Origin of the sequence: Longilinea arvoryzae (assembly GCF_001050235.1) — a bacterium.
Lineage (GTDB): Bacteria > Chloroflexota > Anaerolineae > Anaerolineales > Anaerolineaceae > Longilinea > Longilinea arvoryzae.
In genome coordinates, this window is the sequence record NZ_DF967973.1 from 1 (window position 1) to 57,369 (window position 57,369).

Annotated in this window: 52 protein-coding genes and 1 pseudogene (1 of these 53 only partly in view); 30 read left to right on the forward strand and 23 right to left on the reverse strand. The window is 59.0% G+C overall.

The window, feature by feature from the left end; genetic code table 11:
* Positions 1–314: 314 nt before the first annotated feature.
* The 9 genes from LARV_RS18565 to LARV_RS18590 all read left to right on the forward strand — a co-directional run bounded on the left by LARV_RS18565 (position 315) and on the right by LARV_RS18590 (position 9,121).
* Entirely contained in the window at positions 315–713 is a 399-nt protein-coding gene (locus LARV_RS18565) for a hypothetical protein (RefSeq protein WP_075075310.1), read from the forward strand.
* A 709-nt stretch (positions 714–1,422) separates the two neighbouring features.
* Complete coding sequence (locus LARV_RS18570) at positions 1,423–2,394, forward strand: hypothetical protein (RefSeq protein WP_075075311.1); 972 nt, start codon at positions 1,423–1,425, stop codon at positions 2,392–2,394.
* Positions 2,395–3,164: 770 nt separating this feature from the next.
* Positions 3,165–3,311: a hypothetical protein gene (locus LARV_RS20450; protein WP_172797935.1), complete on the forward strand. Its 147-nt coding sequence runs from the start codon at positions 3,165–3,167 to the stop codon at positions 3,309–3,311.
* Positions 3,308–3,439 carry a hypothetical protein gene (locus tag LARV_RS20845; protein ID WP_269084976.1) on the forward strand — a complete coding sequence of 44 codons (132 nt, stop codon included), beginning with the start codon at positions 3,308–3,310 and terminating at the stop codon, positions 3,437–3,439. The genes LARV_RS20450 and LARV_RS20845 overlap by 4 nt, the downstream gene beginning before the upstream one ends.
* A 36-nt stretch (positions 3,440–3,475) precedes the next feature.
* Positions 3,476–4,984 (forward strand): FAD-dependent oxidoreductase, encoded by a 1,509-nt coding sequence (locus tag LARV_RS18575; RefSeq protein WP_075075312.1) that lies wholly within the window; start codon positions 3,476–3,478, stop codon positions 4,982–4,984.
* A gap of 292 nt (positions 4,985–5,276) precedes the next feature.
* Positions 5,277–6,824: an FGGY-family carbohydrate kinase gene (locus LARV_RS18580; protein ID WP_075075313.1), complete on the forward strand. Its 1,548-nt coding sequence runs from the start codon at positions 5,277–5,279 to the stop codon at positions 6,822–6,824.
* 244 nt (positions 6,825–7,068) lie between these two features.
* Positions 7,069–7,218, forward strand: coding sequence for a hypothetical protein (locus LARV_RS20455; protein ID WP_172797936.1), 150 nt, complete (start codon positions 7,069–7,071; stop codon positions 7,216–7,218).
* Positions 7,219–7,332: 114 nt separating this feature from the next.
* On the forward strand, positions 7,333–8,310 hold the full coding sequence (gene nadE / locus LARV_RS18585; RefSeq protein ID WP_075075314.1) for an NAD(+) synthase: 978 nt from the start codon (positions 7,333–7,335) through the stop codon (positions 8,308–8,310).
* A 61-nt stretch (positions 8,311–8,371) separates the two neighbouring features.
* Entirely contained in the window at positions 8,372–9,121 is a 750-nt protein-coding gene (locus tag LARV_RS18590; RefSeq protein ID WP_075075315.1) for a hypothetical protein, read from the forward strand.
* A gap of 71 nt (positions 9,122–9,192) precedes the next feature.
* Here LARV_RS18590 and LARV_RS18595 read toward each other — a convergent pair whose 3' ends face one another.
* Complete coding sequence (locus LARV_RS18595; protein ID WP_075075316.1) at positions 9,193–9,720, reverse strand: hypothetical protein; 528 nt, start codon at positions 9,718–9,720, stop codon at positions 9,193–9,195.
* Positions 9,721–9,924: 204 nt separating this feature from the next.
* On the opposite strand from LARV_RS18595, the gene LARV_RS18600 reads away from it, so the two are divergent.
* Complete coding sequence (locus tag LARV_RS18600) at positions 9,925–10,389, forward strand: maleylpyruvate isomerase N-terminal domain-containing protein (RefSeq protein ID WP_075075317.1); 465 nt, start codon at positions 9,925–9,927, stop codon at positions 10,387–10,389.
* 91 nt (positions 10,390–10,480) lie between these two features.
* Complete coding sequence (locus LARV_RS20850; RefSeq protein ID WP_269084977.1) at positions 10,481–10,612, forward strand: hypothetical protein; 132 nt, start codon at positions 10,481–10,483, stop codon at positions 10,610–10,612.
* 230 nt (positions 10,613–10,842) lie between these two features.
* On the opposite strand, the gene LARV_RS18605 is transcribed toward LARV_RS20850, so the two are convergent.
* From LARV_RS18605 to pxpB, 7 genes are all read right to left on the reverse strand, one after another.
* Positions 10,843–11,742 carry a GNAT family N-acetyltransferase gene (locus LARV_RS18605; RefSeq protein ID WP_075075318.1) on the reverse strand — a complete coding sequence of 300 codons (900 nt, stop codon included), beginning with the start codon at positions 11,740–11,742 and terminating at the stop codon, positions 10,843–10,845.
* A 147-nt stretch (positions 11,743–11,889) separates the two neighbouring features.
* A complete protein-coding gene (locus tag LARV_RS18610) occupies positions 11,890–12,450 on the reverse strand; it encodes a hypothetical protein (RefSeq protein WP_075075319.1) in 561 nt (186 codons plus the stop codon).
* 118 nt (positions 12,451–12,568) lie between these two features.
* Positions 12,569–13,708, reverse strand: a complete 1,140-nt coding sequence (locus LARV_RS19975; RefSeq protein WP_083522768.1) for a hypothetical protein — start codon at positions 13,706–13,708, stop codon at positions 12,569–12,571.
* 38 nt (positions 13,709–13,746) lie between these two features.
* A complete protein-coding gene (locus LARV_RS18620) occupies positions 13,747–14,490 on the reverse strand; it encodes a LamB/YcsF family protein (RefSeq protein WP_075075320.1) in 744 nt (247 codons plus the stop codon).
* Between the two features lie 227 nt (positions 14,491–14,717).
* Positions 14,718–15,182 (reverse strand): HIT family protein, encoded by a 465-nt coding sequence (locus LARV_RS18625; protein ID WP_201785961.1) that lies wholly within the window; start codon positions 15,180–15,182, stop codon positions 14,718–14,720.
* A 232-nt stretch (positions 15,183–15,414) separates the two neighbouring features.
* Complete coding sequence (locus LARV_RS18630) at positions 15,415–16,530, reverse strand: 5-oxoprolinase subunit C family protein (RefSeq protein ID WP_152031881.1); 1,116 nt, start codon at positions 16,528–16,530, stop codon at positions 15,415–15,417.
* A complete protein-coding gene (gene pxpB, locus LARV_RS18635) occupies positions 16,517–17,173 on the reverse strand; it encodes a 5-oxoprolinase subunit PxpB (protein WP_075075323.1) in 657 nt (218 codons plus the stop codon). Before pxpB ends, LARV_RS18630 begins: the two co-directional genes overlap by 14 nt.
* 1,027 nt (positions 17,174–18,200) lie before the next feature.
* On the opposite strand from pxpB, the gene LARV_RS18645 reads away from it, so the two are divergent.
* Both LARV_RS18645 and LARV_RS18650 read left to right on the forward strand, forming a co-directional pair.
* A complete protein-coding gene (locus tag LARV_RS18645; protein WP_075075325.1) occupies positions 18,201–21,359 on the forward strand; it encodes an ABC transporter permease in 3,159 nt (1,052 codons plus the stop codon).
* A 9-nt stretch (positions 21,360–21,368) separates the two neighbouring features.
* Positions 21,369–22,034: an ABC transporter ATP-binding protein gene (locus tag LARV_RS18650; RefSeq protein ID WP_075075326.1), complete on the forward strand. Its 666-nt coding sequence runs from the start codon at positions 21,369–21,371 to the stop codon at positions 22,032–22,034.
* A gap of 980 nt (positions 22,035–23,014) precedes the next feature.
* On the opposite strand, the gene LARV_RS18655 is transcribed toward LARV_RS18650, so the two are convergent.
* The 3 genes from LARV_RS18655 to LARV_RS20460 form a co-directional block, all read right to left on the reverse strand.
* Complete coding sequence (locus LARV_RS18655) at positions 23,015–23,647, reverse strand: protein-methionine-sulfoxide reductase heme-binding subunit MsrQ (protein WP_172797937.1); 633 nt, start codon at positions 23,645–23,647, stop codon at positions 23,015–23,017.
* A 192-nt stretch (positions 23,648–23,839) separates the two neighbouring features.
* Positions 23,840–24,811 carry a protein-methionine-sulfoxide reductase catalytic subunit MsrP gene (msrP, locus tag LARV_RS18660; protein WP_075075327.1) on the reverse strand — a complete coding sequence of 324 codons (972 nt, stop codon included), beginning with the start codon at positions 24,809–24,811 and terminating at the stop codon, positions 23,840–23,842.
* 64 nt (positions 24,812–24,875) lie between these two features.
* Positions 24,876–25,022, reverse strand: coding sequence for a hypothetical protein (locus LARV_RS20460; protein ID WP_172797938.1), 147 nt, complete (start codon positions 25,020–25,022; stop codon positions 24,876–24,878).
* Between the two features lie 71 nt (positions 25,023–25,093).
* Between LARV_RS20460 and LARV_RS18665 the strand changes: the two genes are divergently transcribed.
* Positions 25,094–25,846, forward strand: a complete 753-nt coding sequence (locus tag LARV_RS18665) for an MBL fold metallo-hydrolase (protein WP_075075328.1) — start codon at positions 25,094–25,096, stop codon at positions 25,844–25,846.
* 103 nt (positions 25,847–25,949) lie between these two features.
* On the opposite strand, the gene LARV_RS18670 is transcribed toward LARV_RS18665, so the two are convergent.
* Together LARV_RS18670 and LARV_RS18675 are read right to left on the reverse strand one after the other, a co-directional pair.
* Positions 25,950–26,621 (reverse strand): LamG domain-containing protein, encoded by a 672-nt coding sequence (locus LARV_RS18670; protein ID WP_075075329.1) that lies wholly within the window; start codon positions 26,619–26,621, stop codon positions 25,950–25,952.
* 149 nt (positions 26,622–26,770) lie between these two features.
* Positions 26,771–27,358: an FHA domain-containing protein gene (locus tag LARV_RS18675; protein ID WP_075075330.1), complete on the reverse strand. Its 588-nt coding sequence runs from the start codon at positions 27,356–27,358 to the stop codon at positions 26,771–26,773.
* 269 nt (positions 27,359–27,627) lie between these two features.
* Between LARV_RS18675 and LARV_RS18680 the strand changes: the two genes are divergently transcribed.
* Positions 27,628–28,281: a CBS and ACT domain-containing protein gene (locus LARV_RS18680; RefSeq protein ID WP_075075331.1), complete on the forward strand. Its 654-nt coding sequence runs from the start codon at positions 27,628–27,630 to the stop codon at positions 28,279–28,281.
* 164 nt (positions 28,282–28,445) lie between these two features.
* Here LARV_RS18680 and rnhA read toward each other — a convergent pair whose 3' ends face one another.
* Positions 28,446–28,931 (reverse strand): ribonuclease HI, encoded by a 486-nt coding sequence (gene rnhA / locus LARV_RS18685; protein WP_075075332.1) that lies wholly within the window; start codon positions 28,929–28,931, stop codon positions 28,446–28,448.
* A 30-nt stretch (positions 28,932–28,961) separates the two neighbouring features.
* The gene (locus LARV_RS18690) at positions 28,962–30,293 is read right to left on the reverse strand and encodes a Bcr/CflA family efflux MFS transporter (protein WP_236710033.1); all 1,332 of its coding nucleotides are present in this window, start codon (positions 30,291–30,293) and stop codon (positions 28,962–28,964) included.
* A gap of 272 nt (positions 30,294–30,565) precedes the next feature.
* Here LARV_RS18690 and LARV_RS18695 point away from each other — a divergent pair, with 272 nt between their 5' ends.
* The 4 genes from LARV_RS18695 to LARV_RS18710 all read left to right on the forward strand — a co-directional run bounded on the left by LARV_RS18695 (position 30,566) and on the right by LARV_RS18710 (position 34,558).
* Positions 30,566–31,534 (forward strand): hypothetical protein, encoded by a 969-nt coding sequence (locus LARV_RS18695; protein ID WP_075075333.1) that lies wholly within the window; start codon positions 30,566–30,568, stop codon positions 31,532–31,534.
* Between the two features lie 39 nt (positions 31,535–31,573).
* Positions 31,574–32,533, forward strand: a complete 960-nt coding sequence (locus tag LARV_RS18700; protein ID WP_075075334.1) for a diacylglycerol/lipid kinase family protein — start codon at positions 31,574–31,576, stop codon at positions 32,531–32,533.
* Between the two features lie 93 nt (positions 32,534–32,626).
* Positions 32,627–33,199, forward strand: coding sequence for a nitroreductase family protein (locus LARV_RS18705; protein ID WP_075075335.1), 573 nt, complete (start codon positions 32,627–32,629; stop codon positions 33,197–33,199).
* Positions 33,200–33,529: 330 nt separating this feature from the next.
* On the forward strand, positions 33,530–34,558 hold the full coding sequence (locus tag LARV_RS18710; RefSeq protein ID WP_075075336.1) for an XdhC family aldehyde oxidoreductase maturation factor: 1,029 nt from the start codon (positions 33,530–33,532) through the stop codon (positions 34,556–34,558).
* A gap of 127 nt (positions 34,559–34,685) precedes the next feature.
* On the opposite strand, the gene gltA is transcribed toward LARV_RS18710, so the two are convergent.
* The 3 genes from gltA to LARV_RS18725 form a co-directional block, all read right to left on the reverse strand.
* Positions 34,686–36,167: an NADPH-dependent glutamate synthase gene (gene gltA / locus LARV_RS18715; protein WP_075075337.1), complete on the reverse strand. Its 1,482-nt coding sequence runs from the start codon at positions 36,165–36,167 to the stop codon at positions 34,686–34,688.
* Between the two features lie 18 nt (positions 36,168–36,185).
* A complete protein-coding gene (locus LARV_RS18720) occupies positions 36,186–37,094 on the reverse strand; it encodes a sulfide/dihydroorotate dehydrogenase-like FAD/NAD-binding protein (RefSeq protein WP_075075338.1) in 909 nt (302 codons plus the stop codon).
* 127 nt (positions 37,095–37,221) lie between these two features.
* On the reverse strand, positions 37,222–38,463 hold the full coding sequence (locus tag LARV_RS18725; protein WP_075075339.1) for an iron-containing alcohol dehydrogenase: 1,242 nt from the start codon (positions 38,461–38,463) through the stop codon (positions 37,222–37,224).
* 305 nt (positions 38,464–38,768) lie between these two features.
* On the opposite strand from LARV_RS18725, the gene LARV_RS18730 reads away from it, so the two are divergent.
* From LARV_RS18730 to LARV_RS18745, 4 genes are read left to right on the forward strand one after another with little or no spacing between them, the layout of a single operon-like run.
* A complete protein-coding gene (locus LARV_RS18730) occupies positions 38,769–39,467 on the forward strand; it encodes a redox-sensing transcriptional repressor Rex (RefSeq protein WP_075075340.1) in 699 nt (232 codons plus the stop codon).
* An 8-nt stretch (positions 39,468–39,475) separates the two neighbouring features.
* Entirely contained in the window at positions 39,476–39,733 is a 258-nt protein-coding gene (locus tag LARV_RS18735) for a (2Fe-2S) ferredoxin domain-containing protein (protein WP_236710034.1), read from the forward strand.
* Positions 39,733–40,233: a PAS domain-containing protein gene (locus LARV_RS18740; RefSeq protein ID WP_075075342.1), complete on the forward strand. Its 501-nt coding sequence runs from the start codon at positions 39,733–39,735 to the stop codon at positions 40,231–40,233. The genes LARV_RS18735 and LARV_RS18740 overlap by 1 nt, the downstream gene beginning before the upstream one ends.
* Positions 40,233–41,393 carry a SpoIIE family protein phosphatase gene (locus LARV_RS18745; RefSeq protein ID WP_075075343.1) on the forward strand — a complete coding sequence of 387 codons (1,161 nt, stop codon included), beginning with the start codon at positions 40,233–40,235 and terminating at the stop codon, positions 41,391–41,393. The genes LARV_RS18740 and LARV_RS18745 overlap by 1 nt, the downstream gene beginning before the upstream one ends.
* Before the next feature lie 123 nt (positions 41,394–41,516).
* On the opposite strand, the gene LARV_RS18750 is transcribed toward LARV_RS18745, so the two are convergent.
* Positions 41,517–42,125: a TetR/AcrR family transcriptional regulator gene (locus tag LARV_RS18750; protein ID WP_075075344.1), complete on the reverse strand. Its 609-nt coding sequence runs from the start codon at positions 42,123–42,125 to the stop codon at positions 41,517–41,519.
* Positions 42,126–42,260: 135 nt separating this feature from the next.
* On the opposite strand from LARV_RS18750, the gene LARV_RS18755 reads away from it, so the two are divergent.
* Together LARV_RS18755 and LARV_RS18760 are read left to right on the forward strand one after the other, a co-directional pair.
* Positions 42,261–43,130, forward strand: coding sequence for a lysophospholipid acyltransferase family protein (locus tag LARV_RS18755; RefSeq protein ID WP_075075345.1), 870 nt, complete (start codon positions 42,261–42,263; stop codon positions 43,128–43,130).
* Positions 43,131–43,518: 388 nt separating this feature from the next.
* Positions 43,519–44,535, forward strand: a complete 1,017-nt coding sequence (locus LARV_RS18760; RefSeq protein ID WP_075075346.1) for a lysylphosphatidylglycerol synthase transmembrane domain-containing protein — start codon at positions 43,519–43,521, stop codon at positions 44,533–44,535.
* Between the two features lie 65 nt (positions 44,536–44,600).
* Here the strand turns inward: LARV_RS18760 and LARV_RS18765 are convergent, their stop codons facing one another.
* Entirely contained in the window at positions 44,601–48,914 is a 4,314-nt protein-coding gene (locus LARV_RS18765; protein WP_172797939.1) for a diguanylate cyclase, read from the reverse strand.
* Between the two features lie 303 nt (positions 48,915–49,217).
* Between LARV_RS18765 and cfa the strand changes: the two genes are divergently transcribed.
* The 3 genes and pseudogenes from cfa (at position 49,218) to LARV_RS20880 (ending at position 53,416) form a co-directional block, all read left to right on the forward strand.
* Positions 49,218–50,339 (forward strand): cyclopropane fatty acyl phospholipid synthase, encoded by a 1,122-nt coding sequence (gene cfa, locus LARV_RS18770; protein WP_075075348.1) that lies wholly within the window; start codon positions 49,218–49,220, stop codon positions 50,337–50,339.
* Positions 50,340–50,897: 558 nt separating this feature from the next.
* Positions 50,898–51,119 (forward strand): annotated as a pseudogene (locus tag LARV_RS18775) (IS110 family transposase); the annotation flags it as partial.
* A 371-nt stretch (positions 51,120–51,490) separates the two neighbouring features.
* Positions 51,491–53,416 (forward strand): S8 family serine peptidase, encoded by a 1,926-nt coding sequence (locus LARV_RS20880; RefSeq protein ID WP_075075350.1) that lies wholly within the window; start codon positions 51,491–51,493, stop codon positions 53,414–53,416.
* A gap of 420 nt (positions 53,417–53,836) precedes the next feature.
* Here LARV_RS20880 and LARV_RS18790 read toward each other — a convergent pair whose 3' ends face one another.
* Both LARV_RS18790 and LARV_RS18795 read right to left on the reverse strand, forming a co-directional pair.
* Complete coding sequence (locus tag LARV_RS18790; protein ID WP_075075351.1) at positions 53,837–54,544, reverse strand: methyltransferase family protein; 708 nt, start codon at positions 54,542–54,544, stop codon at positions 53,837–53,839.
* A gap of 55 nt (positions 54,545–54,599) precedes the next feature.
* Positions 54,600–55,349, reverse strand: a complete 750-nt coding sequence (locus tag LARV_RS18795; protein ID WP_075075352.1) for an alpha/beta fold hydrolase — start codon at positions 55,347–55,349, stop codon at positions 54,600–54,602.
* A gap of 350 nt (positions 55,350–55,699) precedes the next feature.
* Here LARV_RS18795 and LARV_RS18800 point away from each other — a divergent pair, with 350 nt between their 5' ends.
* The gene (locus tag LARV_RS18800) at positions 55,700–56,089 is read left to right on the forward strand and encodes a protease inhibitor I42 family protein (protein ID WP_172797940.1); all 390 of its coding nucleotides are present in this window, start codon (positions 55,700–55,702) and stop codon (positions 56,087–56,089) included.
* Positions 56,090–56,149: 60 nt separating this feature from the next.
* Here LARV_RS18800 and LARV_RS18805 read toward each other — a convergent pair whose 3' ends face one another.
* Complete coding sequence (locus LARV_RS18805) at positions 56,150–56,773, reverse strand: hypothetical protein (protein WP_075075354.1); 624 nt, start codon at positions 56,771–56,773, stop codon at positions 56,150–56,152.
* Between the two features lie 289 nt (positions 56,774–57,062).
* On the opposite strand from LARV_RS18805, the gene LARV_RS18810 reads away from it, so the two are divergent.
* A protein-coding gene (locus tag LARV_RS18810) for a Gfo/Idh/MocA family protein (protein ID WP_075075355.1) crosses the window boundary here: on the forward strand, positions 57,063–57,369 show its start. The gene runs 710 nt beyond the window's last position; 307 of the gene's 1,017 nt are visible here — the first part of the coding sequence; it begins with the start codon at positions 57,063–57,065; its stop codon lies beyond the right edge, outside the window.

A 57,369-nucleotide genomic window follows, 5' to 3' on the forward strand; every position in this document is an offset into this window, starting at 1 on the left:
AAATCGGCACGCAGCCAACCAGGGAAAGGAGGGTGACGAGGAGGATGAGGGCAGCGCGGCGCATGAGATGATTATACGCGAACCGGGTGAAACGGGAAGACGCAACGTTGCGAAAGAAATGCTTGCAGTAATCGTTGATTATATCGATCGATAAATATTGAATTTTGATTGTAAATGTGGATAATTGAATCAGAATTCTGGTTTCCGGGATCGAAGACTACAATCCAGGAGGAAATTAAAACCACGCGATGGCTGCCTGAATTGCGGGGTGGGCTGCCGTTCGTTCGAACCGGGCCATGAAAAAAGAGGCAAGTATGTACAGGGTCAATTATCTTTCGGAGAACTATTTCTATATGATCGTCCTGGCCATCATCGTCGGGGTGCTCGGCCTCGTTCTGCAGTTCATCCCGGGTTTTGAAATCCTGGCATTTGTGCTGGTGGCGGCGGCGCTGGGTGGGCTGTTGGGCGGAAGCCGCCGGTTCGCCGGAAAAGAGCTCAATTACGCCAGACGGTATTTCAAGATCGCCTTCGACTGGATGCTGTTGACCATTCTGGCGGCGTACGCGCTGATTGTTCTTTCGCAATGGCTGCCTGCGCTGCAGGGCGCGATCGATTTCCTGAACGCGCACTGGGCGGGCTTGATCCTGTCGATGATGTGCATCGTGCTGGGCGTGTGCGCACTGCTCAAGGAAAACGCGCCGAAAACGGAGTAAGAGAAGAAGAATTGACAGGATGTACAGGATGATAAGGATTTGAGGAGAAGAAGAAGAAACAGGGATGCAGAGGGTGAAGAGGATTTGAAGGCAAGAAGAAACAGGGATACGCAGGATAAACAGGATTTGAGATAATTAGAAGACATCCACTGATTGGCATTCCACAAGCACGCGCGGTCGGAGACCGGCGCGAGCATGGGTCGATTTCGGCAAGGGTCACAACGGCGTAAGGGCCCAGCGGGGAATATGGATCACGTCGATCGATCGAGGCCAAGCTGCGCCCGGGCTTGCATGCGCCCCGTGGGCTGGCGCGGCGGGCGATGAGAAACAGGGATGCAGAGGGTGAAGAGGATTTGAAGGCAAGAAGAAACAGGGATACGCAGGATAAACAGGATTTGAGATAATTAGAAGACATCCACTGATTGGCATTCCACAAGCACGCGCGGTCGGAGACCGGCGCGAGCATGGGTCGATTTCGGCAAGGGTCACAACGGCGTAAGGGCCCAGCGGGGAATATGGACCGCGTCGATCGATCGAGGCCAAGCTGCGCCCGGGCTTGCATGTGCCCCGTGGGCTGGCGCGGCGGGCGATGAGAAACAGGGATGCAGAGGGTGAAGAGGATTTGAAGAGAAGAGAACTGGAATGCGTCCAACGTCTGGTATTGTAAAGACGCGCGCAAGTAATCGTTGATTATCAGAAAGGGGAAAGTATGGACGCTCCCATCGATTGGCTTCTGGAAGGGGATGCCTGGATCGCCTACCGCACCCGGATGGACATGCTTGGGCAGTCCGAGAAGGATGACGCGGTGAAAGCCGCCCGCGCGGGCATGCTGGCGGATAGCCGCGTGCAGGCGCTGGTGACGGAACTGGGCAACTGGCCGGGAAAGGTTATCGCGAGTCATAAGAGCGCCGGGCAGCCCTTTCACAGGCTGACCTTTCTGGCCGATTTGGGGCTGCGGGCCGATGACCCGGGCGTTGATCAGATCACTGCGCGCATTTTCGAGCATCCGTCGGCGGAGGGACCCTTTCAACTGTCGGCAGCCGTTTCCAGCGCGTACGGCGGGACGGGCCGGGAGGTGTGGGCCTGGGCGCTGTGCGACGCCCCGCTGATCCTGTATGCACTGGTGAAATTTGGCCTGCAGGAAGATCCCAGGGTGAGGGCAGGCATTGCCTATCTGGCCGGGCTGGCGCGTGAGAACGGCTGGCCGTGCGTCGTATCGCAGGAATTGGGCAGCTTCCGCGGGCCGGGGCGCAGGGAAGATCCGTGCCCGTTCGCCACGCTGGCCATGTTGAAGCTGTGCGCGCAGGTCGATTGGCTGCGCGACAGTTCGGCCGCCCGCAGCGGCGCCGAGGCGCTGCTGAGCCTGTGGAGCGACAGCCGGACGCGCCATCCGTATATCTTCTACATGGGCACCGATTTCCGCAAACTCAAGGCGCCGTTCGTGTGGTACGACCTGATGCACGTACTGGACGTCCTGTCGGGTTTCGCGTGGCTCAAAGGCGACGCCCGCCTGCAGGATATGTTGGGGGTGCTGCAGAGAAAGGCCGACGATCAGGGGCGATTTACGGTCGAGTCGGTCTGGACAGCCTGGAAGGATTGGGAATTCGGGCAGAAGAAAGAACCGTCGCGATGGTTGACGTTAATGGCGTGGCGGGTGATGAAGAGGAATGCACAGGGATGAAGAAGATGGGGAGGATTTGAAAAGAGAAGAAGAATTGACAGGATGCACAGGATGGAAAGGATTGGAAGAGAAGAGGAATGCACAGGGATACACAAGATGAAGAGGATCGAAAAAAAAGCGCGTAGTCGCGGACCTGCGTGTCCGCTCTTTGCCGGCGCCGGTCGACTCTCGATGTCAGTAGCAGGGGTGCCGGATGACTGACTTCATGATGAGCATGCTTCCAATGATAAGGGTTTTCTCAGGCAGGCCGCGGCAGGCTCCGCACGGAGTGCACCCGATCCGGGGGAAGAGACCAGCGCGGGCGAGGGGCGATTTCGACAGGTGTCACCACGGCGTAAGGGCCCAGCGGGGAATATGGACCGCGTCAATCAATTGAGTTCAAGCTGCGCCCGGGCTTGCATGTGCCCCGTGGGCTGGCGTGGCGACCGTTGAAGAAGAATTGACAGGAATACCGAGGGTGAAAAGGATTTGAAGAGAAGAAAATTGGAATGCGTCCAACGTTTGGTATCGCACGGGCGCGCGCGGTCGGAGACCGGCGCGAGCAAGAAAGTCTTATTTACAATGCGATTGCAATTTTTACCAACTATATACCGGAAACTAAAACAAGGCAAGCCATTTGGATCTTGCGCCATGAGTGAAGAGCAAGAAATGCGTCGGCCACAGGTTTCAATTCACAACCCTTTTCCAATCAAGATTCGAAAACCCATAAACTATTATGATATACAATAAATTCGGGGGTATTCGATCCGCATTGGCAAGGGGAGGAAAGCGTGTTCACAACCGCACTGCGAAGAATCCGGCCGGTTGGGTTGGTGTTGCTGTTCGCGCTGACCGGCTGCGTCCCGGCGACGAAGACGCCGATCGATGGTTGGAACACGGCGACGTCTGAGCCAGCGCTGATCGGTTCACCCGGTTGATGCTATCCGTGGCGGCCAGGGTTGCATCGACTTCGGGCGTGGCACGCAACCTGCAGGCCCAACCGGATGGGAGCTGGGGGACGCTGGAGGATGGCGCAGTCGTCTTCCTCTCTCTGCGATCTCTGTGATCTCTGTGGCATTCTGATCTTCCAATGGGGGCAGCTATGTGGGGAAAAGACAGCCGGGAAAACATCTGGAGCACCATCGAACGGTCCTGGGATTTGCTGGTGGTGGGCGGGGGCATCAGCGGGGCGGGCATTTTCAATTATGCCGCGCGCGCCGGCCTGCGCGTGCTGCTGGTGGAGGCGAATGATTTTGCCTTCGGCGCCTCCGGACGTTCCGGCAAGCAGATTCAGGTTTGGAATGACTCCGGCCTGCCGGTGGAAGAACTGGTCCGCGAACGGGACAGGCTGCTGCGCGAAGCGCCCAACCTGGTCCGGTCGATGGCCTGTTATCAGGCCGCCTATCCGGGTCAGGCGTCCAGTTCCTGGCCGGGCAAATCCATCCCGGCCCGGGATTTGACCTTCGAAGTCCCCCACTTGCGCACCAAAGGGTTAAGCCACGGGAAACGCGGCGAAGGCGCCTGCCTGGACGACGCCCGCCTGGTGCTGCGCCTGATCCGCGAGGGCGTCAACTACGGTGGGGTGGCCATCAATTACGTGCGCGCCGAACAGCTTTTGTTCACGGCGTACGGACAGGTGTGCGGCGCCGTGCTGCGCGACCGCGCTCAGGGCGAGGACGGACGCACCGCTGAAGCCCAGGCGCGCGGGGTGATCAACACCTCCGGAACGAGCTGCGATGAACTGCATTCCAAGGCGGGCGGCAGGCGCCAGTTGCGCCAATGGATTGGTTCGCATCTGTTCCTGCCCGGCGAACGCCTGCCGCTGACCTGCGGGTTGACCGTTTCTCACCCGCGGGATGGCCGGCCGCTGTCTTTTATTCCCTGGAACGGCGTGGTCAGCGTGGGCGGTATGCACCTGGAATACCGTCTGCCGGAGGACATGGCCGAGCCGTCGATCAGCGCCCAGGAGATCGAATACCTGCTGGAAGGACTCAAATTTGCCTTCCCGACCCTGGAACTGGGATTGGGGGATGTGCTGGCCTGCCATGCCGGCGTTCAGCAAACGCCGGAAGGGACTGCGGCGGCTCCGGTCCTGGGCACCTTGCGGGAGGAGAACGGCCTGGTGAGCGTAACCGGCGGCAGATTGGGGGCATTTCGCCTGACGGCGGCGCGGGCCTTGAATGCGCTGCGCGCACGCCTGCCCGGGCTGCGGCCCTTCAGTGCCGACCAGCCGATCTTCGAGCCGGATGGGGAGATGCCTTACAGCACTTCGCTGGATCCGGCCGGTTGGTCTTATCTGGCGGGGCGCTACGGTCGCGAATTGCCGGCTCTGCTGGCCTCCACGCCGGTGGATGAGTTGCAGAGCATTTATCCACAGCTGCCGGCCATGTGGGCCGAGCTGCACTGGGCGGCTCACGACGGCGCGGTGGTGCACCTGGACGATTTGCTGTTGCGCCGGCTGCGCCTGGGCTTGCAGGTGAAACGCGGCGGGTTGTACGAAATCGAGGATATGCGCGCCATGATTCAACCCAAGTTGGGCTGGGACAACATCCGCTGGCAGTGGGAAGTAGCCCGCTATGCAAGAATACACGAGTTGTATTATTCGGTGTGAAGAGGGTATTGGGGATTCGTTGATGAGGTATTCGGTAAGAGTGAAGAGTGAGGAGAGAAGCGTGAAGAGTGAGGAGTGAAAAGGGAAGATGGAAGAGGGAAGAGGGAAGCGGAAGAATTGCCGATCGTCGATTGCTGATTGAGGATTGGTCAGGAAAGACTTCGCACCCGATCGATGCAATCCAAAATTTCCAGCTCACGCCATACCCGCATCGAATACCGAATCAACGAATACCGATTTACACTTTTGGACTACAATAATCCCAGTAATTATCTTATCCCTCGGAGCCCCCATGCCCGCCGAAAATTTGCTGGCAATCGATAATGGCACGCAGAGCGTGCGCGCCCTGCTTTTCGATCCGCGCGGAAACCTGCTGGCCAAGCAGCGCATCCCCATTGAATCCTACTATTCGGAAGGGCCGGGATTGGCCGAGCAGGATCCGCTGGTGTTCTGGAACGCAGTTTGCCAGGCCTGCCAGGGTCTGTGGCAGCAGCCGGGCGTGGATCGCGGCAGTATCGCGGCGGTGGCGCTGACCACGCAGCGTTCGACGCTGGTCAACGTCGACCGGGAGGGCCGGCCGCTGCGCCCGGCCATTCACTGGCTGGACCAGCGCGAAACGAAAGGCCTGAAGCCCGTCAGTGGGCTGTGGGGATTGGCCTTCGCGCTGGCCGGAGCCAGCGATACCGTGGCCTACCTGCAGGCCGAGGCCGAAGTCAACTGGATTCGCAAATTCCAGCCCGAAATCTGGGACAAGACCTACAAATATCTGTTCCTATCGGGTTACCTGACCTTTATGCTGACCGGCCGGTTCGTCGATTCGGTCGGTTCGCAGGTGGGCTACGTCCCGTTCGATTACAAAACCCAAAAATGGGCCGGTAAACACGACTGGAAGTGGCAGGCTGTGCCCATGGATCCGCGGGTGCTGCCGGAATTGGTGCCGCCCGGCCAGCCGCTGGGTGAGATCACACCCGAAGCCGCTGCCGCCACCGGCATCCCGGTTGGGTTGAAGCTGATCGCAGCCGCGGCGGATAAAGCCTGCGAGGTGATCGGCTCGGGCGCGCTGGACCCGCACATTGCCTGCCTGAGTTACGGCACGACGGCGACCATCAACACCACCCACGACCGCTACATCGAAATCATTCCTCTGATTCCACCGTATCCTTCGGCGGTTCCGGGGGCCTATAACCTGGAATTGCAGATCTTTCGCGGTTACTGGATGGTAAGCTGGTTCAAACAGGAGTTCGGGCACGAAGAACGCCTGCGCGCATCCGAACAGGGCGTGGAGGCCGAGATTTTCTTCGACGAACTCGTGCGCCAGGCACCGCCGGGATCGGACGGCCTGGTGCTGCAGCCGTACTGGTCGCCGGGTCTGCGCAAGCCGGGTCCCGAGGCGCGCGGCGCGGTGATTGGTTTTGCGGACGTGCACACGCGGGCGCATCTGTACCGCGCCATTCTCGAGGGACTGGCCTACGCGCTGCGCGAGGGCGCCGAACGGACTTCGAAAAGCAGCGGCGTGAAGATCGAAGCGCTGCGCGTGGCGGGCGGCGGCTCGCAAAGCGACGCCGGCATGCAGCTCACCGCGGATGTATTCGGGCTGGCCGCATCCCGGCCGCATGTCTACGAAGCCTCCGGGCTGGGCGCGGCCATCGATGCCGCGGTCGGCATCGGGCTGCACCCGGATTTCGCCAGCGCGGTGCGCGAGATGACGCGCGTTTCACAGACCTTCGAGCCGGATCCAAAGGTGCACGCGATTTACGATGAACTGTACGCCAAAGTGTACCTGAAGATGTATGACCGGCTGAAACCTCTATACCAGGCCATGCAAAAGTTGGGGGGATAGAGATCAGCTTTTAGCGGTTCGCTTTCAGCAGTTTACAGTTAGCGGGCAGAGGCAAGTGATTGGCCGTTAAGGCGAGATTTTCGATCGGGCCCGGGTAGGGCCAGGCCTGATGATCTGACATGATTTCAGGAATCGCATGCGGCCGACTCCGATGAGCCGGTTTGCGGCGGTAAAGTAATGACATCCCGGCCAGGAGCGTTTGCCAGGGGTCCCTGGCTCGAGGCTGGTTAACCGGAGCCACGGAATGGTGGTTTCACGCCCGAACCGGTTTGGTAAGGTCCGGCCTGAACGCGCAGGTGGGCTGGTTGGGATGGCCTGCGCCTGGTCAATGGAAGGGGCCGGCTATGAACATTCGACCGGCGTTTTCGGGTTGAAAATGCCGTATGATTGTTAAATTGATGTAAATATCCAGGATGTGAGACGCAATCCTCTCGTCAATCAGGACGCACGGGATTCGGGTGCCAAAAAGCGTGCCGTGGTTCGCCCTGAAAACGCAGGAGCATGAAAAATGACGATCGAAACCGACCGAAATCCGTTGGAGTGGGCTTTGATTTTCGATCCGCAGGCCGAGATCGAGCGGATTTCGACCTTTATTCAGACAGAAGTGGCCCGCCGCGGCGCGCGCGGCGTGTTGACCGGTTTGAGCGGCGGGTTGGATTCGAGCGTGTGCGCTTATCTGTGCGCGCGGGCGCTGCCCATCGAACAGGTGCACGTTCTGATGCTGCCCGAACGCGACAGCGACTCGAAGCTGCACGAACAGGCGCACGCGGTCGTGCGATCGTTGGGATTGCGTACCAGCGAAGCCGACATGACCTCATTGATGGATTGGCTGGGCCTGTATGACGATACCCCGCAGGAGGTGGCCAGAAACCGCACGCTGCTGGAACGTTGGATGCGCGGGATCCGGCGTTTGAGCGGCGCTCCGGCCTTGTTCCCCTGGGTTCAGGAATACGCCTACGGGCAGCGCCGCGGACTGGCCGCCGGCGCTTTGCAGCGCTGGATGTGGCGTTATGCCGGTCAGACGCAGGCCTTTGTCCTCGGCAAGCTGCGGGCGCGCATGCTGGCGCTTTCGTTGCGGGCCGCGCGCCAGGACTGCCTGCTGGTGTGCACCACCGACCGCTCCGAATGGTCGATCGGTTTCTACGATCCGCACGGCGACGGGGTGGGCGACCTGGCCTTGCTGAGCCACCTGTTCAAGACGCAGATTCGCGCCCTGGGACGGGAACTGGGCCTGCCCGAGAGTATCATCACCCAGCCTTCGAGCGGCGATCTGGCGGCCGGGCTGCCCAACGAGGAAGCCATCGGGATGAGCTATGAACTGCTCGACCACCTGTTGGTGGGCCTGTCGTTGGGTATGAGCGATGAAGCCATCGCGCTGCACGCGGACGCCAGCCCGCGGCTGGCAGCGACGGTGCGTTCGGCCTGCGCCCTGGCGGACGCGCGGCGGGGGATGCCGGTGAGGCTGGAACCGTTGGGACGAGATTAAGCAATCATTCGATACTTCATCGAAAGATTTCCCGGGGAAGTTCTGAGAGGGAATTCCGAAAATGTCCTCTAAAATCGACCTGTATCGCAGCGCTTTACGCGAGTGTCCGGACTGGCCCGGCTATCTTTGCGCCAACAGTCATCTGCCCGGCCCACGCGGCAACCTTGAACTGGCAGAAGCGGTTTTTCAGGAAGCCAGCCGTGAGATGATCTTAAGCCTGATCGCCCGGGATTCGACCGAAGTGGAAGAGAATTCACCGCAGGTGTTTGGGGTATTTTGCGGCGTATTCGGGTTGGGCAGGCTCCTGGCCGGCGGCGAGCTCGACTGGATGCCAAAACTGCGGGAATATGCGAGCGACCGGCGCTGGCGCGTTCGCGAGGCGGTGGCCTGGGCCTTGCAAAAATACGGCGCCGCCGACATGCCCGGTTTACTGGCGCAGATGCGTCCCTGGGCGGCCGGAACGTTTCTGGAACAGCGCGCCGTGGCAGTGGCGTTGTGCGAACCGTCCCTGCTGAACGACCCGGCGGCCGTCCGCGAGGTGCTACAAATCCTGGACGGCATTACGGTTTCGCTGAGCCGGGCCGTGGAGCGAAAAACGGACGATTTTCGAGCCCTGCGCCAGACGCTGGGTTACGGTTGGAGCGTCGCGGCCGTGGCATCCTGGGCGGATGGCAAAGCCTTTCTCGAGCGCTGGTTCGAATGCGCGGATCCCGACGTGCGTTGGCTGATGCGTGAAAATTTGAAGAAAAAACGATTGGAACGCGCGGACAGTGATTGGGTGCAAAAGTGGAGGATCGACCTCGATCGATAATCAAATCGGGGTTCCGCCCGGAAAAGCATGGGCGAAACCCCGAAGGATCAAGCTGCGCAGGGGCGGGCAGCTTACTCCGCGAACTTCTCGATGGCCGAGTCGATCAGGCGCATGGCGCGGCGCAGATTCTTGCCGGATAAGGCCACCTGCTCGGTGGCGGACTTGAGGGTGGCCTCGGTGACCTTCAAATCGGTGACCTTGCTGATGGACACCTTGAAGCCATACCCGCTGACCTCGAAGCCCTTGTGATCGGACAGGAGTTGATCGGCGCTCTGGACGGCGGCATCCGCGTTGGTGATGCGCGTGTTCAGGGCGTTGAGGTACCATTGCAGGGTGTTGTATGCAGCATCGGTGGGCTTGAAGTCACCCTGAAGGTCCTCCACGATGGTCAGGCGTTCTCTGGCATACGCCAGCAGTTCCTTCTGGTAGGCCAGTTCTTTCACCTGCGCGATGTAGGCCTTGTTGAGCTGGCCGAGTTTGGCCGCGCTGACGGTGGTCCCGCCATCGGCTGAAACGACGCCGGACGGCAGAACGCTGAAGGCCAACCCGAGCAGTAATGCGGCGATAAAGATCAGATTAAAATACGACTTGCGTGGCATTTCGACTCCTTTGGTTTGTCTGGCGGATCCCCATCGAAGGGTTAGCGACCCTTGACCGGGTCCGGATAATGCTCAGACGCCGCAGGTTCTCCAAAAGTTCCCGATTCAGGCTTGAATTCTTGATCGAATTCCTATACAACTAATTCTGAAAAGCGACAATAATCTTCAATCAACGCAATCCGATCGACTGATGGAGTAGACAGTATGGCAATCGACCGTTCATTCAGCGAAAGAAATCGGGCGGCGACGGAACGCATCCGCCGCCTGGGTAATCTGGACGACACCGCGCTGCTGACGCGGGTGGGGGAGGATTGGACTGTGGCGGTGGTGCTGGCGCACCTGGCCTTTTGGGATCGAAAGATCTTAATAATGCTGGACAGGACCGAACAGGACGGCAAACTTTATGCGCCGGCGATCGATGTGATTGTCAACGACCTGGCGCTGCCGCTGTGGGCGGCCATCCCACCCCACGAAGCTGTGCGCCTGGCGCTGGAAGCTGCCGAAACGCTCGACCGGCGCCTGGAGGAATATCCGGAGCGATGGTTGGAGCGGGTGTATGTGAACAATCCGCGCTGGGTGGAACGATACCAGCACCGCAACGCGCACCTGGATGAGGCGGAGGCGGCTTTGAAAGGGCTCCAGGATCCACGGTCGCCTAAATCCTTGTGATGTCCTCCGATAAACTCCAAGAATCCATCCGATAAGCCTTCACTTCGATCGATCCTGGTCCGTTTTCGAATACAACAGGAGGATTTTCAGCATGAAACCCATCCATGCAGCCTTTCTATGCCTGATCGCGCTCCTGGTGCTCACCACCGTTCCAACAGGCGCGCCGTTTCATCAAACCCAGGGGACCATTGTACCTGCCGTTGATCCTGCGCTGAGATGGTGATTAGCAATTAGCGATTAGCGATTAGCGGTTAGCTATTAGCTGTTAGCCATTAGCAATTAGCGATTAGCGATCAGCTGTTAGCCATTAGCGATCAGCCATTCGCTGTTAGTTGTTAATACAAATCACAATTCGCCAAGAGCTATAAGCCAAGAGCCAAGAGCTAAAAGCTAAAAGCTAAAAGCTAAAAGCTAAAAGCTAAAAGCTAAAAGCTAAAAGCTAAAAGCTAAAAGCTATAATTCCTTCTCCCAGGCCATCACGCGGTCGACTTCCCTGAAACCGACCGAGGCATACAGCTTCATGGCCGGTTCCTCGCTGGCGTCGCAGTAGACGTGCCCGAACCGCCCGCCCAGCCGGCGCAGGCGGCGCAGGCCTTCGAGCAGCAGCGCGCGGGTGAGCCCCTGGCGGCGGAACTGCGGGGCACAGCCGACCGGCTCGAACTCGCCGATGCGGTTGGCCTCGTCGAACCACAGGATGGCGAATGCCGCCAGGGTCCCGTCCGGGGCGGCGACCACCAGGTCCAGGTCAGGGCGGTAGGTGGGCTGGCTGCGGACGGCGCGGTATTTGGCCGCCGTGAAGCGCGAGGGATCGAACGCCTGGCGATGCAATTCCACGCGGGCTTTATATTCCTCCTTGCCTGCCACCGGACGGATCTTGAAACCGTCCGGTAAAACGGTGGGCGGCACTTCACCTTCCAGGGGGTAATTGAAGAAGGCGAAGGAATCGCTGGCGCGCTGGTAGCCGTTGCGGCCCAGCAGCGTCTGACGGGATGAATCGCTGGTGAGGGCCCAGGCGCGCCACGCGCGTTGGCCGTTGGAACCGGCAAGTTTCTCGCGCTGCTGTTGCTCGGACCAGGCCAACATGTCGGCTTCGACGCGCCGGCGGGTGGGATGCGAGAACAGATCCACCTGATTACCCCCCTGCCAGGCAAAACCGCCCAACTCGCCGCGCTCGTCCCACCACAGGCGCAGGAAGGACCAGTCCCTGGGGTCATCGCGCTCAGCGCGCCACCAGTCCAGATCGCCGACCGTGGCATAGACCAGCGGCCCATTGATGGCGTAGGCCGCCTGCAGCAGCTTGCGCATGGCCGGGTAATCTTTTTTGGGGTCGAACGGACGGGAAGTGTAGTTCATGGGAGGAGGTGAGGGGTGAAGGGTGGAGGGTGAAGAGGTATTCGTTGATTCGGTATTCGGTATTCGTTGATTCGGTATGGGGTAGGTGTCGATGCAGAATTTCGTCCGAATACCGGATACCGAATACCGGATACCCAATACCGGACCTCACGCCGGCGTAATCGTGGGCGGCTGGGGTGGAAGGACGCCGGACTGGCGCAGAGCCTCATCGAGCTTTTCGAGCTGGCCCAGGGCGCGCAGGCCGCTGACCAGACCCCAGATCACGATCAGGTGGAAGGCGAAGCTGAGGAGGTCGGGGCTATCCCAGACGAACAGCGTCGCCAGGGCATCCAGGCCGTAGAGCCCCATCCCCACATAGAAAGCCCAGCGTTTGCGCTTGTTGGCGAATACGCCAAAAAGGGCGAAAATGCCGACGATGACCAGGTTCATCACCCAACCGATGATGCGCACGGTGTTGACGGATTCAAGGCCCAGGTCCTGGCCGATGAGATACGCCATGGCGTCGATGATCTGGGTGATGCCCAGCCCAAAAATGAAGCTGATTTTGGAACTGGCCATCATCAGGATGGAGTTGATGATCGAAAGGACCGCGATCCAGTAGAACCAGGAGGCGCCGGAGCGCAGGCGGTTTTGCAGCTTCAACTTGAGTTCGAGCGGCGAAACCACCGGTCGGGGGGTGGCGGATGAGGGGGCGGGTGTTTGATACATGGGACTCCTCGGAATGCTGAAGGATGAAAGAAGATGGGATGAGTGAAGCGTGATGCGTGAACCGTCGATTCGGTGTGCGACGAATAATTTCTACGCCGCACACCGGCAGAGACTTCCTTTACTGGCAGGCGGTGGCCAGGAGCGGGGTCACATCCGTACTGTTATCGACCTGCTTGACGGTGGCGCTTTTGATTCCCAGGGGCGCGAAGGGCAGCGTACCCTGAATGCCAGGCTGGGCAAGGTGCAGCGTGTAGCAGGCGACAAAGGTCTGGCTCTTGCCGTCCGTCAGAGTCGCTTTCATGGCCACCGGCAGGGCGTAATAGATCTGCCCGGCGCCGGCATCCGGCGTGGCCGTGCCGAACTGGAGCTTGACCGTTTCGGTGTTGGCGTAACCGGCCGCGAAGGCGGCGTAATCCTTGGGCGGGGTCTGCCAGTAAGAGTACGCCCGCACGTATTCCTTGCGGTTAACCGCGTTGAACAGCGAACTGAGGACCGCCACGGGATCGGAACGGTTATCGATGTAGTTCTGGCTGCTGAGGTCGGTCAGCGATTCGAGTTGGGCCGGGGCAGCCCCCGGACCGGTCGGATAATCCGGTTCAGGGCAGGCCGAGGCCAGCGCATCCGCATCCGCGGTGCCGGCCGCGATCGACTTCGCCGTGCCGCGCTCGATGTGCATGGGCGTGATGGGCGGTTCACCGTAGTTGCCAGGCTGCGGCAGGCGCACCACGTAGCAGGCGGCGTATTTTTGGGCGGCATTGGCAGTGTTGGTGACGTTCAGAACCATCGGAACCGTGTAATACAGGCTGCCGGCCGCACCCTCACCGGAGATCTCACCGATGACGACTGCCACTGACTGGGTGGTTTCGTAGCCGGCCGTGAACTGGTCGAGCGTGCCCAGATCGGTAAAGTTGGTGTAATACGAATAAGCGCGCAAATACTCGTGTTTGTTGATGGCGTTGAAGAAGGAAAGCATGACCGCGGCCGGGGTGCTGCGGTCGTCCAGGTAGTTTGCGGCGCTAATATCCGGCAGACCGGCGCCGGAGGTCTCAAGCGTGGGAGCGACGTTTTCGGTGGGCGTTACGGCGGAAGATGGAGCGCCCGTGGGGGTGACAATGATGGGTGACTGGGTCGGGGTGGGAGAAGCAATCTCGGGCAGCGGGGTTTGAGTCACAATGGGCGCCAGCGTCGGCTGGCCGGCGCAGGCGGACAAACCCAGAATCCATCCGAGCAAAAGGGCAATGCGAAATTTTTTCAACATAAGAGAATCCTTCATGGATGCTGATTACAAAAGAACGTTCAGAATTGTGACCCGCTGAAACGGGCGATTTCGATCCCGGCGAGCTGCAGCGCGTCCCGCACAACGCGGGCGTTTTCGACGGCGCGCGGGTGGTCGCCGTGCAGACACAGCGTGTCGATGGCGCCCGTTCCAATGCCCGCCTGGGCCAGGCGGACGGCGTTGCGCGCCACCTCGACCGGCGATTCGAGCACAGCGCCGGGCTGGCTGCGCGGCATGAGCGAGCCGTCCGGCAGGTAAGCCCGGTCGGGGAAGCCCTCGGCGGCGGCGGGCAGGCCGATTTCGGCGGCCGCGGCCAGCGAACAGGACCCGGCCAGCCCCACCAGCACCAGATGGCGGGAGAAGCGCCGGACGGCGCGCGCCACGGCGGCCGCCAGGGCCGGGTCGCGGGCGGCCTGGTTGTAGAGCGCGCCGTGGGGTTTGACATGGGTCAATTCGAGCCCCTCGGCGCGGGCGAACGCGGCCAGCGCGCCGATCTGGTAGAGCACCAGGGCCTCGGCCTCGGCGGGCGAAAAGGTCATCTCACGCCGGCCGAAGCCCTGCAGGTCCGGCCAGCCGGGATGCGCGCCGGCGGCCACGTTGTGCTGCCCGGCCAGGCGCAGGGTGGCCTGCATGACCAGCGGGTCGCCGGCGTGGCAGCCGCAGGCAATGTTGGCAGAGGTGATGAGGGGCATCAGGGCGGCATCCTGGCCGAGCGTGTAGCGGCCGAAGGATTCGCCCATATCGCAATTGAGATCAATTTCCATAGGTTAGGTCAGATTGTTCTGTGCAATGAGTTCTGAGTTGATGAGAAAGAACACACCTTATTATAGACAAATTTTGGGGTTGCAGAGATACAGAAAAAGAATGAACAGGGATTGGGAGGATGAAAAGGATTTGAAGAAGAGATGTAGGTTGGGTTGAGTGTTCTTACCCTATGCCGAGGTTAACCGTGTGCTGAAACGAAACCCAGTATGGATTTCTATCCCGTTCATCACAGCCGTTTCTGGATGGCCCCGGCCAATCGGGCGATGAGGTCCGCGTCGCGAATCGGGTCGAAGGGGGTGCCGTTGAGGATCTCGTCCGGATACGACCACGGCCCGATTTTGCGGTAGGCGTCCGGCTCGGTCCGGTAGCGCGGGATGATGTGCGTGTGCAGCGCGGGCTCACTGTTGCCCATGGTGGCGTAGTTGATGCGGTAGGCGCCGGTGACCTCGATCAGGGCGTCGCCGATGACGGCCGTGTCGAGCAGGTAGGCCGCCCGCGCGGCGCGATCGAGCGCGTTCAGAGAAGACACGACCGGGTCGGCCAGCAGGATGGTGTAGCCGCGCAGGTACTGCATATCGCACAGCACCGCCCAGCCGGAGGGTAAACGGCAGATGAGCGGCGGGAAGGTTCCGGCGCGGCAGGCTTCGACATTGCGGTGGATGAGGGTCATGGGGCTCCTGGAAGAATTCACAGGGATGGGGAGGATGAAGAGGATGTGAGGAAAGAAAATATGTAGGTTAGGTTGAGTGTTATTTACATCTGCTACAGGTAAGTATATGCCGAAACGAAACCCAACGTAAAGAGTCGAGGTCGCGTAAAGGGGTGTGCGGCGAGACTCGTCGATTGGTCCAGGCTCACCCCGAAACCCGACGTGAGAGGATCGGGAAAACAGGATGGACAGGATTTGCAGGATAAAAAAGGATTTAGCCTCCTGCCCAGCCCAGGTTTTCCGTTTCAGTGGGTTGGATGCCAGTGCGCAGGATCTTCCATTGTTCCTGCGTGCGCGCCTGGGCTACGGCAAGCGAAACTTCGCGAAAGCGGATGCGGCCTTCGCCGGGCGGCACCTGAGCCAGGAGCGCGCGATCGAGCGCCGGCAGCGAGGCGATCTGGGTGTAGCCGCCGGAGGTGGGCGCGTCCGCCATCAACACCACCGCCTGACCGGAGGCGGGCACCTGCACGCAGCCGGGCAGCAGTCCGGCCGAGAGGATGTCGGCTCCATCCCCCTGAGCGCCGGATCGAACATGGTCCAAGCGCGGGCCGTCCAGGCGGTAGCCGGTCCGGTCGGCGAGGCCGGAGACGCTGAAGACCGCACTGTGGAACGCCGCGAGCGCCTCCGGGGTGAAGCGCCCGACGTGCGGGCCAGGCAGCGCGGCCAGGTGCAGGTCGAGCGAATAGGGCGGGCGTCCGGCGGGCGGCAGGGTCGCGCCGGCGCGAAGGCCCACATCGGGCGGTTGGGCGGCGGTGGACAGCAGCGCGCCGGGGGATACGGCCTGCCCCAGCCCGGCGGGACGGTAGGCGGCCCGCGAGCCCATGATGAGTTCGGTCTGCAGGCCGCCGGAGACGGCCAGGTAGCCCCACACGCCGGCGCCGGAGCGCTCGATTTGCAATGAGGAGCCGGCCGGCACGAAAACGGCGCTCCAATCCGGCATGATGGCGCCGTCGACGCGCAGCGCCAGCCCGGGGCCGGCCAGGGCGATCAGGCAGTCGTCCCAACTGCGCAGAGTCAGTTCACCCGGACCTATTTCGATACCGGCCGCGCCGGGCGGGTTGCCGAGCAGCAGGTTGGCGGCGGTGAAGGCGAAGGGGTCCATTGGCCCGGCGGCGGGCAGGCCGAACGGACGCCAGGCGGCGCGGCCGGAATCTTGAATGGTGCAGAAGGGGGAGGCAGAGAGAATTTCGAGCATGGGCGGGAAATGTGGAATGTAGAATGATGAATGCTGAATGAAGAAGGTGAAGAGAGGACGGTGAACGGCGGAGTCGATTTTGGTAACTGGTTTATCAACGACCCAACGAATACCGTTCGGCTCACACCGCCACAAATTTCACCCGATCCCCGGGCTCGAGCAGGAAGGGCGGCTCGCGCGAGGGATCGAAGAGCAGCCGTTCGGTGCGGCCGATCAACCGCCAACCGCCGGGCGTTTCGAGCGGGTAGACGCCGGTCTGGCTGCCGGCGATGCCGACCGAGCCGGCCGGGATGCGCGTGCGCGGAGAGGTTAGGCGCGGGGCGGCGATGCGCGGGTCGAGCCCGCCCAGGTAGGGGAAACCGGGCGCGAAGCCCATGAAGTAGACCGGGTACAAAGGCGCGGTATGCCGGGCGATTACCTCGGCCGGGGTGAGATGGTTGTGTGCGGCGACGAAGTCCAGGTCGGGCCCGTCCGCGCCGCCGTAGCGCACGGGGATCTCGACGGTGCGGGATTGGGCGGCCGGGAGAGGCTGGATAGTCTCGATATTTGCGCGTAGCCAATCCGAAAGCGCGGAGAAGGCGAGTTGGGCCGGATCGTATGGCACCAGCAGCGAGGCGTAGCCCGGCACGGCCTGCCCCAGCCCGGGCAGTCCGGAGGAGCGCAGCGCGGCGGCCAGGGCGTGCGCGCGCGCGTTGAGGTCAGGATCGATGGCGTCGCCGAGTTCGAGGAGCAAAGCGGAGTCGGTGAGCGGGGTGAGGCGGGGAAAAGTGGAAGGCATGAGAAGATTATAACGGAATGAAGAGGAATTGCTGATTGTCGATTGCTGATTTCTGATTGAGAAGAGAGGAACGGTGTGCCGCGTAGGATGGGTGGAGGGGCAAAGACGCCGCAATTCGGGAAACGGATCCGGCTGCCCCGGAACCCATCGTTCAGGCCGGAGTGGGACCCTCACCCGGATGGAATTGACTTCCAACCGCGCGAGCTGTCCCTCTCCCTGCGGGGCGAGGGCACAGCGGCCCGAATCGCGCAGGATGGGTGGAGGGGCATTGGACCAGGGAACCGGTTGCTCCGAAACTCATCGTTACGGCCGGAGTGGGACCCTCACCCGGATGGAATTGACTTCCAACCGCGCGGGCTGTCCCTCTCCCTGCGCGGCGAGGGCGCAGCGGTCCGTATCGCGTAGGATGGGTGGAGGGCATAGGCGCCGCAATTGGACCTGGGAACCGGCTGCCCGAAACCCATTGTTACGGCCGGTGTGGGACCCTCACCCGGATGGAATTGACTTCCGACCGCGCGAGCTGTCCCTCTCCCTGCGGGGCGAGGGCGCAGCGGCCCGTATCGCGTAGGATGGGTGGAGGGCATAGGCGCCGCAATTGGACCTGGGAACCGGCTGCCCGAAACCCATTGTTACGGCCGGTGTGGGACCCTCACCCGGATGGAATTGACTTCCGACCGCGCGAGCTGTCCCTCTCCCTGCGGGGCGAGGGCGCAGCGGCCCGTATCGCGTAGGATGGGTGGAGGGCATAGGCGCCGCAATTGGACCTGGGAACCGGCTGCCCGAAACCCATTGTTACGGCCGGTGTGGGACCCTCACCCGGATGGAATTGACTTCCGACCGCGCGAGCTGTCCCTCTCCCTGCGGGGCGAGGGCGCAGCGGCCCGTATCGCGTAGGATTGGAGAGGGGCAAAGGCGCCGCGGTTGGACCAGGGAACCGGTTGTCCAAAACCCATCGTTACGTCTATAATGGCAAGAGAATTACAATAATTGAATCAATGATGACATAAACCAAAAAAGTATGGATTTTATGAAAACTAATATTTTCTTGACTGCCAGTCTGCGTAAACCGTTCAGATCTATTCTTTTGCTGGCCTTGTTTGGGTTAATTTCCTTTGTCTTTATCACGAAAGCGGTTGGATTCATCCTGGTACAGCGTGAAACCGGGGTTTTGGGCAGCTACTACCGCTCGATTGGCGTCCTCGAAAACGTTAAAGATCCCCAATCGGGGGATGTTTCAGCCGGGATCCGTCTGATCAACTCCAGCCCCCATTTTGCCTATGGCAACCCTGCTGAAGTGGTCTCGGGCATCATGTCGCACACCTTTAATACCAGCTTCCTCAGCACCAATGCCACAATGCTGATCAAAGCATTACCCGCAGAGTATTGGTCCAATGTCCATGATACCGATATCTGGTTCACTGGTGAACTCCTCGACAAAAAAGAAATCGGGGCGGATGGCAAACAGCCAGACGGTGGGAATGCATTAGGTTATTCCCTCAAATTTGACATTGACACCCTTTTAGCTGCCTTCCCCGAAAACGCCAGTCAAGGCAGTTCGGTTGTTCTCCTGTTTTTGTTTGATAAAAACGAATCCGCCATCCCGACCATCCGGGAAATGACAGTCGGGCAGAGATATCTGATCCGCGCCTGGGATGACTTTGATTCCCTGCCGACGCAACTGACCCGATTCCGATTTCAGATCCTGCCCCTGGATGATCAACAGCTCTGGTACAAGGCGGTGGCAAAAGATGAGCGCCTTGACTTCAGTTCACCAGAAATGGCTTCCATCAAAAACAGGATCGACATTCTGAACGAAAACCTGCACACGCTCGGAATCATCGCCACCGCAGATATGAGCGCCATGCCCAGGATGCAGGAAACCTCCCACTTTTACACCCTGACCGCGGGCAGGTGGTTGAACCACCAGGACGATCTGGCCGGGTCAAAATTGATCGTGATCCCCGAGGATCTTGCCAGCCAGCGTAGTCTGAGCCTGGGCGATGAGCTGCAGCTCACCTTTCGTCCGCTGCGCGATACCTATTATGGTCAAATCCGGGACGGCATCGATACCGTTCTCTGGCGCAGCTACCCGACCTACCAGGATACCTTCACGATCGTCGGCATTTATACCAGCCGTTATGGCGCCATTTGGTCCTACATCCCCATCGGCAGTCTGCAACCCGGTTTTACCTCAGCGACTCAAAAACAATTCCAGGATGAAACCGGTTACAGCTTTGTTCTCGACTCCTCACGCAGCCAGGCGCTCTTTATTCAGGAGTATCAGAATACCCTCCAGTCACTGGGCATCAACCTGACCTTCCTCGATAACAGCGGGGCAGCCTATTGGGCTGCCGTGGATCCCATCCGCCGCTCCTCCTTTGCAGATATCCTGACCTTTGGGCTGCTGATGGTTGTGGCGCTCAGCATGGCGGTTTTCCTGTACATGATGCAGCACAAACGGGAATATGCGATTTCGCGAGCACTCGGTGTCGCAAGAAATCAGGCCAGCCATCAGTTGATTTTGCCCCTGCTGTTGTTCGGCGGATTCGGGATTCTGCTGGGCGGGATGATCTCCTGGAAGGATGCTTTGGGTAAAGCCAACGCCAATCTGTCCACCATTCCCACCCCCGCCGGGGTGGCTCCGTCCGCAGACCTCAATCCCCTCTTTTTAGTGATCCTGTGCCTTGTCATTTTCTTTCTTCTGGCTGTGTTTTCCTGGCTCGGCGCGCAATTCCTCGCCAGGCGATCTGTTTTTGACTTGCTCCAGGGGCAGATCCAGCGACCGGCAGAGCAGAAACCAGCGAATGTCAGCCTGGCAGGCCCGGTCAACCCCTCATCCTCTTCCAGTCAGACCGGCGCAGTGGATAAATCGCCCAAAGCCGATGCTGCAACCCGGGTCTCACCCGCCTTACAGGCAAAATACACGCCTGCATCCTTGAGCCGGTATGCCTTCCGCCAGGCGCTGCGTTCGGGGATCAAATCCATACTAACCCTGGCAATCGCCCTGGGCTTTATGTTCGCCTCAGGGTGGCTATCGCAGACCCTGCAGCGCAGCCAGGCAGAAATCGACCGTCTCTACAATACCACCGTGGTGGAAGCCGACATCCTCCCTGCTGATCCTTCTGCCGGATCGACCCTTGGGACCGTCCCGCATGGCAATGGCTTTGTATACCTGAATACCGTCAATAGCATCCTGGACAGCGGTTACGTGATCAGCAGCACCCTCGAAGCGGAAACCCTTTGGTCTAAAATTCAAGGCACTGGGTCTCAAACCGGGCTGACGGGTTCCGTCCCGGTCTACGCCTATGACGGTCCTGAAGCATTCACTTCCGGTCTGGCAGATCCAAGTTCACTGGTTTTTGCTTCCGGATGGGATGCGAACCTCTTTGCCAGGCAATGGACCCTTGAAGACATCCAAAAAGAGGGCATCCCAATGCTCATTCCATCCAGCATGCTTGAACAAGCGCAGCTTGAGATTGGGGATAAGGTCAAGGTCAGCGAGATGTCCGGCAGCATCTCCCCGGGTGTGATCGTTGGGCAGTACTCAGGCGGGCGGGCGGTCACGATCAATCATGTCAAAACAAAGGTGATCGGCAGCGAGTCGATCCTGATCCCACTCTCCGTGCTTAAAGCCATGGAACGCAGCAAAACCGCCTTCACGGTGGCGCATTTCGTTCTCGATCCCGCCAGGAACCGCGACCTTTCCCAGGTCAGTTCGGACCTGCAAAAGGTGATCAAAGCCCCCGGAGCGGGTACGCGGGATTTGCGCTTTATGATCTGGGATGAGCAATTGAGGATTGTGATCGACCAACTTGAAAAGAACCTGTCCATCCTCAAGGTGCTTTATCCGGTTGTGATGGCCGTCTCGGTCTTGATCGCGGCCGGATTGTGTTTTTTGCTCCTGCTGCAAAAGAGCAGGGAGGCCGCCATCCTGCGCGTGCTTGGTATCACCCGCACTGCGGTCTGTGTGGCGTTGATCCTGGACTCTTTTTGCCTTTCGCTCATTGGCGCGGTCATGGGTCTCGGATTGGCTGCCCTTTTGTGGATGTCAGCGGGGGTAATGCCTGCCGGTGGTTTGCTGACCAGTGCTGGACTGTACCTGGCCGGGGCTTTGGCCGGTTTGGTAAGCGGAGCCATCCTGGTCACCCATAAGCAGCCGCTTGAGCTTTTGCAGGTCAAGGAATAGGGATCCATCATGTCAAAACTAACCTTGGAGAACGTCGCCTACCGCTATAAAAGCGGGAATCGGAACGTGGTCGATTCAGTCTCCTGCACCCTTGAAAGCGGAAAACTCAATGCCGTGGTGGGCTCCTCCGGCAGCGGCAAGACCACCCTGCTCTCGCTCATGGCCGGGCTGGACCAACCCACCCAGGGCAGCATACACATCAACGGGGAGGATCTGGCCAGGCTTGACCTGGATCAGTACCGCCGCGAACGGGTTTCGATGATCTTCCAGGCCTTTCAACTTTTCCCGCTGCTGACCGTACTGGAGAATGTCTGCTTCCCGATGGAACTCAACGGTCTATCGTTGAAAGATGCGGCCGGGCGGGCCGGGTCGTTCCTGGCGTCGGTTGGAATCCATGAAGACAAATTCAGGCGTTACCCGGCCAACCTCTCGGGCGGCGAACAGCAGCGCGTGGCCATTGCCCGCTCCCTGGCCTCCGGTGCGCGCGTGCTGCTGGCCGATGAACCGACCGGCAACCTGGACAAGGCTAACGGTGAGAATGTGGTGGAGATCCTGCAGCACCTGGCGCACGACCAGGATTACTGCGTGGTCATCGTCACCCACGATCCCGGCATCGCTGAAAAGTCGGATAAAGTGTGGCGCATGTCGGATGGGGTTTTGAAAGAAAACGGGTAACCGGTTGGACCTTGGAACCTGGCTGGTCGAAACCCATCATCCGGAATATAGAACCCTCTTCGAGGGCAGGCAATTGTTGATGGTCGATTGCTGATTTCTGATTGAGAAGAGAGGAACGGCGTGCCGCGTAGGATGGGTGGAGGGGCAAAGACGCCGCAATTCGGGCAACGGATCCGGCTGCCCCGGAACCCATCATTACAAATGTAGAATGCTGAATGCTGAATGCTGAATGCTGAATGCTGAATGAAGAACCCTCTTCGAGGGCAGGTGCTGAATGTAGAGCAATTGCTGATTGTCGATTGCTGATTTCTGATTGAGAAGAGAGGAACGGTGTGCCGCGTAGGATGGGTGGAGGGGCAAAGACGCCGCAATTCGGGAAACGGATCCGGCTGCCCCGGAACCCATCGTTACGGCCGGAGTGGGACCCTCACCCGGATTGAATTGACTTCCGACCGCGCGGGCTGTCCCTCTCCCTGCGGGGCGAGGGCACAGCGACCCGTACCGCGCAGGATGGGTGGAGGGCATAGGCGCCGCGGTTGGACCTGGGAACCGGTTGCCCCGAAACCCATCGTTCAGGCTGCGGTGGGACCCTCACCCGGATGGAATTGACTTCCAACCGCGCGGGCTGTCCCTCTCCCTGCGGGGCGAGGGCACAGCGACCCGTACCGCGTAGGATGGGAGGGGCAAAGACGCCGCAATTCGGGCAACGGATCCGGCTGTCCCGGAACCCATCGTTCAGATCGCGTCCAAAGAGCGGACACGCAGGTCCGCGGCTACGCGGATTAATCCTAAACGGAGCATGAATAATAGCCGGGGTCGTGGCCCGGATCGGGCGGATTTTGGTAAATGCGAACCGGTAAGCCTTCATATTCCCCACTCCACCCTACGGGCACAGGCACCCTTACGCGATCGGCTGCAGGGAATCGCATGCCCAAAGCTCGCAACCCCGCTGCGTCCGAGGCGCGGGCTGCAGTGGCGGATCAGCGCCGTTTCAGGCGTCTCTTGACCCACGGAATTCGCATAGCCAGTAGGATCAGGATCACAACGGCGTACAGCAACGGCAGCAGTTCGTTGCCGCGCAGGTGGAAGAAGTCGCCCTTGAGCGCCAGGCCGTAATGGATGACCACCAGGATGCCGGCGACGTACACCAGGCGGTGCAGGCGCTTCCAATTCCTGCCCAGCCTGCGCATCCACCATTTGAATGAAGTGATCGCCAGCGCGGCCAGGAGAATCAGGGCGCTCAAACCCAACAGAATGAAGGGCTTTTCGCGAAGTTCCTGCCACAGCAGCGGTCCCGAAAACCCAAAGTCCAGACCGATGAAGACCAGGAAGTGCGCAAAGGCGTAACCGAAGGCATACAGCCCGAGCGGTCGGGCCAGTTTGCTCAATTTGTGCCAGCCGGTGATCGTGACGGCCGGGTTGACCGCCAGGTCGGCGGTCAGTACGGCAATGGCGGCGTCTCCCAGGCGCTGTTCGACGTATTGAATTGGGTTGACCGTCAATCCGCCGGTCAGGGCGGCGAAGATGAGGTGCGCCAGTGGCAGCAGTGCCAGGGCGTGAGCCAGAATCAGAACAACGCGGAAGGAAAAATTTTGGGATGAGTTCTGTGTCAATGGGTGATGAGGGGAAGGGTGAGGAGGTGAAAAGGGATGAGTGGAAGAGGGATGAGTAAATGAGGCGTGAGTGGTTGATGTCTTCCTGGAAAATCTCAACATCCTTTTTTCCGTTTCCATCCATCGACTTCAGAACTCTTGACTCATCCCTCAGAACTCATCCCTCAGAACTCATAACTCAGACCCCATCCCTCAGTACTCCTTCTTTAAATCCATCCCTGCATACAGCCCCGCCACATCCGCAGCGTAGCCGTTGAACAGGTAGGTCGGGCGGCGGGTCAGCTCGCCGATGCGGCGTTCGGAGGCCTGCGACCAGCGTGGATGGGGCACATCCGGGTTTACATTGGCGTAGAAGCCGTATTCATTCGGTGCAATGCTCGACCACAGGGTGGCGGGCTGCTCGGCGACCAGTTCGATCTTGATGATGGATTTGATGCTCTTGAAGCCGTACTTCCAGGGGACCACCAGGCGGATGGGGGCGCCGTTCTGCGGCAGCAGCGCCTTACCATACAACCCGGTCGAGAGGATGGTGAGCGGGTGCATGGCCTCGTCCAGGCGCAGCCCTTCCTGATACGGCCATGGATAGCTGGGGTCGCTCTCACCGGGCATCTGGGATGGATCCATCAGCGTGACGAAGCGCACGTATTTGGCGTCTCCGGTGGGTTCGACGGCCTTGAGCAGGCTGGCGAGCGGGAACCCCAGCCAGGGAATGACCATCGACCAGGCTTCCACACAGCGCAGACGGTAGATCCGTTCCTCGGGCGGGAACAGATGGGTCAGGTCTTCGACGCCGTAGGTCTTGGGATTGGTGACCAGGCCGCCCACCTCCACCGTCCAGGGGGAGGTGCGCAGGTCCTTGGAAAGCTGCGCCACGGCCTGTTTGTCGACCGAGTATTCGTAGAAGTTGTTATAGTTGGTAATGGCTTCGAAGTCGGTGAGCGTGTCCGGAAGCATAGTCGGGGTAGGCGTGATCTCATTCGCGGATGGGGTTGCGGCGTTCAGGGTCGGGCCTGCATTGGACCCCAACGGAGCGCAGGCGGCCAGGGCGGCCAGCGAAACGGCAGCGGCGCCCAATTTCATAAACTGACGCCGGTTGAGATAGACGTGTTCGGGTGTAATTTCATGCGCCGCAGGCGGCGCGGATTGGGAACGGTAGGTTTTCATAATCAGCTCGATCCCTAAATGGATATATTTGATAACATTATATCCATCCGGGATCGAGATTGCATTACAGCGGCATTAAAAAGGGGTTTGGCGGTTCGGCACCGGGATGGGTCCGGCTGACCCAACCCAACCGTTCGAAACGATGTGAAAGATCGAAAGGCGCCTGTTCTCCGCTGCACAGGTTGCGCATAGCCGGTTTTGATTTGGACATAAGGATGAAATATAATTCGAACCGTTACAGCCAAAAGGTCGGTGCAGTTTTTAACCGCAAAGGAGGTTGGGATGAAAATCGAGGATGGTCTGATCATGCTCGAAGTGGCCGCAAGTTCGTTCGGAAATCCGCGCGTCATTTATCCGGCGCTGCTTGTGGACGGCGATCACGTCATTCTGGTTGACACGGGTTACCCCGGCCAGCTCGCCAGTGTTCGCAAGGCGGTCGAAGGGGAGGGCGTGGCCTTCGAGCGGATCGATCAGGTGATCCTGACGCACCATGACATCGATCACATCGGCGGGCTGGCCAGCCTGCGCAGAGAACTGGCCCGGCCGGTGACGGTGATGGCCCACAGCGTTGAAAAAGCATACATCGAGGGCGAAAAGACCCCTTTGAAGTTGGCCCGGCTCGAAGCCAACCCGGCGGCTCAAACGGAGGAGCAGAAAGCCTTCCTCAGGCAGTTGCAGACTGCGTTTCAAAACAGTTTTTCGCGGGTGGATGAGACGCTGGCAGACGGCCAGATTCTGCCCTATTGCGGCGGGGTTCGGCTCATCCACACCCCGGGCCACACCCTGGGCCATATGTGTCTGTATTTCGAGCGGATCAAGGCCCTGATCGCAGGGGACGCGTTGACCATCCGGCAGGGCGAACTGGCAATGCTCGACCCGGCCTTGAATTATGACACTGAATTATGCCGCCAATCGCTGCGCAAACTGGCGCAACTCGATATCGACCTCGTGATCACCTATCACGGGGGTCTCTATCGGGGCGATGCCGCGCGGCGCATTGGCGCCTTATCGGAAGAGCGTGAGCCGGGGCCGTGAGCCGGAAGAACGCAAATTGTGAACCGTAGATCATCTGGACGGTTCACAATTTACCGCTCACGAATCACCGAATACCGAATACCGGATTACGTTCCCCTCTTCGTTACGGCCGGTACACCATTAGATTATCGAAGCGCATGTCGGTGCCGCCCTCGTCGTAAGTACCGCTGGCCAGGCCGATATCGCCGCTGGAGAAGTCAGCGTCGGTGACCTCGGCCAGGAGTTCGCTGTTCACGTACAGCGTCAGGTGATCGCCCACACAATCGGCACGCAGGCGGTTGACGGCGCCGGCATCGGTCTTGATCAGGTCGGATCCCTGGAGCGAATCGCTGCCGAGCAGGGTGTCTTCGCCGTCTTTATATTTGATGATGCCGTAATAGCCGTCGGTGGTGATACTGAGCAGGTAGAAGTTCGATGCATCGACATAGCGGCAGATGATGGCCGCATCGCCATCCGGGCCGTCGGCCTTCCAGGCGTCCACTTCGATGTGCACATCGCCCAAGGTCTTGCCTGGATTGGCCCAGGCGTACCAGTTGGTTTCGGTAATTTTGATCTGATAGGTGTCGTCGATGTAGTCGGTGGTGGAACTCTCGTCGGTCGAGCGGTCCCAACCGCTGCCGGTGCGTGAAAAATCATCCTGGAAAAGCAGGGTGGGCCCCGCAGGGGCTTTGGTCGAAACCGAAGTTTGATCAGATGTGCCTTTGGTGAGCGAGCAGGCCAGGGCTGCCAGACTGAGTACGGCCAGGACGGCCAGAATGCGGTAGACGGATTTCATATGGACCTCGGAAATGGATGATGCGCTCTACGGTAGGTTTTGGGTTCATCAGGCGTTGATCGGATGCTCGAAAGCGGCAAATAGAGCCTCAAAGAATAGGTTGTCTCACGGTTCACATCGCCCGAACCAACACACCTCGAATGGCAATTTTAATAATGGGTCAATCGCAGGCCCCGGCCACGCACCGATTGCAGCAGGTCGCCGCCTTCGGCGCTGCGCAGGCGTTGGCGCAGGCGTTTGACCAGCCCATCCACGGCTTCGTCCGAGACGCCGGCCGGGTCGACCCCCGGCCAGACGGCGGAGACGATTTCGCCGCGCGAAAGCAGCCGCCCGGCGGCCTGATAAAGCGCGTTCAACAGGGTGAACTGGGCCGGAGAGAGGGCCGGTTCCACCAGGTTGCCGTCGACATAGACTTCCCGCGACGCGGCGTCGATCCACACGCCGCCGTCCAGAATCAGGCTGGGCGGTTCGCCGGGCGCCTGTTCGACATGCAGGCGCACCGCGCCGGCCAGTACCAACACGTCTCCCGGGTGCAGCGGTGTGGCTTTTTCGCCCACCGGGGAACCGTTCAAGGTCGTTCCGTTGGCGCTGCCCAGGTCGCACAGGCTGTAGCCTTGCGCGCTGCGCCGGATGGCGGCGTGGCGTCGCGAAATGGGCGGCAGGCCCAGCACGATCTGGCACACCGGGTCGCGTCCCAGGATAATTTCATCGCTGTTGAGAAGAAAAGACCCCTTCATGGAAAATATTGTACACTGAAAGCGCACGGAAATGGAATTTTTGCAACTTCCAGTTCTGATAATTCGGGGGAAAAGAGGCCACAGACGCGGAAGAGAAGAAAGCCACAGAGAGCACAGAGGACTCAGAGAAAGAAATGGGAAATGAAGAGGAAAAAGCATAGAGTGTGGTCTCCGTGGCTTTTTTTTAATTTTTATGTATAAAACTTTGCCGGTGGAAGTCGTATAATAAATGCAAATTTCATTATTGATGGTCTAGAAGGAGGCCGGCTATGTTCGTTGGCGATCGCATGTCCCATCCCGTTATCACCATCCTCCCGGGCGCTTCATTGAGCGACGCCTGGTATTTGATGAGTCGCGAGCACATTTCCCGCCTGCCGGTTGTCGACAACCGCGGCCACATGGTGGGCATCGTTTCGCTCAAACAATTATTGCGCTACATGCCCTCCGAGGCGACCACGCTGGATGTGTATGAAATCAAAGGCGCGATGAACACCATCAAGATCGAGAAGATGATGACGCGCAAGGTCATTACGGTCACGGCCGATACCCCCATCGAAGAGGCGGCCCGCATCATGGTGGACAACGAGATCGGCGGCATCCCGGTGGTGGAGGGTGAAAGCCTGGTGGGCATCATCACCGAAACCGACCTGTTCAAGACCTTCCTGGAAGTGATGGGCGCGCGCGAACCCGGTATCCGCCTGAGCGTGGCGATCCCCAAGGCGCCCGGCCAACTGGCCCGGCTGACTCACGCGCTGTTCGGTGTCGGCGCCAATGTCCTGTCCATCGGCACGTTCGAGGGCCACAGCAGCACCAGCGGCGAAGTGACGCTCAAGGTGGTTGGTGTCAATAAAGAGGAACTGGTCAAGCTGGTCACGCCGTTGGTGGAGAAGGTGCTGGACGTGCGCGAGACGAAGGCGCTTTAAGAGATAGCCACAGAGGCCACAGAGATCACAGAGTAAGAAGAGATTAGAGGAAAAAAAGGAGAGGAAATCATATCCTCTCCTTTTTTTGTTTTTTTTCGTTGAAAACCGGACTCTCTGTGATTTTCTTTCTTATTCTTTCTCTGAGCACTCTGTGATCTCTGTGGCTAAATCTTCTCTCCCGCCTCGAAAACAGCGTCCGGCGGCAGGTTGGGGCGCTGGGCGGCGGCAACGGAGAGCCGGTCGCAGCGTTCGTTCTGCGAATTGCCGGCGTGGCCGCGCACCCACACGAAGGTCACTTTGCGCTGGTCGAGCAGTTTGAGCAGGCGCTCCCACAGATCCGGGTTGAGCGCCTTCTCTTTGGTGGAGCGCCGCCAGCCTTTGGCTTTCCAGCCGCGCGCCCAGCCAAGGTTGACGGCCTGAACCAGGTAATTCGAGTCGGAGTAAAGGGTGGCCTGACTGCCGGCCGGGATGCTTTCGAGGGCGACGATGGCGGCGGTCAGTTCCATGCGGTTGTTGGTGGTGCGGCGAAACCCGCCGCTGAATTCGCGTTCCTGCGCACCCTGGCGCACGATGGCGGCATAGCCGCCCGGCCCGGGGTTGCCCAGGCAGGCGCCGTCGGTATAGATGATGTAGGGGGTTGGATCAGGCATGGGGAGGATTATACAGGGAAATATTGATTTCTAGACGCCTTTTAATCGCAATCCCGATTTTGTAAACAGGATCCAACCGGCCAGCCCAAGCAGCGCGCAGGTGAGGACGATGGTCCCCAACCCGGTGACGAAATTGGACCAGGGCAGCGTGCCCAGGACCATGCCGAGGGAACCCAGGGCAGTGTTGCCGAAGTTGATCAGCGAGGAAGCCGATCCGGTATCGCTATCCTGCTGGTTCAGGAGGATGTTGGTGGAGAGCGGCCGGATCGAGCTGGAGCAGAAGGAAAGCGGAGCAAATGAGAGCAGGAATGCCAGCGGGGAGATCCTGCCGAGCAGGAGAATGGCAGCGCCGCTCACAGCCGCCAGGGTGAACAGGGCGGGAACGACTTTGCGTGTAGCCATGGAACGATTGGCGCGAATGTAAAGGATCGGGCCAAGGATCAACACGGCGGAATTGATGGCGAAGTAAAGGCTGTAGGTCGTTTCGGAAAGCGCGAAGAAATCGATATAGATATACGAACTCACAGCAATATAAGCCATGAATGCGGTCGGAATCATGGCCACCACCAACAGGAAGAAGCTAAAAGATTTGTTTTTCCCCACGGCGATCAACCGGCCGATGCTGCCGAAAGGCTTGCCGTGGTAGCGCGCCTGCGGGGGAAGCGTCTCCTGCAGGAGCAGCGTGACGAGCAGGCACGTGGTTGAGATGCCGAACAGGACCCAGAAGGTCACGCGCCACGAGGTGTAGCGGGCGATGAATGCGCCGATAATGGGCGCAACCATCGGCGCAATGATGGACATGGATTGGATGATGGCGAGGATGGTGCCCCTTGTTTTTACATCGAAACAATCCTTGACGAGGGCGGTGGAAACCGAGACCATGCAACCGGCGCCAAGCCCTTCGATCACCCGGAAGGAGATGAGCTGCCAGACGGAGGTCGAGAGGGCGCAGAGAGCGCTGAAGAGCGTATAGATTGCCAGTCCGGAGAGCAGCACCGGGCGTCTTCCATATTTATCGCTTAAAGGGCCGAAAACGAGCATCCCGACGGCGAAGAAGAAGAAAAAGCCGACCAACGCCAGGTTGAGAATGCTCGCGGAAGTATCGAAAAATGCCATCATCGTGGGGATGGATGGCATATACATATCGGTGGAGAGGGGGGCGGTCATGTTCAGGACGGTAATCAAGAAGATGACGCCGGGAACTTTCAAGCTTTTTTGCTCGACGGTCAGCGCGTGTTCCATCGTAAAGGTCAGGGTCGATCCGATATCCACACGGGGAAGGGTGGATATCCTGTCGTCATCGATAAGATGTGAAATGGATGCTGCTTGTTGCGAGATCCGAATGAGGATCTGACGACCCATTTTTGTGAAGATCTGGATTTGGGGTTAAGGACCGCCTGGGCGCGGTGGATGGAGAAAGGCATGGGGGTGATTATACCGAGAATTGGATCGATTTATATTTGCAATTTTTGTTTTATTCCCATTATGACTTTTGCGACAGCTTTTGGTAAAAGTCGTATATGATTATAAAAATCAATGTAGATTGGCAATTCAGAAAAATATTGTTTTCGGACCGTTCCCGTTTATTTGTCGCGTGCTTCACACCTAATCCATAAATTCTCGTGAGGGGCACCATGGATAAAACAGAAAATTCACCCCGGTTTCGGCTCCTGGTGTTTTTTATCGTCGGACTGGTGGTATTAATCATTTTCGCGGCAATCTCAGAATCAGGCCTGATCGGTTATTGGGTGCCTCTTGGCCGACCGACAGAACGGGTGAGTGGGCTGGTTACCTTTATCGGTGGCGATCTATCTCCACATCTACTCGTGTCCGGCATGGATGGAAGGCAATTTATGTGTGTCAGTCCTGAAGGCGGTTGTCACTCCTGGGAGCCCAGAACCGAGGAAATGAGAGTCACCCGAGAAGTCGGAAAATATTCCTGCGACTTATTGCATCCACGGTTCACGCTTTTTCGCCGGCCTTTTGATAAGGTGGCGGATTGTTTGGAAATCCTGTACCGCGCCGGTGGGTATGGATCATCCCGGTATCTTCTCGTTTTGGATGGTCAGGGGGACTTGTGGGCAGGGATTTTTGATGAAGATCCAGAAGAAATCCTCCTTTCGTTTTTCTTATTTTCACCGATTGCCCTGCTGGGGTCATTTTTCACTGCGTTGGTCTGGAACTTCTTATCTTCGCGCCATCCGCCAGGAGCGCAAGAAACACGTGCAGCCCAGCGCAGGGCGTTTCGCGGATGGTTATGGCGAACGTTGCGAATTGCCGCGCGAGTTGGAAGCATACCCTGTTTTCTGTACGCATACTATGCATTGATCCATGTTGGGAACCTTCTGGAGGATCCAGGAACCCTGTTGTATTCTTCGATTGCGGTTTGCATGCTGATCGCATGGCGAATGCCGTTGGCCGGTGGGATTTCTGGAATGGTTTGTTTCCTGTTCCTGGCGCTTCGGGTGGGATTCGACAATATGGTTGGGGATTTCTTCTCAGCATTAATTTCGATCTGGTACATGACCGTTTTGTTATCGTTTATCGGTTCGTCGATCGTCCGAACGCGGAACCCTGAGGAGATCGAGACTCCAACTCGATAAATATCAGCCTGCATTGCAGTTTCAAGCTACAATTAATCCATGACACAACGCGCTTTCATTGTCATCAACCCGGTCGCAGGGGTATCGAAACCCCAGGATATTCGCGCGACCATCGAGCGCGTGCTCGGCAAGGCGGGTTGGGAAATCGAATATTATGAAACCACCGGCCTGGAAGATCTGCCTAATATCGTCCGGGCCGGGTTGGAATCAAAACCCGACCTGGTGGTGGCGGCCGGCGGCGATGGAACGATTTCCGGGGTGGCGGCCGGTCTGGCCGGCAGCGGTGTGCCGATGGGCATCATCCCGGCCGGCAGTTGGAACGCCCTGGCCCGCAATCTGGAGATCCCGGGGTCGCACGAAGAAGCCGCCCGCCTGTGGCTGGATAAGCACGAAATACAGCCCCTGGACGGTATACGCGTGGGCCAGCGCATGTATTTTCTCAACGTCGGCGTGGGGGTCAGTTCGCGGCTGATGTCGCAGACGCCGCGCGGCGAAAAACGTTTCTTTGGCGGACTGGCTTACATCCGGACGCTGGTGGCGGAGCTCACCGGACTTTCGATGCGCCGTTATCGCGTGACCATCGACGGCAAGGTGACCAAGGTGCGCGCCGTCGAGGTGATCGCGGTCAGCGCCAGCCTGGGCGGGGTGGGCGAAATGCGCTCGCACGATATTTTTCACCCGGGCGACGGGCGGGTGGAGCTGTGCGCCATCCGCGCCAAGACCTTTGGGCAGGGGGTGATGGTGATCCTGCGCTTCATCGCCGGACGGCGCGGCAAGAACGCCGGTATCCTGTACCGCCGCGCAGAACACACCTTTACGGTGCAGACCCAGCGCCGCCTGCCGGTGCAGGCGGATGGCGAGATCGTCGGGTGGACGCCGTTGGTGGGGGAAGTGGTCCCGCACGCGGTGAAGGTGATCGTCAAACCCGGCTGGCAGGTGCGCATGAACGAACGCCTGCGCGCGCAGGCCCGCCAGCGGGACATCCCGAAATGGGGTTGAAGCGTAAAATCCATGCCTTTTGCGAACCCTGATAATTGGAAAATTCCGGTAAAATAAGGTCAGCATTAATCAATACTTTCAGGAGGAATTCTCATGCTTGCTGATCTGGTACGCAAGAATCGCAGTTACCGGCGCTTTTATCAAGATCAGGCAGTGTCCGAAGACACCCTGCGCGAACTGGTGGACCTGGCGCGCCTGACCCCATCCGGCCGCAACGTGCAGCCGCTGCGCTACATGTTGAGTTGGACGCCTGAGATGAACGCGCAAATCTTTCCGACTCTGGCCTGGGCAGGCTATCTGACCGACTGGCAGGGTCCCGAACCGGGCGAGCAGCCGGCTGCTTACATTATCATTCTGGGCGATAAGACAGTTACGCCGAATTTCGGCGTCGACCCCGGCATTACCGCGCAGACGATCCTGCTGGGCGCGACGGAGAAGGGGCTGGGCGGCTGCATCGTCGCCACCGTGCAGCGCGTGCGCATGACCGAACTGCTCAAGATCCCGGAACGGTATGAGATCCTCCTGGTGCTCGCGCTGGGAGTCCCCAAGGAAGAAGTCGTCGTCGAGACGGTGGGCGAGAGCGGCGATATCAAGTACTGGCGCGACGAGGCCCACGTGCACCACGTTCCCAAGCGCAAGCTGGAAGACATCATCCTGAAATTTTAGGGTGAAGGATGAAGAACGGTCATGAAAATGCGGATTGCTGATTTCTGATCGTTGATTGAACCAGAGAATGCAGACCTGCGATCTGTATCCGATGAGGGTACAGATCGCGGTTTTAATAACCCAGCAAAGCCCGAACACCGCGAAAGAAGGTTCTCTGGGCATCGAGCCTGGGACGGATGGGTTTCAGGGATGTCGCGAAAGCGGTAAAATTACCAGGGGATGACCTGCGCCCGAATTTGGGCCGACGACCCCCGCCGGGCGGAAAGAAATGTGATTAAACCGGCAAAATTCAGGGGGTTCATCCGTAGCGGCCAGGTTGGAAGGATTTATATGAACCAAATCATCGAAGAAATGCAGAAACTCTCCTCCAGCGGTGAGCCGTTCGCCCTCGCGACGGTGATCGACCGCAGCGGTTCCGCGCCGCGCTCTGCCGGCGCCAGGATGCTTGTGAGACGGGATGGCGGAATCGTGGGTACGGTGGGCGGCGGCATTTTGGAAGCCCAGGTTCAGCGCCTGGCGGCCCGGATGATCGAGGAACAGGCTGGTGTGATTTCTTCCTATCAATTCAACGGCAAGGACGCCGCTGAAATGGATGCCATCTGCGGCGGACAGGTGGAAGTGCTGGTCGAGGGATTGAATCCGACCGAACCGCAAACCGGATTGGCCCTTCAAGGGTTGGCGGATGCGGTTGGTGGACACCGCAAGAGCTGGTGGCTCACGGTTGTAAACAAAGGTTCCGCGTCGACGACGCACACCCTGGTTCAGGCCGATGGAACGACAATCGGTACTTTGCCAGTCGGATTAGCCATTGAAAAGATCCTGGATATCCGCCAGGTGGCAATGATCGATCTGGATCAGCAGCAGGTCCTGATCGAGCCGAATTTTCCGGCTGAGACGGCCTATATCTTCGGCGCGGGGCACGTTGCGCGCAGCCTGGCCGGGTTCACCAGCGCGGTGGGTTTCCGGACGGTGGTGCTGGACGACCGGGCGGATTTTGCCAACCGGGAACGCTACCCGAACGCAGACGCGGTGATCGTCCTCGAGTCGTTCGCGGATCCTTTCAAAGGAATTTCCATCGATCGGGACAGCTTTATTGTTATCGTTACGCGCGGTCATCAGAACGATCTGATCGTGCTGTCGCGGGCGCTCAAAACGGACGCCGGCTATATCGGCATGATCGGCAGCAAGCGTAAGTGCGCGTTGATTTTCGAGAACCTTCGCCAACAGGGTTACAAAGAAGAGGATATCCAACGCGTGCACGCGCCGATCGGAATTCAGATCGCTGCCGAGACGCCTGAGGAGATCGGCATCAGCATCGTGGCCGAGATGATCCAGGCCAGGGCAAGAAAAGCATCCTGACCCCTCCTGGGATGGCGCACGGTCAGAGACCGGCGCCAGCACAAGCCAGCACAAACCAAAGGTCTGGAGACCACAACAAAAGAGGCGCACGGTCGGAGACCGGCGCCATCTTTGGGGATGCGCTCACCTACACCGCGAGTGGTAAGCGAGAATTGTCCTTGTCTTTCTCACGCAGCCAGGCGTCGATATCCGCGGCGGCGCGCTTGCCGGCGCCCATGGCGCTGATGACGGTGGCTGCGCCGGTGACGACATCGCCGCCGGCCCACACGCCGGGTTCATCCGTGCGGCCGTTGCTGGCATCCACCAGGATATTGCCCCTGGGCGAGCGTTCGACGGCCGGGGCGGCTTCCGAGGTGAGCGGATTGGCGCGCGTGCCCAGGGCCATGATGACCGTGTCGACCGGCAGGACGAATTCGCTGCCGGGGATTTCGACCGGGCTGCGCCGGCCGCTGGCATCCGGCTCGCCTAACTGCATGCGCACACAGCGCATACCGGTGACGACATTCGATACATTGACCAGGATCTCGACCGGATTGGTGAGGAAATCGAATTGGACGCCTTCATCTTCGGCGTGCTCCACTTCTTCGGCCCGGGCGGGCACTTCTTCGCGCGAGCGGCGGTAGACGACGTGAACTTCCGGTTTCTGGCTGCCCTTGCCGTCCTGATGCAGCCCGCACATGCGCAGCGCGCAGCGGGCGGCGTCCATGGCCACGTTACCCGCACCGACCACGGCGATGAATTTGCCGACATGCACCGGGGTATCGTATTCGGGGAAACGGAAGCCCTTCATCAGGTTGATGCGGGTCAGGAATTCATTGGCTGAATAGACGCCGATGGCGTTGATGCCGGGAATGTTCATGAAGACGGGCAGTCCCGCGCCCGTGCCCATGAAGACGGCGTCGAAACCCTGCTCGTGGAGCAGTTCGTCCACCGTGTACAGCTTGCCGGCCACGCAGTCGAGATGCACTTTGACGCCCAGGCGTTCGACGTAGGCGACTTCCTTGCGCACGATTTCCTTCGGCAGACGAAATTCGGGGATGCCGTAGATCAAAACGCCGCCCGGTTCGTGCAAAGCCTCGAAGACCTCAACCGAATGACCCTGTCGCGCCAGATCGGCGGCGCAGGTTAGCCCGGCCGGGCCTGAACCGATGACCGCCACCCGCTTGCCGGTGGCAGGCGCTTTTTCGATCTGATCCTGTGAGTGCTGCAAATCCCAATCGGCCACAAACCGTTCCAAACGGCCGATGGCCACCGCGCGGCCTTTGAGGCCCAGCGTGCAGCGGCTTTCGCACTGGCTTTCCTGCGGGCAAACCCGCCCGCTGACGGCCGGCAGGTTGTTTTTTTCCTTGATGATCTGGGCGGCTTTGGCCAGATCGCCGGCGCGCAAGGCCATGATGAAGCGGTTGATGGGCACCTGTACTGGGCAGCCCTGGATGCAGGGTGTGTTCTTGCATTGCAGGCAGCGCTCGGCCTCGGCCATGGCGGTCTCCAGATCGTAGCCCAGGGCTACTTCACTGAAATTGTGGGCGCGAACGACGGGATTTTGGAGGGGCATTTCGTGGCGCGGGATGCTCATGCGTTCTTTGACGGTTAAATTGACCTCAGTCATGATCCACCTCTTCGCCGCTCAATCACCCGCCAGCGGCAGAACGCGCCGATTTTCCTGGCGGCGCACGGCGCTTTCCAGGTTGCAAATGTGTTCGCTCTGGTGTTCGCGGTTCCAGACCTGCATGGCTTCCTGTTCTTCCTGCGAGAAGACCTTCTTTCGGGCCAGAACGACGTCCCAGTTCACCTTGGAACCGTCGAATTCAGGCCCGTCGACGCAGGCAAAGCGCATCTGGCCGTCCACTTCCACGCGGCAGGCGCCGCACATGCCGGTGCCATCCACCATGATCGAATCCAGGCTGACATCGATGGGGGCGTCGAAGGGTTCGACGGTCTTGCAGCAGAACTTCATCATGATGGCCGGACCGATGGCCCAGACGTGACCCGTGATCCAGGGGGCCTCGAGGAGTTCGGTCAGGGGCTCGGTGACCACGCATTTGCGGCCGCGCGAGCCGTCGTCGGTGCAGAGGATGAGTTCGTCGCACACGGCGTTCATCTTATCCTCCCAGAAGATCAGGTCGGCGCTGCGGGCGCCCATGATGACATAAACGTAGTTGCCGGCGTCCTTCAGGGCGCGGGCGATGGGGTAGACGGGGGCGATGCCCACGCCGCCGGCCACCAGAATGACGCGGCCGCCGTACATCTTGATGGTGGAGGGCTTGCCAAGCGGCCCGACGAAGTTGCGAATGACGTCGCCGCTCTTCAGTTCACCGAGTTCGCGGGTCGATTTGCCGACCTTTTGGAAGATGACCGTCACCGTGCCCTGCTCGCGATCGAAATCGGCGATGGTCAGGGGGATGCGTTCGCAGGTTTCATCCTTGCGCAGGATAACGAATTGTCCCGGCGCCGCTTTGCGGGCGATTTCCGGGGCATCGATGATCATCAGATCGGTATTGGGCGTTAAAGATTGCTTTTCAATAATTTTGAACATGGAACACCTCATTTCGAAGCGGGAGGGCAGGCTCTTTCGGCTGCCCGGGTCGGCCTGGAAGGGCCGGCCGTGCGAGCCAGCTCCTCCAGGCGTTCCTTTCAGGTCTCGGATATCCTATCGATAAGTCTTAAGCTGCAACCGGTAAATTTTCGTACTGGATCGAGTGCATGCTGCGCTCGTAAATGCTGCGGACGATATCGCTGTTGGCGTCCACCGGTGCCAGGTCGAGGAGCATGCCCAGGGAGGGTGTCTCGCGGGCCAGGTCGGTCAGTCTTTCCAGGTCGCTCGTGGAATACCCCTCATCTTCCAGCTTGGAAGTCAGGCCGAGGGAGAACAGCCATTTTTCCACACCCACGGCCAGGCGCTTGGCTTCAGCCAGGCTGCCGTTGCCGGTCAGCCCGCTGACGATGGGCGAGTAGATGTCCGCCAGGGTCTGGGGGACCGCCGGGTAGATGGTCTCGAGGACGGCGGGCAGCAGCATGGCCAGGCCCAGGCCGTGGGCGAGATCGGGTTTGACGGCGCTCAGCGGGTGTTCGAGGGCATGGGTCAGGTGAAGCATGCCGTTATCGAAGGCGATGCCGGCGATGGCGGAGGCATAGGCCAGATAGTAGCGCGCTTCGAGGTCGTCCTGTTTCTTCATGGCGCGCGGCAGGTATTTGGCCACCAGGCGAATGGTCTCTTTGGCCAGCATGATGGCGTAGGGCGAGGCAACCTTGGTGGTGGCGGCTTCGGTGACGTGGTTGATGGCATCGACCGACACGTAAGCCGTCTGGTTGGCGGGCAGTTTGGCCATCAGGGCCGGGTCATCGATGGCATAAAGCGGATAAATGAAATCCTGGGCGATGCAGGGCTTGAAGCCCAGATCGGGGATCGACACGACTGCGAAACGATCGACTTCCGTCCCGGTGCCGTGGGTGGTGTTGATGGCAACCAGCGGAACGGCGGTCTCGGGCGCAAATTCGTAGGTGTAGAGTTCCTTGCAGTTGTGCTGCGGGTACTTCAGGAGGACGGCGACGCTCTTGCCGGCGTCGATGGGGCTGCCGCCGCCGACGCCGATGACGGCCTGGGCGCCAAACTGGCGGGCCATGGCAGCGGCTTCATCCACCTGGCGGTTGTCAGGGTTGGGGGTCACACCGTTATAAATCGTGTAGGCAATCTGACTCTTTTCGAACGCGGGCTTCATCACATCCCAGGCGCCGCACTTGATGTAGGCGCTCTTCGAAGCAACGACGATCACTCGATCGATGCCGCGCTTCTTGAGGTCAGCGCAGATATCTTCGAACTTGTGAATGGCGCCTACACCCAGGTAGAGGGTGGTCTTGCAGCGGATTTCGCGGACTTCATGAATGTCGATCTCGTTTTCCCACATGCTGGTTTCTCCTTTAAAACTCTCCAACAAATCTATTGCTAAGGTTTGAACGATCCTGAGATCGTCTGTATTCGTTATTATTTTCACGATTGACCGTATTATAGGTCGTTTGAACCCTGAGTCAATAGATTCGTGAACTAAATCACGAATAATAATGAGCCTTTCGATCGAAATCCATATTTTTGATGAGGCCCGGCGCAAGTTTTTTCCATTTCAAAATAGGTGCGCTTGACAATGGGGTGCGAGATGGATAGAATTGAATTCGTGAAAAGATTAACGATATTAAATCAAGGCTGTGCCTGCCAATGAAGAAGACAACGATACCCTTACCCTCCTTACGAAGATTGTTGCTCTATTACCGGCATCTGCTCGCGGCCATCGATGCGGGCCAGGAGTATCAGTCCTCGGCCGAACTGGCCTGGACCGCGGATACCACGCCCGAACAGGTGCGTAAGGATTTGAGCTATTTGCCCAGCCAGGGACGCAGCCGGGTCGGCTACCCGACTCAGAAGCTGGCCCAGATCATCGAAGAGACCCTGAACCTGACCAGCGACAAAGATGTGCTGCTGGCCGGTGCAGGCAACCTGGGGCGGGCGCTGGCGCTCTACCCGGGCTTCAAACAATACGGCCTGAACATCGTAGTCCTGTTCGATAACGACCCGGCCCGGGTGGGCACGCGGGTGGGCAGGCTGCAGGTGCTGCCGGTGGAAAAACTGAGCAACCTGGCAGCGCGCATGCTGATCCGGATCGGGATCATCGCCACACCCCCCGAAAATGCCCAGGACGTGGCGGATGCCATGGTGGCCGGCGGCATCAAGGCCATCTGGAATTTCACGTCCGCCCGGCTGACCGTGCCCGAGGACGTGCTGGTCAATACCATCGACCTGTCGCCGGAATTACTGGTGCTGTCGCAGTACGTTCACAACCTGGGCAAACACCCCGGTCATTCCGAAGCCATCCCGGAACACCCGACCCTCGAGAGGGAAGGTCAGGACCCGGCATGAGCGCGCGCATGGATCTGGTTGTATGCATGGGCTCGGCTTGTCACCAGATGGGCGCGTTTGAGGTGGTGACGGCCCTGAAAAGGTTGTTGAAAGAGCACAACCTGCAGGACGCGGTCAACCTCAAGGGCGCCTTTTGCCTGGGGGAGTGCGGCAAAGGCGTCGTTTTGGATTTCGACGGCCGGCGCATTCTTCACGTGCAACCCGATACGGTGGAGACGATTTTCGATGAAGAAATTTTGCCCTGTTTTGTGGAAAGGAAATCCTGATGGTTGAAAAATCACTTTGGGAGCTGCTGTGGGATTACGATCCAAACGGCCTGGTCGTGCTCGATCGGGATTATAAGATTCAGATCGTCAACCCTTCCTTTTGCGGACTGTTCAAACTCAAGGAAGAGGAGATCAAGGGCCGGCCGGCGGCAGAGGTCTTTGATGACCTGAGTGATTTCGAGGCGGTCTGGGAACGCGGCGAGGTGATCAAGGGGCGCGAGCGCGAGTACCCGCGCTACGGGCTGTACCTGCGCGGCGTGTATTTTCCGGTGGTGGGGCAGGGGCTGGCGGCCTGCATTCTGGTGGACTTGACCAAGGAACACCAGCGCGCCGAGGAACTGCGCGAGGTGAAACAGGAATTGAGCAAGCAGGTCAATAAAGTGATCGACAAACAGATGAGCATTGCCCAGGAGATTGCCGGCCTGCTGGGCGAGACGACCGCCGAAGCCAAGGTCAGCCTGTTGAAAATTCGCAATATGCTCGATTCGGAGATTCGCTAGTGAATTATTTTGGCGACATCCACACCATTTTCCTGAACAAGCACGGTGAAGAGCTGTGCGGCGATCAGGTGCGCATTCTGACCGGCGAGGAAAAAACCTGCATCGTGCTCTCGGACGGCCTGGGCAGCGGCGTGAAGGCCAACATCCTGTCGACCCTTACCTCGGAAATCATCATCCACATGTGGCAGGAAGACGTGGCCCTGGAGGATGTGATGGAAACCATCGCCGCCACCCTTCCGGTTTGCAAGGACCGCAACCTGGCTTACGCCACCTTCTCGGTGCTCGAGATGGAACGCAAAACGGGCAAATTCCGGGCTTATAACTTCGACAATCCCAACCTTCTCTTTTTCCACCGCGGGAAGTATCAGGAACTGCCGGCCCAGATCGAGCAGATCGGCGGGCGGAAAATTCAGATTGTGACCGGGCAGGCCGCAGCGGATGATTTTCTGGCCATGCTGAGCGATGGGGTGGTCTTCGCGGGGCTGGGCACCACCCTGAACTTCGGCTGGAGCCTGCCGAAAATTGCCGCTTTCATCGAGAGACTGTTCATCTATCATCCCACCAGCTCGCGTTCGCTGGTACAGGCCACCATGGCCCACACCCGCGACCTTTACGGCGGCGAACCCGGCGACGATGCCTCGATGGTGGGCATGTTCATGCGCGCCTGCCGGACGGCCATGGTTTTTACCGGGCCGCCGCTGAACGAGGCCGATGACGACGCCCTGGCGGAACGGTTGATGAACTTCGACGGCGAGCGCATCGTGTGCGGCGGCACCACCGCCAAGATCGTCTCGTATTTCCTCGGGCAGACCGTGGAAACAGATATTTCCACCAGCCGCGAGGATGTGCCGCCGATCGGGTATCTGGACGGGGTCGACCTGCTGACCGAGGGAATATTGACCCTCAACAAGGCGGCCGAATGGCTCGAACAGACGGACGGGGATATCAACCGGCTGCCGGTGGACCGCAATGGCGCCGTGCTGCTGGCGCGTTCGCTGTTGAACGCGGACGAGATCACTTTCATGGTCGGGCAGAAGATGAACCCGTTCTACCAGAATCCGCTCCTGCCGGTGAGCGTTTCCATCCGGAAGAGCCTGGTGGAAAAGATTACGGCGCGGTTACGGCTCTTGAACAAGCATGTGAAGGTGGAGTATTTTTAGGAGGGGTGAAGAGTGAAGGGTGAAGAGGTGAGAAGTGAAGAGTGAAGAGTAATGAGTGATGCGTGTTCTGAAAACTCCGACTCTCGCAGATCACCCCTGACCTCTTACCTCATCACTCATGACTCATCCCCTCTTCACCAGATAATCCATCACCAGGTGTTCGGTGTCTTCCAATAATTTGGAGAGTTCGGCGGCATCCGTCAGGTGACCGGAGGTGTATAGAAGCAGCGGGCCGTTGAAGAGGCTGAAGAGCATCACGGCCGCTTCGCGCGACTCGGTGGGCTGAAATTGGCCCTGCTGGATCCCCAGGTCGATCAGGTCGCTGAGAAACTGAAGGCCGGTTTCGAACAGGAGAAGATGGTACTTTTGAGCCTCATCCACCGGCAGCGTCCATTGCAGCAGATACGAACGCGGCCGTTGAAGGGCCGCCTGCGAGAATAACCTGACCACTTCACGCAGTACCCCGCCGGCCCCTTCCTGGCGGGCGCGTTTCAAAAATTGCTCGGCGCTTTCCTGTAGAATCCGGAGCTGGCGTTCGCTGAGCGATTTCAGCAGTTCTTCGCGCGAAGCGAAGTAAGAGTAGAAGGTCATCGGCGAGACTCCCAGGCGGGCCGTGACCGCCCGGATGCTGACTTCCTCCGGCCCCTGCGTTTCGAGCAGATCGCCGGCAGCCGCCAGAATACGCTCGCGCATGGCTTCGCGTTCGAGGGTGGTTTTTTTGGGACGGGACATTTCCTTACTCCCTAGGAGCGCAATACAAAACGCGCTATAATGGCATCAAAATTAATTATACGGCGTAAATGAAAGGACAACAAGCCGTAAAGCAGGTGAACCTTGGGAATTCAAGACATCCTTAACAGTCAAGCGATGACAAAACTGGTCCTGAAATTGGGGCAATCGCTTCCGACGCGTCCCGGATACGGGTTTGCCCGCTTGATGGGAACGATCCTCGGCCGGCGGACCTACCTGACTCCGGTCAAAGCGGTGCGCGCCAATCAATGGGTGATTTCCAATGGCAAAGCCACGGCTGCGGAGTTGAACCGCCTGGCGTTGGAGACCTACCGGACAGCAGCGCACTGCATTTTTGACTTCTATCATTACATGAACAATCCAAAGGCGCTGACCGAGATGGTGGAGTACAGCCCGGAGTTCGAGGAAATCTACCAACGTTCGGTCATGCGCAAAGAAGGCGTGATCCTGGCGCTGTGCCACCTGGCCAATTTCGATCTGGTGGGGCGGGCGGTCGCGCTGCGCGGCATGCCATTGTTTGCCATCACCGCGCCTGAAGCTGCCGGCGGGTATAGAATTTCGAATCAGTTGCGCCGTCAATTTAACATCGAAGCCTATCCGGCATCCCTCGAAGCGGTGCATATGGCGGTCGACAGACTCCGCCACGGCGGGACGGTGGTAATGGGGGCCGACCGGCCGTTTTCCGATTCGCACCACCGGCCACGCTTCTTCGGCCGGCCGGCGGCGCTGCCTGTGGCGCACATTCGTCTGGCGCTCAAGTTCAACATGCCCGTCTACGCCCTGGGTGGCTGCCTGAAACCGGATGGAAATTACAGGCTGTGGGCTTCCGAGCCGGTGGAAATGCTGCATACCGGAGACAAGGATCAGGACGTGGTGGTAAACGCCGAACGCGTACTGGCCAAGATCGAGGAGAACATCCGCCAGTTCCGCACGCAGTGGAACATGACCTACGCGGTCTGGCCGGAAGTGCTGCCCGAGGTGCCATAAGCGGAATCAGCACAGAGACATTATGCCCGTAGGGGTACAGAGATACCGGAGAAGGCTTCTGGAAAATAAGAGAAGATCACCACGGAGGCACGGAGATCACGGAGAAGACTTTTGTAGGAAGAGAGAAGAGAAGATCACCGCGGAGACATTAGGCTCATAAAGGCACGGTGATTATAGAAAAGACCTTTTAAGAGAGAAGAGAAAATCATTCTTCTCTCTTTTGATATATTCCTATGGGCATTCGCCTGTATCCGGAGGAGATCGAGTCTGGGGGGCAATTTTTGGTGGATTTATGACCGGTTACCCGGGGTTGGATAGGGTTTTGATCTGTTATTTTTACTGGAATCGTGTACAATCTTTATAGGTTCGAACCAACGCGGAGAACAACGTGATTCGAAAGATACTATTTAGCTTGCTGCTGGTTATATCGGGTTTCTTCGTCCTGACTCACTTTACCGAGATGCAGGCAGTGGCTGGTTTGTTAGGACGGGGGGACTGGCGGTTCCTCCTGATGGGGGTACTGATCGAAGGGCTCTGGCTGCTCAACGTCAACCAGAGCTATAAAGCGTTATACCGCGCGGTGGGCATCGAAGAGAGCCGCAAGAAGCTCTTTTTAATGGCGACCGCCGCGTTCTTTATCACCACCATGGCGCCGGCCGCCGGCATGACCGGGCTGGCAGTGTTCATCGAGCAGACCGGCAAGGAAAAGGGCAAACCGGCCCCGCACGGGCGCGTGACGGTGGCCTGCATCCTGTATCTGCTGGCCGATTACTTTGGCCTGTTGGCAGTCATTCCGCTGGCGCTGTACATCCTGTGGCGCCGCAACCAGATCACGGCCAGCGCCATCATCGCGTCGATCATCCTGGTTGTACTGGCGGTTGGATTGGCCACGCTGCTGATGCTGGGCGCCAGATCTTCGCATAAATTAAGCGTCGTTCTGGGATTTATTGCCCGCTTTGTCAACAAAATCAGCGGCCTGACGCTGCACCGCCAGGCCATTCACCCGGATTGGGCGCAGAATTTCTCGGTCGACGTGAACGTCGGCGTCTCATCCCTGCGCGAACAGCCTCAAATGCTCATCCAACCCATGCTGTTGGGATTGAACAACAAAGCGCTCATGATGTTCGTGCTGCTTTCGGTGTTCCTGGCCTTCAATATTTCCTTCACCATCCCGCTCCTGATCGCGGCCTACGCGCTGGGATACCTGTTCTCGGTGGTATCGCCCACGCCATCCGGCATCGGCATCGTCGAGGGCGTGATGACGGTGGCGCTGCGTTCGCTGGGTATGCCGCTGGAGAACGCGGCCACGGTGACGCTGGCCTACCGGGGTTTCACTTTCTGGCTGCCGCTGGTGGTCGGTGGGTGGAGCTTCCGCAGGCTGCAAAAGGCCGAAAAACAGGCCTGAGGCTGACCAGATCGAACCGGACCGGTAAGGGCAATTCATGAATTGTCCTTACCGGTCCGGCTGATTTAACCCATCATCACGCAATTGCGCCCGTTTTGCTTGGCCGTATAAAGCGCCTGATCGGCGCGGGCGATCAGATGGGTGATGCCGGTCATGTCCTGGGTCATTTCGGCCACGCCGATGCTGGCGGTGATGCGCAGCGAACCGGCCGAGGTCTCGAACGGCGCGCTGGAAATGGACTGGCGAATCCGTTCGGCCACTTTAAGGGCGTCTTCCACGCTGGTTTCGACCAGCAGAATGAGAAATTCCTCGCCCCCGAAGCGAACGGCCACATCCAGTTCGCGGATGTTGGTGCGCACGCGCTCAGAAAGCAATCGCAGAACTTCATCGCCTACCAGATGGCCGTAGGTGTTGTTGACACGCGAGAACAAATCCAGGTCGATCATCATCGCGGTAAGCGGGCGTTCGAATCGCCGGGCACGTTCGACTTCGCGTTCGCCGAATTCGTGCATGCCGCGGCGGTTGAACAGGCCGGTCATCTCATCCGTGATGGCCACGCGCTGGATTTCTTCATAAAGACTGGCGTTGTGGAAGGCCAGCGCCAGTTGGCTGGCAAAGGTGCTCATCACGTTGCGGTCGCTTTCCTGCAGCGAACCCCACACGACCAACAGGCCAATGGAGCGCTCTTTGACGATCAACGGCAGCAGGAACATGCGGGTTTGATCGTCGAAACCGGCCAGGCGAATCAGGACGCGCATGGTTTCGGGGTCGAGGGATGTCGACAGGCCGTAGATCTTGCGCATCGGGTCCGGAATGAAGATACCGGCCGGGTCTTCCTTGAGCAGATGCTTGAATTCGTCGCGGTCCAAGAGGCTGGCCAACTGGGAGTGGTTATTGCGCCATTCGGGGTGCGTGCGGAAGGAATAGTACTGGAGCTGCATTTCGCCGGTGGTTGAATCGGCGAGGGCGATGGCATAGGACAGGTCGAGCTGTTGGAGTTCGATTTCGAGGGTCTTGATGACGCCGCTGCTGTCGGCCGCCGCCCCGATGCGCGTAGCCACATGGTCCAGCGCGGTAAACAGGCCATTGGCGCGGGCAAGCTGGCGGGTGCGGGTGCGCTCGGCTTCCAGCAACTGGTTCTTGCTGATGCCCAACGCGACCTGCAGCGCGGCCTGCTCACCCAGCATGATTTCATTCGCGGTGAAATGGTGGGTATATTTGAAACCGATCAGCACCACCCCCATGCGGCTGCCGTTCAGGATCATGGGCAGGGCCAGGAGCGCCCGGCAGGGGTGCAGCAACGCGGCGGCGGATTTCACATCCGGGCGGGTTGCCAGGTCTTCGATTTCCAGGGGCTGTTCCATCAGGATAAAACCGGCCAGTTCGGCATTGGAGAGCTGACCCTTGAGCCGGGTGGATTCGCCGACGATGGCGGCCACCCTGGGGAAGGATCCGTCCATATCGAAGAGCAGAATGGCAGCACTGTCGGCATTGAAAAGCGCCGTCAGGTGGTTGACCATCGGGTCGAGCATTTCGGATTGGGTGGCCGCCGAAATGGCCGCCTGGGCCATCTGGTTGAGCAGGGCAATTTGCTGGGCGCGGCGGCGAGCCTCATCGAACAGGCGTGCGTTGCGGATGGCCAGGGACGCCTGGTCGGCGAACACCTGCAGGCGTTCGGCGTGCACCTGGGTGAACAGGTCGGGTGTTACGCTGTCCACGTTCAGAAAACCGATGGTCTTCCCGTCCTGGCGAATGGGTGCGCCGGCGAAGGAACGCACCCAGTCAAAGTCGGGTTGCTGCACCCAGGTTCGATTTTCCCCGACGGCGGAGGTGATGACCGGACGCCCTTCCTTGAACATGGTGTTGAGATTGGGAATTTCAGAGACGCGGTAATGAACGTTATAGATGACGTTCGGGTTGCAGTGTTCCTCGTAACCCCGCGCCCCAATGACGCGGGTCATGCCGTTGTCGATCAGCATGATGTTGGCCGCATCCATGGGAACCACTTTTTCGACATTCGACAGCACCTGGTCGAACACTTCCTGCAGGTTCAGGCTGGCGTTGAGGGTTTCAGCCGTGTCGCGCAGCGCTTCGGCCATCTGGCGTTGGTCGCGTTCGGCCTGATAGAGTTGTTCGATCTGTTTTTCAATCTGCCGGCGCTGGAAGGCAGCCCCAAACACGTTGGCGGCGATCTTGAGGCCTTCCTTTTCGGCTATCGACCACACCGATGGGTGATCGGTATCGAAACTGATGAATCCCCAGATCTTATCTTCTGCGAATATGGAAACGATCAACATTTCCACGATGTTCAACTGGTCGAGAAGCTGCTTCATCACCTCGGGAATGTCGACTTCCCGGGTGGTGATCACCTGATTCTTCACCAGAGTCTTCAGGAATGGGCTTAACTTTGGAATACGCTGCATTCGGGGCCACACGCTGTCCCTGAGCTCGAGTGATCCATCGCTCGACCAGTAAGCCGACATCTGCATCCCATAGGTTTCAGGGGAATCGTCGTTGAGCTGATAAATGGCGACCCGGTTAGCCTGGCTGGCGCTGCCCAAAGCCTGCAAGGCCCTTGGCAGGCTCGATTCCCAATCCGGAACGCGCAGCATATCCTCCGCGGCCAGGCTGACGGCCTCCAGAATTCGCTCGCGGTTGTGCAGCTCTTCCGAAATACGGCGGCGTTCGGTGACATCGTCGATCATGCCGATGCCATACAGCGATTTGCCCGTCAGATCGCGGACCATCGAAAGGGTCAGGTGACCCCAGAAAGGTGTGCCGTCTTTGCGCAGGTAGCGGATTTCACGCTGGGCGCTGGAAGCCCGGGTTTCGTTCAGTTCCCGCACCAGGTCCGCCGTGATGGACCGGTCTTCGGGAAAGGTGACGTCGTCGCTGACCCGCCCGATGACCTCCTCCCGGGTATAGCCGAACATTTCGCAAATCATCGGATTGACATCCGTGATGGTATTGCCCGCCTCCAGCACCACCGTGCCGATACCGGCGTTTTCGAAGGTGGAACGAAAACGCCGTTCGCTGTCCACCAATTCTTTTTGGATGCGCTGCCGCTCGAGGATGTTGGTATAAATTTCAGCCAACAACTGCAACGAGCGAATATCGCCCTCCTGCCAGACATGCAGGCTGGTCAGGGTGCTGATGGCGAAATAACCGATGGCGTTGTTTTCCAACACCAGCGGAATGGCCACCAGGGAAAACGCGTCTCCATCTTTCCAATAATCGCGCTCGGCTCCGGCCTCTATCGGAAGATTGGTGACGGATGGGATGGTCAGCACCTGGTGATTCCGAATTTGAGCGGCAATCCAGGGGAATTGGGCAAAATCCAGGCCGATGTAAATGTGGTGCATGGTCGAACCGTTCTTCGACCATTGGTAGAGATCCTTGACGACCACAGACCCGCTTTGAAAAGTGACCAGAAAGGAGCGCTCGGCGTCCAGGAATTCGGCAATTCGTTTCAGCGAGGCCTGCAGATTGTGGGTGATATCGTGATCGGGGGTGTCGATGAAATGGCTGGAGATCTCCGAAATGAGGTGTTCCAATTCGAGGCGGCGCTTCAATTCTTCATTGGCCTGCCGGATTTCGGTGATCTCCAGGTTGCTGGCGCGCCGGCCCTGAAACGCTCCGTTGGTATCGTAAACCGGCTGGCAAATGTGCCGCAGCCAGATGACTTTCCCATCCGCTCGCCGAATGCGAAGGTCGATCTGGTGGATCGGGCTTTGGCCCTGGGTAAGCGCAAAATGCTCGAGCAGCGCCGGGCGGTCCTCCTCCAGGGTCAACTGCCAGAGCATGTTGGGATTGTCCATAAAGATATCCGGCGAATAGCCGGTCATGCGCTGCACGGAGGGCGAAGTGTAGATCATGCGCCCGTCCGGCCCCTGCCAGGCTTCCCAGTTGTAGGTCAGATCCGCCATGGACCGGAAGCGCAGTTCGCTTTCGCGCAGCGCCAATTCGCTCTTCTGGCGCTCCTCAAGTTGGCGTTGGGTTTGCAGGGTGAGCGAGCGCATATATCCGACCATACCGCCGCTGATCAGCAGGGTGAGCGCGTTGAGCAGAAAATCCCCGCTGACGATGCCCAATAAATTGGTCTGATAATTTTGGCCCAGGAAATATAGCTCGAGACAGGCCAACAGGAATGCGGCGGAGATCCCTCCGCCCAGGCCAAGCAGACCGGCCGCAATGACCACAACGAGGATCGAAACGGCCAGGGTGCCGCCGTCCAGATTGGTATGATTATGGGTGAAATAAACGCTGAAGATGCCGAGGATAAAGGCAATAATGAGCATTCGCTGCCAGACGGGCAGGCGAAGCATTTTACGCAGCAGTGAGACGGCGAAGTTAGCTCTGACAGATGTGTAATTCTGCATGCGGTCCGCCGGTATGGGGCCCATAGATGGGGGAAGATTTCGATCGACGTCGATGGATGATGGCTGCAGGCAAAAGCGTTGTTCCCCCTGCTGGCTTTTCGCCTGGATGAAGATCGACGGACTCTATTGGTCCTATCTTAATACAGCCTGACTGTTTCGGCAAGATTGTTTACTTTACGGATGGCTTGCAGATTCGGTTTGATCCGGGCCGGTTTTTCTACGCAAAACACCCCTTGAAAAATAAATAATCTGTACTAATCTAATAAATATAGTTCGATTGGAAATCAAGAACGAGGAGTTAAAATGGCCGCACACCGGGCAGAAGAAACTGTGCGCAGGTTATTCAAGGAAGCCGGCATCCAGATTTACGGCAAGAATCCGTGGGACATTCAGGTGAAGGATTCGCGTTTTTACGAGCGCGTGCTGCGGGATGCCTCGCTGGGGCTGGGTGAATCCTATGTCGACGGCTGGTGGGAGGTTGAATCGATCGACGGCATGGTCGAGCGAATGCTGCGGGCCAGGTTGGATAAAAAGGTGCGGGGCGACGTGCGCGCGCTGATGCCGGCGCTGTTGGGCCGGTTGACCAACCGCCAGGCGCCGTCGCGCGCCTTCGAAGTCGGCGAGGAACATTACGATCTCGGCAACGATCTATACACGGCCATGCTGGACCGGCGCCTGAACTATGCCTGCGCCTACTGGAAGAATGCCTCGAACCTGGATGAGGCTCAGGAGGCCAAGCTGGATCTGGTATGCCGCAAAATCGGCCTGCAGCCCGGCATGCACGTGCTGGAATTGGGCTGCGGGTGGGGCGCCTTTGCCAAATACGCGGCCGAGAAATACGGGGTCAGCGTGGTGGGAGTGACCGTGTCGAAGGAGCAGGTGGCTCTGGGCAGCGAATGGGTCAAAGGTCTGCCGGTGGAGCTGCGCCTGCAGGATTACCGCACCGTGGAAGGCCGCTACGACCGGGTCATTTCCATCGGCATGATGGAGCACGTCGGGTATAAGAATTACCGCACTTATATGGAAGTGGTCGACCGCACGCTCAAGCCGGATGGGGTGGGCTTCATCCAAACCATCGGCGGCAACGAGAGCCAGACGGCTGGTGATCCCTGGTCGGACCGGTACATCTTCCCGAATGGGATGCTGCCTTCCATCGCGCAGCTCGGCGCGGCGATGGAGGGCCTGTTCGTGATGGAAGACTGGCACAATTTCGGGCCGGATTACGAGCGCACGCTGCTGGCCTGGCATGATAACTTCGAGGCGGCCTGGCCGGAGTTGAGCAAGAAGTACAGCGAACGCTTCCACCGCATGTGGCGGTACTACCTGCTGAACAGCGCCGGGGCGTTCCGCGCTCGCAGCCAGCAGTTGTGGCAAATCGTGTTCACTCGCACCGGCACGCCGCAACCGGATAGCCGGGTGGGGTGAAGAGGAAATCACCACGGAGGACACGGAGAAGAGATTTGGAAAGAAGAGAGAAGAGGGAAAGCCACAGAGGCCACAGAGCCACAGAGGCCACAGAGCCACAGAGGCCACAAAGACCACAGAGAAGATAGAGAAGATAAAGAAGAGTATTGAATTTATAAAAGAGAGGAGATGAAAGAGAACAGAGTCTCTTTGCGTAGGATGGGTGGAGGAGCGTGAACGGAGGTTATCCGGCAGCGACCTGAGAAGCTCCGGAACCCATCATTCGACCTCGAAAAAAACCGAAACACACGAAAAATGGGGAATGGGAAGAAAGTTATGAACGCTCTTCTCTTTCTTCAGCCTTCTTTTTCTCTGCGATCTCTGTGATCTAGTATGATGAAAATGATGAGTGATACCATACAATGGGACCCGGCAGGCCGATCGGGTATAGGTCATAAGAGGCCGTCACAGAGCAGGGTCGCCGGGTCCGTCGTGTATGTTGCCCGAACAGTTGTGGGGTCCAAGAGACCGTATTCTGCTAGAACGGGCACATCCATTATACAAACAGACGAGGGCAGAATGGAGCAGCAAATCTCAGTAAGTGTGGTCGGGATTGATGTTTCAAAGAACCGGCTGGATGTCTCAATCGCGGGCCAGGATTGGGCAGAAAGCAACGATATCATCGGGATCGAGGCCTTCATTGATAAGCTGAAACCTCTAGCGCCTGGATTGATCGTAGTGGAAGCCACGGGAGGACTGGAACGAGCGGTGGTCTCGTTATTATCCCTGGACGGAATCCGATCCCTCTCCGTGTGGTCGTTGTTGCGGATTGCGAAATAGGGAGGGCGTGGCGATAATTCTTAATAAAATTGACCCAGAATTCACGCCGAAAATAATTGACAAAACTGGATATCAATATAATAATCGATGACGCGGTCCATGATCAGGGTCGGTTATTGTTATTCGTGGACTTATTCTTATTTCAACCTTTAAAATGATCTTTCGAAGCCGCAGGCGCGAAGAACCAGCAGCCTGTGTTGGCTGTTGTTTCGCTTCGGTTCATTTTCAGGTTGAGAAAGGAGCTGGACAGGCGCCTATATTCATCCCGTCATCCCAGTCCGTCCCAATTTTTCCCACATTTTTCCCATCAAAAACGTAAGAGGAGAATCGGAATGCGTAAAGTTCATGTCTTTTTTGCCATCGCTATGATTGCTGTCATGGTCGTCAGCATGTTCAACGTCAGCCCGGCGTATTCAAGCTCGGACAACGGCAAAGTACGCGTGTTCGTGCAGTTCGCCCCGGGCAAGGGCGCAGCAGTCGAAAAAAGCCTGCAGGCCGCGGGTGGTGAAATCCATTATGCCTTTGATGATTTGGAAACCTTCTCCGTTTCGCTGCCCGAAGCGGCATTGAACGGCATCACTCACAATCCGAACGTGGTGCTCGTCGAAGAAGATGCACCCCGCTACCCGATCAGCATTCTGCCCTCCGCCAAGGCGGTCGATCTGCCCGAGCAGGTTGTGCCCTACGGTGTGGACATGGTGCAGGCCCGCGATGTGTGGGATGCGAACCGCGACGGCGTGGTGGATGCCGGCGCTCCGACAGCGGCCAACCGCAAGATCTGCATCATCGATTCGGGCATGTTCACCGGCCATGAGGACTTGCAGGGCCTGAACATTACCGGCGGTTACCCGACCGGATGGAACAGCGATGGCCTTGGACACGGTACGCATGTGACCGGCACCATTGCCGCCGCCAACAACAGCCTGGGCGTGATCGGCGTGACCCCCGGCACGGTGCAGCTCTACATGGTGCGCGTATTCGGCGATGACGGTGCATGGACTTATGCTTCGACGCTGATCGATGCCGCCAACCGTTGCGCCAGCGTGGGCGCCAACATCATCAGCATGAGCCTGGGCGGTTCGCGCGCCAGCGCTACTGAAAAACGCGGTTTCGCCAGCCTGTACAGCCAGGGCATCCTCTCGATCGCGGCGGCCGGCAACGACGGCAACACCGCCTACAGCTATCCGGCCTCCTATGATTCGGTCATGTCGGTGGCGGCCATCGACGAATCCGGCGCCGTGGCGGACTTCTCGCAGCAGAACGACCAGGTCGAAATCGCGGCCCCCGGCGTGGGCGTGCTCAGCACGGTGCCGTACATCGATGAGACCTTCGTCAGCGTGAACGGCGTCAGCTACGCCGGCGGCCACGTCGACTATTCCGCTCGCGGCACGGCCAACGGCGCTCTGGTGGACGGCGGCATTTGCGACACCACCGGCGCGTGGAGCGGCAAAGTGGTGTTGTGCCAGCGCGGTACGATCTCCTTCTACGATAAGGTCATGAACGTGCAGAATTCGGGCGGCGCGGCGGCGTTGATCTACAACAACGTCTCCGGCAGCTTCCTGGGCACGCTGGGCGACGGCTATTCTTCCAATATCATCGGCGTCAGCCTGAGCATGGAAGATGGCCAGTACCTGGTCGCCAATGCGCTGGGCCAGGTGGCGGATGTCACCAGTAATCTGTACACCAATGTGAGCGGTTACGAATATTACGACGGCACCTCGATGGCCACGCCGCACGTTTCGGCGGTGGCTGCTCTGGTGTGGAGCTCCAAACCGACCGCCACCAACGCTGACATCCGGGCTGCCCTGACCGCCACCGCGGTCGACCTGGGCGCGGCCGGCCGTGATGTGGCCTATGGCTACGGCCTGGTCCAGGCCAAAGCCGCCATCGATTACCTGGGCGGCGGAACTGGCGATGCGGCCCTGCACGTGGCTGACCTGGACGGCGTCTCGACGCTGGTCAATTCCAAGGCCTGGAAGGCGACCGTCACCGTCAAGGTGGTGGACGCGAACGGCGTTGCAGTCTCCGGCGCGGTGGTCACGGGCGTGTGGAGCGGCGGAATCACCGGCACGGGCACCTGCACCACCGGCGTAGCCGGCACCTGCTCGATCGCCAGCAGCAACATCAAGACGACCAAGACTTCGGCGACCCTGACGGTCAGCGACGTGGCGGCCAGCGGCTTCACCTACGACGCGGCGGCGAACGCCGATCCGGATGGCGACAGCACCGGCACAGTCATCACGGTTTTGAAACCGTAAAAGTTCGAATCATTGATTTCAAAGGCCGCCTGGGTTCTCCGGGCGGCCTTTTTTAATGCTGAATGCTGAATGCAGAATGCAGAATGCTGAATGCAGAATGCAGAATGCTGAATGCTGAATGCAGAATGATGAATGCTGAATGATGAATGCAGAATGCTGAAAGCTGAATGATGAATGCTGAATGATGAATGCTGAATGCAGAATGCTGAATGATAAATGTTGAAAGCTGAATGCTGAATGATGAATGCTGAATGATGAATGCTGAATGATGGATGATGAATGCTAAAGGTTAAATTACGAGCACTGAATCAACGAACACCGAATCAACGAGTACCGAATCAACGAATACCGAATCAACGAATACCGAATCAACGAGTACCGAATCAACGAATACCGAATCAACGAATACCGGGTGCCGGCTTACCAGATTCCCGGAATTAATCGGAACCGTGTTTCTTTCGCAAACTGCGCATAGCCAGGTAATTCGGCCTGCAGGGTGCGGTCTTCGAGCGCGGTGCGCACGAAGGTCAGGATGACGGTCAGGACGGCGGGGAAATAGGCCCACCAGGAACCCAGTACAAGCGGCACGACCAGGTCGAAGACGACCGACCCCAAATAGCCGGGATGGCGCACGATGCGGTAGGGGCCGCCCTTCACCACGGTCTGGCCGCGGTCGTCCTGGATGCGCACGGTGGCGGCGAAAAAGCGGTTGGTCATCATCGCCCACAGCGTAAAGAGGCTGGCGCCAAAGCCCACCAGGAAGGCCGCGATCCACAGGGCGGTTGGGACCGGGCCGGACCAGTGGAAACGCGCGTCCAGGCTGGCGGTGAGCACCCAGGCCAGCGGCCCGATCATCGCCACCAACGGCGCCAGGATGCGGTCCCAGGGTTTGGTGTTGGCCTGCATTTTCGAGCGCTCGGCAATCAGGTCGGCGTGATGGGGCAGGAACAGGACGGCGCTGAGGATCTGGGTGGCCGCGCCCAGCGCCAGGAAGCTCCAGCCGCCGCGCCAGTCGAGGCGCCCGGCAACGAGGAAGAGCAGCAGGCCGAAGAAGATGAGTTGGGCCAGGGTTTTGAGTCCCCAGCGCAGGAGCTCGGATGAAGCGGGTTTGTTGGATGCATGGACCATCGTGATTTTCTCCAGATGAATTCTTTATAGATCGGTTGCAGAGAGAAGGTTATCATCAAAGGACGCGAGCCAGAAAAATATCGGCCGCGGCGCGAAATTCGACCGGGCGCGTCCACATCAAAGGATGCGATCCTCCGTTAGCCAGGAAGACATGGCTGCCCGGAATCTGGCGCGCCATGCGCAGCGCCGCGCCGCCGGCATCGGGAATCAGGTCATCGGTCAGGCTGGCGGTGAACAGCACCGGGCAGCGAATTCCGCCCAGGTCCTGGCGGAAGAAACGCCCGCCTTCATCGGCCAGCCGCAGCAGCAGACGGTTGTCTTCCTCGACCACGTCCTTCCAGTCCGGGCCGTGAGCGCGCGACCAGAAATCGACCTGCCCGGGCAGGCAGCGCCGGCGCGAGGCGACTTCGGCCCGCAAATCCTCGGGACGCTGGGCGTCGGTCGACGAATCGGCAATCACCGCCCGCACGGCCTCCGGCGCTTCCAACGCGGCCAGGAGGGCGGCCACGCCGCCGCCGCTGGTGCCGATCAGGATGGGACGCTCCCCTCCCAGGTGAGCCGCCAGCGCCAGCGCATCCCGCCCGCCCTGCGCCCACCAGTCCGTCGTCCAACCGGCCAGACGGTCGGATTGGCCGCAGCCCCAGAAATCGAAGGCCACGGCATGGCAGCCGCGGGCGGCGAAATGTTCCAGCTCGCCTTGATGGTAGACGGACGAGGCGGTGTTGCCGTGCAGCAGGATGAGCAGCGGCCCGCTGCCCTGCTCGCGGTAAAAGATGCGGTGATTTTGGGCGATGAAGGATGGCATAGGCTTATTATAAAGAGAATATCCAACCGGGCATGTCGCCGATGGGTGGGTTTTTGGCCAGTGTTAAAATGGAATAGGCGAAAAATCAACGACGAACGTCGTCCGCCTGAGCGGCAACATCCAGGCCTGGATCGCGGCGGGGTATGAAACCGTCAAAGGAAAGTGATCTGTTTTGAGTTCCGGTATCGAGGTGTGAGTTCTGAAGGAATGTTACCCACATCCACTTAAAACCTGGCAACACTTCATCTCATCCTTCTACCTGGAACCTTCCCGGTGATGATTTCGTCTCTTGATTCACAGGGAGAAAGGATTCGGAAATGAAGGTAAGCGGTTTTTGGAGGGGATGGTTCGTGGCAGCACTGGCGCTCGTTCTGGCGTCCTGCTCGCCCCCGGCGGGTGGTTCGCCGGCTGAAGTGACGGTCGAAAAAGCCGCCGCGGGCAGCACGCTGACGTTGAACGTGGACCAGTTGCTGGCGGTGAAGCTCGAATCGAACCCGACCACGGGTTACGGCTGGCATATCCTCGAGGTAGACGATACGATCCTGCAATCGCAGGGTGATCCGGAGTATGTCCAGCAGGACACCCAGGGCACGCCCAGGGTCGGCGTCGGCGGCTGGGAGACGCTGCGCTTCAAGGCGCTCAAGAGCGGCACAACCACGCTCAAACTGGGCTATTCGCGCTCATTCGAGCCGGATGTGGCGCCAATCGAGGAATTCACGCTCACGGTGGAAGTGAAATAAGGAAAAAGGTCCTGAAGATCATTTGATCCTCAGGACCTTTTCTTCTTTCAAAATCATGTTTCAGGGTTTGCTACCGCCGGATCCGGGTGTGCCGGTGATTTGCTGGCCTGACCTCACCAACCAGAACAACAGCAGGGCGGCGGGCAGGGAGAAGAGCAGGCCGGTCAGCATGGATTGAAGCGCCAGGTCCCACAGGTTGTGGAACCCGATCGAACCCAACGGGAACAGACAGGCCAGCCCGGCGACATAGACCAGAATCCACCAGCCGGCTGCTCGATAGCGGGTTCGCAGGACCACCCACTGCGCCAGGCCCAGTGAGACGCCTGAATAAATGAACAAGAATACGGTCAAGGCAGTGGAGTTGGGTATGAGGGACTCGAAAAAATAGGAAATGACGACCGGCAGCAGCAAGAACAGACTGCCGATGGCTGTGGCCGCGAACCAGCGCCCCAACCTGGGTATGGCTGGGCCGGCCAGGAGGGCCTGAAACAGGCCGAGCAGCAGGCCGACGCACAGAAAAATGGTGATCGGCCAGAAGCGGTCTTCGTTGATGGGCGCCAGTTTTTGAATGCCAAAGACGAGCAGCCAGGAAAGCGGCAATCCCAGGCCGAAGGTCAGCGCGCCTGCCAGCAACCAGCGCGCGGCCAGCAATCCGGTGTGTGTCATCGAACGAGTCAGGATCATTTTTCCCCTTTCCCATCAATCGATTCGATCGGATTCCTTTTCACTTTACAACAAAATGCAAGACTGTTCAGCATTGCGGGCGATTTGTGATTTTTTATGCGATAAAAACGAATACGCCCGTGTACCGTAAAAATCATTTTGAAAATTCAGGGCGAAACGTGTTTCAGTAAAGCGTATAGTCATTCTTCCTGGCTTTTCGAGCCCTCAGTCTTGTCATTTGGGTTGAAAATTGCCATAATGATGGTGAAGGCATCCTGATTGTATCGCCACCCACGCGAAGGGAGGGGCCATGGCGCTGAGAATCGCGATCGCGGGAACGGGCGGCATGGCGGCCGCGCACGCGCGCGCCGTCCAATCCCTGCCGGGTGTGGAATTATCGGCCGTGACCGGGCACACGCGCGAACGGCTGCGCCAGTTCGCAGCCGAGTTCAATATTCCGCGCGCCTATGATTCACTCGACGATCTGCTGACCATGCGCGCCGCAGACGCGCTGGTGATTGCCACGCCCACCTACCTGCACTCGGCGCAGGCCGTCCTGGCGCTGCAGGAACGTGTTCACGTGCTCGTCGAGCGCCCGCTGGGACTGGATGTGGGTC

Excerpts from the sequence above, each read along its gene's own strand:
- LARV_RS18565 (WP_075075310.1), top strand. The coding sequence starts at position 315 with ATGTACAGGGTCAATTATCTTTCGGAGAACTATTTCTATATGATCGTC.
- LARV_RS18570 (WP_075075311.1), top strand. The coding sequence starts at position 1,423 with ATGGACGCTCCCATCGATTGGCTTCTGGAAGGGGATGCCTGGATCGCC.
- LARV_RS18575 (WP_075075312.1), top strand. The coding sequence starts at position 3,476 with ATGTGGGGAAAAGACAGCCGGGAAAACATCTGGAGCACCATCGAACGG.
- LARV_RS18580 (WP_075075313.1), top strand. The coding sequence starts at position 5,277 with ATGCCCGCCGAAAATTTGCTGGCAATCGATAATGGCACGCAGAGCGTG.
- LARV_RS20455 (WP_172797936.1), top strand. The coding sequence starts at position 7,069 with ATGGTGGTTTCACGCCCGAACCGGTTTGGTAAGGTCCGGCCTGAACGC.
- nadE (WP_075075314.1), top strand. The coding sequence starts at position 7,333 with ATGACGATCGAAACCGACCGAAATCCGTTGGAGTGGGCTTTGATTTTC.
- LARV_RS18590 (WP_075075315.1), top strand. The coding sequence starts at position 8,372 with ATGTCCTCTAAAATCGACCTGTATCGCAGCGCTTTACGCGAGTGTCCG.
- LARV_RS18595 (WP_075075316.1), bottom strand. The coding sequence starts at position 9,720 with ATGCCACGCAAGTCGTATTTTAATCTGATCTTTATCGCCGCATTACTG.
- LARV_RS18600 (WP_075075317.1), top strand. The coding sequence starts at position 9,925 with ATGGCAATCGACCGTTCATTCAGCGAAAGAAATCGGGCGGCGACGGAA.
- LARV_RS20850 (WP_269084977.1), top strand. The coding sequence starts at position 10,481 with ATGAAACCCATCCATGCAGCCTTTCTATGCCTGATCGCGCTCCTGGTG.
- LARV_RS18605 (WP_075075318.1), bottom strand. The coding sequence starts at position 11,742 with ATGAACTACACTTCCCGTCCGTTCGACCCCAAAAAAGATTACCCGGCC.
- LARV_RS18610 (WP_075075319.1), bottom strand. The coding sequence starts at position 12,450 with ATGTATCAAACACCCGCCCCCTCATCCGCCACCCCCCGACCGGTGGTT.
- LARV_RS19975 (WP_083522768.1), bottom strand. The coding sequence starts at position 13,708 with ATGTTGAAAAAATTTCGCATTGCCCTTTTGCTCGGATGGATTCTGGGT.
- LARV_RS18620 (WP_075075320.1), bottom strand. The coding sequence starts at position 14,490 with ATGGAAATTGATCTCAATTGCGATATGGGCGAATCCTTCGGCCGCTAC.
- pxpB (WP_075075323.1), bottom strand. The coding sequence starts at position 17,173 with ATGCCTTCCACTTTTCCCCGCCTCACCCCGCTCACCGACTCCGCTTTG.
- LARV_RS18645 (WP_075075325.1), top strand. The coding sequence starts at position 18,201 with ATGAAAACTAATATTTTCTTGACTGCCAGTCTGCGTAAACCGTTCAGA.
- LARV_RS18650 (WP_075075326.1), top strand. The coding sequence starts at position 21,369 with ATGTCAAAACTAACCTTGGAGAACGTCGCCTACCGCTATAAAAGCGGG.
- msrP (WP_075075327.1), bottom strand. The coding sequence starts at position 24,811 with ATGAAAACCTACCGTTCCCAATCCGCGCCGCCTGCGGCGCATGAAATT.
- LARV_RS20460 (WP_172797938.1), bottom strand. The coding sequence starts at position 25,022 with ATGTCCAAATCAAAACCGGCTATGCGCAACCTGTGCAGCGGAGAACAG.
- LARV_RS18665 (WP_075075328.1), top strand. The coding sequence starts at position 25,094 with ATGAAAATCGAGGATGGTCTGATCATGCTCGAAGTGGCCGCAAGTTCG.
- LARV_RS18670 (WP_075075329.1), bottom strand. The coding sequence starts at position 26,621 with ATGAAATCCGTCTACCGCATTCTGGCCGTCCTGGCCGTACTCAGTCTG.
- LARV_RS18675 (WP_075075330.1), bottom strand. The coding sequence starts at position 27,358 with ATGAAGGGGTCTTTTCTTCTCAACAGCGATGAAATTATCCTGGGACGC.
- LARV_RS18680 (WP_075075331.1), top strand. The coding sequence starts at position 27,628 with ATGTTCGTTGGCGATCGCATGTCCCATCCCGTTATCACCATCCTCCCG.
- rnhA (WP_075075332.1), bottom strand. The coding sequence starts at position 28,931 with ATGCCTGATCCAACCCCCTACATCATCTATACCGACGGCGCCTGCCTG.
- LARV_RS18690 (WP_236710033.1), bottom strand. The coding sequence starts at position 30,293 with ATGGGTCGTCAGATCCTCATTCGGATCTCGCAACAAGCAGCATCCATT.
- LARV_RS18695 (WP_075075333.1), top strand. The coding sequence starts at position 30,566 with ATGGATAAAACAGAAAATTCACCCCGGTTTCGGCTCCTGGTGTTTTTT.
- LARV_RS18700 (WP_075075334.1), top strand. The coding sequence starts at position 31,574 with ATGACACAACGCGCTTTCATTGTCATCAACCCGGTCGCAGGGGTATCG.
- LARV_RS18705 (WP_075075335.1), top strand. The coding sequence starts at position 32,627 with ATGCTTGCTGATCTGGTACGCAAGAATCGCAGTTACCGGCGCTTTTAT.
- LARV_RS18710 (WP_075075336.1), top strand. The coding sequence starts at position 33,530 with ATGAACCAAATCATCGAAGAAATGCAGAAACTCTCCTCCAGCGGTGAG.
- gltA (WP_075075337.1), bottom strand. The coding sequence starts at position 36,167 with ATGACTGAGGTCAATTTAACCGTCAAAGAACGCATGAGCATCCCGCGC.
- LARV_RS18720 (WP_075075338.1), bottom strand. The coding sequence starts at position 37,094 with ATGTTCAAAATTATTGAAAAGCAATCTTTAACGCCCAATACCGATCTG.
- LARV_RS18725 (WP_075075339.1), bottom strand. The coding sequence starts at position 38,463 with ATGTGGGAAAACGAGATCGACATTCATGAAGTCCGCGAAATCCGCTGC.
- LARV_RS18730 (WP_075075340.1), top strand. The coding sequence starts at position 38,769 with ATGAAGAAGACAACGATACCCTTACCCTCCTTACGAAGATTGTTGCTC.
- LARV_RS18735 (WP_236710034.1), top strand. The coding sequence starts at position 39,476 with ATGGATCTGGTTGTATGCATGGGCTCGGCTTGTCACCAGATGGGCGCG.
- LARV_RS18740 (WP_075075342.1), top strand. The coding sequence starts at position 39,733 with ATGGTTGAAAAATCACTTTGGGAGCTGCTGTGGGATTACGATCCAAAC.
- LARV_RS18750 (WP_075075344.1), bottom strand. The coding sequence starts at position 42,125 with ATGTCCCGTCCCAAAAAAACCACCCTCGAACGCGAAGCCATGCGCGAG.
- LARV_RS18755 (WP_075075345.1), top strand. The coding sequence starts at position 42,261 with ATGACAAAACTGGTCCTGAAATTGGGGCAATCGCTTCCGACGCGTCCC.
- LARV_RS18765 (WP_172797939.1), bottom strand. The coding sequence starts at position 48,914 with ATGCAGAATTACACATCTGTCAGAGCTAACTTCGCCGTCTCACTGCTG.
- cfa (WP_075075348.1), top strand. The coding sequence starts at position 49,218 with ATGGCCGCACACCGGGCAGAAGAAACTGTGCGCAGGTTATTCAAGGAA.
- LARV_RS20880 (WP_075075350.1), top strand. The coding sequence starts at position 51,491 with ATGCGTAAAGTTCATGTCTTTTTTGCCATCGCTATGATTGCTGTCATG.
- LARV_RS18790 (WP_075075351.1), bottom strand. The coding sequence starts at position 54,544 with ATGGTCCATGCATCCAACAAACCCGCTTCATCCGAGCTCCTGCGCTGG.
- LARV_RS18795 (WP_075075352.1), bottom strand. The coding sequence starts at position 55,349 with ATGCCATCCTTCATCGCCCAAAATCACCGCATCTTTTACCGCGAGCAG.
- LARV_RS18805 (WP_075075354.1), bottom strand. The coding sequence starts at position 56,773 with ATGATCCTGACTCGTTCGATGACACACACCGGATTGCTGGCCGCGCGC.